This is a genomic window from Desulfosarcina sp. (assembly GCF_055467485.1).
In genome coordinates this window covers 1-57,128 of record NZ_JBUOIV010000015.1, presented here as the reverse complement: position 1 = coordinate 57,128, position 57,128 = coordinate 1, and the positions used below count along the sequence as shown (strand labels likewise).

The window sequence follows — 57,128 nt, the reverse complement described above, 5'->3', positions numbered from 1 at the left end:
TGGGGGCACACTGCGTTCGATGCGGTACTCCTTGACCTTGGCAAAGTTGGGCTGGGCCATGGCCGGTACCGCCATCAGGCCGACCACCAGCAATCCGATGGTTAAGAACATCCATGTACGCCTCATAGATGCCGCTCCTTTCTGTTTTTAATATTCGACGAAATAAAAAACCCAATCGCTTATCTGGGTATTACAGCTGTTTCAACCCCTTGGCCTGGTAGGGAATTTGGCGGGTCTGTCGAAACATTACCAGTCCCCTTTCGGAATGGACTAAGTCGTAGTGACAATCAACACATTTTTTTTCGTATCCCTGGCGGGCATAAATCACCGACCGGTGAGCCAGCATGGCACCGCGTTGGGTGGGCATGTGCAGCAGGTTGCGGTGGCATTTTTGGCACTGATCGTTGTCGAAGGCGGCATAGGCTGCCTCGCGGGCGTTGTCCCTATCGTACGTGCCAACTAAGAAGTGCACCGCAACGTCTTTGATGCCATGGTAGCTTTTGGAAAAGAAAAAATCGAAGGTGTCCTGGGGGGCCGGCAGGTGACAGTCCATGCAGTCCACGACGACACCGGTTGCATTGTTGGTGTGGGTGGAAGAGCGCCAGGCCACCACCGCCGGTTTGATTTCATGGCAGGAGGCACAGAACTCCGGCGTGGAGGTCCTCACCATGGTATAGTAGGTCATGCTGAACAGGGGAAAGGCGATTACGATGCCGACACCGACCAGAGCGGCCGCGATTATCCATTTTTTCATACCACTTCCTTGAGGTTAAGTGGTTGCAGATAGTCTGACCCGCCGGCTGGAGAACACCAATGAAAGCATTCCCGGCTGCCGGAAATGAATTGCATAGGCGCCCAAGGGGTTAAAGCAAGCGGAAACAAGACAACGGTCGTTCGATTAGCAAAAAATAGAAAAGAGAGAAAAAATTAGCATCACTAAAACGGTTAATATGAATTGTGGGACTTGTCAATGTCTTTTTATGTTACCTTGTGGTATAATTAGGTTTATGAAGATCGCCGGCTGGGTAAGCGCTGAAAACAACCGGTACTCAATGCCAGCGATCACCCGGCACCCGGTTTTTTCTCTTTTTTGGGATCCAGGGCTTCGAGTTGAATCATCACCATTTCTTTTTGGGAGTCATCGACAGCCAGTTTCAAGGCCCGGTTCAGATGAAAACCGGCGTTCTTCAGATCTCCCTTCTGTCGGTAAAAGCGGCCTAAATTGTAGTGGGCGCTGAACATGTCCCCCAACCGACCGCTGATCTCCCCCAAATGATAGTAGGCCTGGGTATAATTCTCGTTGTAGCGCACCAGATCTTCGAAGGTGTCCCTTGCCTCCGCCATTCGACCCAGTTCCATCTGGGTACGGCCCAGATAGAGCCTTCCTTCGGGGTATTTTTCGGAACTGCTGGCGGACAGGGCTTCCAAGGCTTTTTCGTACTGGCCGTCATGGAAATAAATTTTGCCCAGATCCTGAAGCATCGAGGTGGCCATGGCATTGCCTTCGATGGCCCGTTTCATATGCTCGGCCGCGTTGTGCCACTGATCGACCCGGGTCAGGGCCAGTGCATATCCATAGTGGTCGAGCGGGCTGTCCGGCCTTGTTTCGAGGTTCGACCCGAACCGTTTCAGGGCCGCCTTTTCATCGGTGTAGAGGGCGATCAAGCGGGTGTGAGCCAGGCCAAATCCGCCGACTTCGCCGCGTTTGCGGACCGTTTCCGGTCGGTTCTGGTGCAGCCAGTTGTCGATGGCGCTCATGCGCGCTTCGGAGGCCGGGTGGGTGGTCAGGTAGGTGGGGATCTGTTCGGACCCGTACCACTGCTTGCTGCGGATTTTCTTCAATGAGGTCAGCAACCCCTCTCCGCTGTAGCCGGCCAGGGTGAGATATTCCAGGCCCAGCTGATCCGCCTGCATTTCATTTTCACGGCTGTAGGCCAGGGCCGCGGTCTGGCCGGCGGCCACCGATCCGACGGTCACGGCGCTGGCCGCTGCAGCTGCTCCGCCGGCGCCCAGCAAAACACCGGCCACCATACCGGCCAGCGTGGCCATGCCGATCTTCTTGGAGCTTTCGATCCGGTCCGAGATGTGGCGGCAGACCACGTGGGCAATTTCATGCCCGATTACGCCGGCAAGCTCCTCTTCGGATTCCAGGGCGGCGAAGAGACCGCTGTTGAAGAAAATGTGGCCCGCCGGGGTGGCGAAGGCGTTGTAAACATCTTCACGGAGCACATGAAACTGATAGTCGAAAGGCTGGGGCGGGACGACAGCCAGGATGCGTTTGCCCACCCGGTTGACATAGTCATTGATGACCGGATCGTCGATCAGGGGGAACTGGGCCCTGACTACCGCCATAAACTCCTTGGACAGTTCCCTTTCTTCCTGAAGGGTGATGCAGTGGCCGTCGGGAACCATGGCCACGATGGTGGAAATGAGAAATACGGTCATGGTGAAAAAGATGAATATTTTATTTTTTATCAGCATGTTAGTAATCTTTTCACTTTTAACGGCAACGGCTGTTTCCATTGCGTTTCAACTTAGCATGGCACATTCTAATATTCTTTTCAAACAGCATGTTTTGTGCTAAAGCTGGGCGCCATGGCACAGATCATATGCATCGCTAACCAGAAAGGCGGCGTGGGTAAGACCACAACGGCAGTCAACCTGTCGGCGGCGCTGGCCGTTTCTGAAAAACGGACACTGCTGGTGGACTGCGACCCCCAAGCCAATGCAACCACCGGTGTGGGACTGGATAAATCCCAATTGGTAAAAACGCTTTATCATGGGATGATTGGCGATGCCGAGGCGGAGGCCCTGATCGTCGACAGCCAGATCGAGGCCCTCAAGGTCATGCCCTCCCGGGTGGAATTGATCGGCTTCGATGTGGAGATGATGGACCGGCCCCATCGGGAGCATGCGCTGCGGCGCCTGTTGGCTTCGGTGACGCAGGACTTCGACTACATTCTTATCGACTGCCCCCCCTCGTTGAGCCTGCTTACGGTTAATGCCATGACGGCCGCCGATGCCCTGCTGATCCCGCTTCAGTGTGAATTCTATGCCCTGGAGGGACTCAGCCAGCTGGTTCAGACCTTTCAACGGATCAAGGGCGGCCTGAACCCGGGACTCAGAATTGCCGGCATTCTGCTGACCATGTTCGATCGCCGCACCAATTTGAGCCATCAGGTGGCCGAGGACGCGGAAAGTCATTTCAAGAACTTGGTGTTCAAGACGACCATCCCCCGCAATGTCCGCCTGGGGGAGGCACCCAGTTTCGGACAGCCCATATTGCTTTACGATGCCATGTCTCCGGGGGCTGTCAGCTATTTTTCCCTCGCCAAGGAGATCATGACCGCCAATCATGCCGGTCGCGCCTGACAGGCTTTCCGGCAACGCTGATTCGCCTGGACCGATGGAATGGGTCCGGGCCAGCCATTCACGATTCAGGACACCGCATGCCAGATAAAACCAAACAAAGCAGCGTCGGAACCGGCGCCAAGAAGAAACGGAAAATGGCCTTGGGCAGGGGGCTTGATGCGCTGATCCCGGATCTGGGCACGATGGATGGGATGGCCGGGGCATCGCTGCCAACGCGTAAAGATTTTTTTCTGTGTGAAATCGATATGATTCGGCCGAACCACTACCAGCCGCGGCGTCATTTTGCAGCGGATGAACTGGAAGAACTGGCAGAATCGATCCGCAGCCAGGGCATCATCCAACCGCTGTTGGTGCGCGCTGACGATGTGGGCTATGAACTGGTAGCCGGTGAGCGACGTCTGCGGGCGGCTACCATGGCCGGCCTGGACCGGGTGCCCGTGCTGGTAAAGGACGTCTCGGACGCCGAGATGCTGGAGATTTCCATCGTAGAGAACATCCAGCGCGAAAACCTGAATCCCATGGAGGAGGCCGAGGCCTACCATCGGCTGATCACCGAGTTCGACCTGACCCAGGATAAGGCTGCCGAGCGGGTGGGCAAGAGCCGCAGCGCCGTGGCCAACTTTCTGCGGCTGCGCCAGCTTCCCGACCCGATCAAGGAGAGCATCATGGAGGGTGCCTTGAGTATGGGTCACGCGCGGGCCCTTCTGGGGGCCGACACCCCTGCCAAGCAGCAGGCCGCCTGGCGGGAAGTGGTGGCCAAAAAACTGTCGGTGCGCGACACCGAAGCGTTGATCAAACGGATCAATGCGGAAAAGAAACCGGCCCCCACCCCGGAATTGACTTCTGCCCAGCGCTATTTCAGGGATGTCTCTGAAGATCTGTCCCGCCATTTCGGCACCCGGGTCCGCATCCAGCGCAAGGGCAAGAAGGGGCGGGTGGAAATCGATTTTTTCAGTGACGACGACCTGGACCGGCTGCTGGGGATGCTGCGGACCAGTTAGCGGCCAGGCAAGATCTCACGTGACCTGCACGTACCCGCAAGCATTGAACCCACGCCTCGGCGTGGATTCGTTTTTATGGAGGCAGGATCATCGCTTCAGGGACTCGCCCTGACAAGGTTGGAGGGGCGATTGCTCAACACTCCCCTGTCTTGGGCAGATAAATCCGTATAGGTGCCATGGCCATTCACCTCATCATCGACGGCTACAACCTGATCCGCCAATCCCCGGAACTGGCCGGAATGGACCGGCGGGACCTGCAACTGGGCCGTGACGCCCTGGTGGACATGCTGGCGGCCTACAAAAAACTGAAACCGCATAAAATTACGGTGGTTTTCGACGGCTCGGCCGGGCCCTCCCTTTACGGTTCCCGTGATCGGGTCAAGGGGATCGCCGTCCGCTACTCGCAGGGTGGAGAGAGCGCCGATGATGTGATTCGGCGAATGGTCCGCCGGGAAAAGGCCAAGGCCCTGGTGGTCAGCAGCGACCGGGAGATCATGACTGCTGCCGAGTCGGCCGGAGCCACCGCCTTGGATTCAGCTGCCTTCGAGGAAAAGATCGCCCTGGCACGATACCTGGCGGTCAAGGGCGGCGATGAAACCGTTTCCTCGGGATGGGTACCGACCACCCGCAAAAAGGGGCCCAGCCGGAGGCTTCCCAAGCGCAAGCGCCGGGCGCGGGCGCGGGTTGATAAACTGTAGGCGTCGAGATTCATCGGAATTGGATTTTGCGAATTAAGGAACAGGTATGCTTCATCCATTTTCACGAAAAAGGATCGGTGTCATCGACGGACAGGGCGGCGGCATCGGCAGCACCATTATCAAGAAAATAAAGGCATGCTTCGGCGAGGCAGTGGAGATCATTGCCTTGGGGACCAATGCCATCGCCACCGCGCAGATGCTCAAGGCCGGAGCAAACCGGGGCGCATCGGGGGAAAACGCAATTGTGCGGACGGTTGCCCAGGTGGATGTGGTGGCCGGCACCCTGGGTATCATTCTGGCCCATGCCATGATGGGTGAAGTGACCCCCAAAATGGCCGAAGCCGTATCCGGTTGTTCAGCCACCAAGCTTATTTTGCCCATATCCCAGGAAAATGTCGATTTGGTCGGGGTGTCGGACGACCCGCTGCCCCACATGGTGGAAAGCCTTGTCATCGACCACCTGAAACCGCTGATTTGCGACCGTCCTTAAATGGTGGCTTGAGGTCCAATCCCCGGACTCCGGAAGTCGAACCCCTCAACCCAGGGCTTTCACGGATTCGGTTTCAAAATCCCGTCGACCTTGACCCGAACTTCAAGCGATGATCCGCGGATGGACGGCAACCTAAGAATTGGACAAGGATGAGGTAGCACCGGATTAGAGATGAAGATTGAAATCGCTAAAACCGCCGGTTTCTGCATGGGCGTGAGACGGGCCGTGGAACTGGCCCTGGATGCACCGGGCAAGTACGATGAACCCATTTACACCTACGGCCCCCTGATCCACAATCCCCAGGTCCTCTCCCTTTTTGAGAAAAGGGGGATCACCGTCCTGAAAACGATCCCGGAACAAGGAACCGGCACCGTGCTGGTGCGGGCCCACGGTGTGCCCCCCGAGGACAAGCAGCGGCTCACGGACGCCGGATTCAAGGTGGTGGATGCTACCTGTCCGCGCGTCATCCGCGTCCAGACCATCATTCGGGTTCACGCCCGCAAAGGCTTTGCCACCATCATCGTCGGCGACCGGGACCACCCTGAGGTGGTGGGGCTGGTGGGGTATGCCGGTCCGTCGGGGAACGTGGTCAGCACCATGGCGGACGTCGACGCCCTGCCCGCTTTCGACCAGGCCATCATCGTGGCCCAGACCACCCAGAACATGAAACTCTACGAGCAGGTGAAGGCCTGGGCTGCCGATAAGTTCCCGCATTACAAGACCTTTGATACGATCTGCGATTCGACGGAAAAGCGGCAGGCAGAAGTCAAACAACTGGCTGATCGCGTCGACGCCGTTATCGTCGTGGGGGGAAGGGAAAGCGGCAATACCCGACGGCTGGCTGAGATAGCCGGGGAGACCGGCAAGCCCGCCTTCCACATGGAAACGGAAGCCGAACTGGAAGCCTGCTGCCTGGACCGGGTCGACCGGGTGGGGATTACCGCCGGCGCATCAACGCCCAACTGGATCATTAAACGGGTTTTCCGGGAACTGGAAAAGCTGCCGGCCAAGCGGCAATCGAGTGTCGTCAGGACCCTTTACAGCACGATCCAGACCCTCCTGCTGACCAATGTATACGTGGCTGTGGGTGCCGGATGCCTGTGCCTTGCCTGCATCCGGCTGTTGGGGCTGGCCGCTGCCCTTGCCCCGGTGGCCGTGGCCATGCTTTACGTGCTTTCCATGCATCTGCTGAATCACCTTACCGGTACAGCCGAAGATGAGTACAACGATCCGGAACGGGCCCGTTTTTATGAGCGGCACCGTCGGCTGTTGTCCGTGCTGGCCATCGCCGCCGGCGGCCTGGGGATCCTGAGTGCGTCAGCCATGGGGGCTGCCGCCTTTGCCATCCTGCTGATCATGAGCCTGCTGGGCCTCTCCTACAACCTCTACTTGCTGCCCGACAGGTTCGGGTTCAAGTATCGGCGGATCAAGGATATTCCCGGTTCAAAAACATTTCTCATCGCCGTGGCCTGGGGGGTGGTGGTGGCGCTGCTGCCTGGGATCACCGGCAAGGGAACCCTGACCGTCGCTATTGGGGGGGTGTTCGTCTGGGCCACCGCCCTGGTGTTTGCCCGCACCGCGTTTTTTGACCTGCTGGATGTTCAGGGTGATCGCATCATGGGCAAGGAAACCCTGCCCATCTTGTTGGGAAGCCGAAAAACCGCGGTCCTGCTGAAGGCAACCCTGGTCGGCTGCATGATTCTGGTCGCCATCGGGTCGGCCGTCGGCCTGATCTCCGGGCTTGGTTTTTTCCTGACCCTTTGCCCGGCGGCCATGCTCATCTTGGTCAGTGCCTATGAAAAAGGGCGCATGCTGCCCAGCATGCGCCTGGAGTTTCTGGTGGAAAGCCTGCTGTTGTTGTCCGGGGTTATCGCCCTGCTGTGGATCTGGGTCTCGTGAAGTCCAATGCATCACCGAATTATCGTCTGAAACCGCAGAACAGGAACTGAAACTTGCCGGTGAACCGCAATCGTGCTCGCCAGCCCCGTCGCTTGCCTTTCCATCGCCGCGAGGGGATTGAGAGGGGGGCACTGCGGATGCGGTTTGTCAAAGGGCGGCGGGTCAGCTCCCTTTTCCAAACGGACAGTGGGGATAGGTGCACGTTTGGCAATCGCGGCAGAGTCCGCCGTGCCCGAGAAACGCGAGTTCTTTCTTTCCGATATGTTCACCCGTCAATATTCTGGGAAGAATCAGATCCAGTACGGTGATGCGGTGATGAAGTCCACACGCCGGTACCCCCAATAGCGGAACCCCATGGATGTAAGCGGTCATGAACATGGCGCCGGGCAGCGCGGCGGCACCATAGTGGACCTCCTGGCCGCCTGCCATGGCGATGCCTTTGCGGGTCACATCATCCGGGTCCACGCTCATCCCGCCGCTCAAGAGGATCAAATCGCAACCGCCGGCAAGGTGATCTTGGATGGCCGTTCGAATGATTTCAGGATCATCAGGAACCCATGTCACTCCGGCCACCACAGATCCGAGCATCTCGATTTTTTGCCTTAAAATCGGTGCGAATTTGTCTTCGATCAGTCCGTTGAAGACTTCGCTGCCGGTGACCACCACGCCGGCCCGGGCTTTTTTGAGGGCGCGTACATGCAACACACCGCCGTTCTGAGAGGCAATGGCTGCGGCCCGCTCAATGGGCGCCCGCCTCATCACGAGCGGAATGGCGCGTGTTGCCGCCACCATCTCACCTTTTTTCACCAGGGTGTGACTGTGAATCGTGGCGCACATCACTTCGTCGACCATATTGAAAGCCGCCAGGGCGGCAATGTCCACGGTGCACAATCCGTCATGTCCTGCATGCAGGCTGATCTTGCCCTCCTTGGGGGCATCCTCCCAGACGACGCCTTCCCCGGACAGGCTTTCCGCTAATATCGAAGCGGCCTGGTCTTCGTGGATTTCATCTTCATCGAGGTCGATCAGGTAAAGGTGGTTCTTGCCCAGCTTCTGCAATCGGCATACGTCTTCATCACAAACCGTATGCCCTTTGCGAAATGCCGCTCCCTTGAATTCACCCGGCCGGATTTCCGTAATATCGTGGGCCAGTTTTGTCCCCACCGAATCTTTTACCCCGATTTTTTTTAACACAGCCGGTTCTCCTTATTTGGTATTCATCGACGATCCTATTGTTTCGTGCGCAGGTGGGTGGCCATGACCACTGCATGGCGACGACCCCATATCATGCCACGTGATGTCCCGGACATGCGTAAAATAGGATTGGCCGCTGCAAGGCTTACAGACCGGATTGCCTTGGATGAGAATTTCTCTGGCATCCCTGATTAGCTGGCCGCAGTGGCTGCAGGCCACTTTTCGCCGCGTTGGACCGGGCAAATCGAATGCATCGATTTTAACGCGGACTTCCTGGACGCGGAACAGGACGCTTTCCGGCATTCGTTTATACGCGGCGATCTGCCGTTCGGACCGCGTGGCGAATTCCGGCGCGTAAACCCGCGCCAGATCCCTTGCCTCCTCCGTGGACAACACCCGGTACGAATCCCCGGTATCCAGATTCATGAAGGTGGCGGCCATGATGCCATAATCGACAAATTTGAGGCTCCGTCGCCCCAGTTTTACGCCGGTGACATGGGCCACGGCATCTGCCGTGCAGCGATCCATCTCCACATAGACCAAAAGCTTTTTAATCTGATCGAGGCGTTTGGGCTGATCCATGCCGATCAGCCGGCACCCTAACATCGCCATGCGCACACCCACCACCTGTCCCGGACAGAGGTGGCCGTGTTCGGCTGAGCAGGACTCGAGCAATGAATGGAAGCTGTCCATGATCGACCTTACTGGATCTTTTTTATCCGGATTTCATAGGCGGGCCATAACGATGTGTTAACAATAACATAAACCCGGGCGGATGTATCTGATTTTTTAACCATCGACTGAGTAGATTACAAAAAGGTGCTATTTTATTTGATTTGGGTGTCGTCCGATCCGGGCATAGGAAGCGATTTGTCGGCGCCTGCCTGCCGCAAATGCAGTCCCCGTGCAGACAAAAAAAATTCACTATGGATCTGAATTTTTCGCCGGATCGATGCCTTGAGTATAGTTCACCATACGTTACCCCGCCGTAATTATTTTTGACTTAAGTCAATCCGTTTCCGACTATTGTATCACATATTATTACCACAATCTCGTAGACGGGGGGATGGGCCGCCTTGTCCCAAGCTTTCCACTGGATGCCGGGTTCGCATTCCCCGCTGCCGGCGCGACAGACACGTCACCATCCGATTCACCATTGAGTCGAGTTCCTCAGAATTCTCGGTTTCAACGAGACGACTGAAAACGCGTGGAGGTAAATTCGATGCCAGTTTTCAGCTATCTGGCCTACCCCGAAAAAGGCGCCAAAGAGCAACTGCTCAAAGACCTTTCGGCCCTGCCATACTGCGAGGCCACCCCTGCCGAAAACGAGGACATCCTGATCCTGTTGACCGATACCCCTGATGAAGTAATTGAAAAAGCGTTGCAGAAACAACTCAACGCACTGAAGTCACTACAGTCCCTTGGTATGACGTTCGGCCATACAGGCGCGTAAGCGTACCTGTTCATATTCACAGACCGGTTCGGAGCAAAGGAGCAGTTAATGAGAATCAACCGACGATCGTTCATCAAATCCATGGCTTTGAACAGTGCTGCAGCTGCTGCGGCGACCCTGTTTCCGGGCATCAGTTTTGGCGCCTGGAAAACCACGGACACGCCTTCCGGCACGATCCTGTGGAAAAAAACGCCCTGCCGGTTCTGCGGAACGGGATGCGGCTTGCTGGTCGGCGTCACCGGAGACCGTGCCGTCGCCGTCAAGGGTGACCCCAACTGCACGGTCAACAAGGGGTTGTGCTGCGTCAAGGGCTATCATTCGGTACAGATTCTCTACGGGGATGACCGTATCAAGAAGGCGTTTATCAGGAAGAACGGGAAATTGGTCGAGGCTCACCTGAGTGACGCGCTCGACCTCGTCGCGGCCAAGATGAAAGAGACGATCGGTGCCCATGGGAAGGATGCCGTTGCCATGTACGGGTCCGGGCAGTGGTCGATCACCGACGGCTACGTCGCTTCAAAGCTGTTCAAGGGGTGCATCGGAACGAACAATGTGGAAGCCAACGCCCGGCTGTGCATGGCCAGCGCGGTGACCGGATTCATGACCAGTTTCGGCCTGGATGAGCCCATGGGGTGCTACGACGACATCGATCACGCCGACGTGTTCGTCACCTGGGGCAACAACATGGCCGAGATGCACCCCGTGCTATTTTCGCGGATGCTGGCCAACCGAAAGTCCAAAAGCCACGTGCGCATCATCGATTTTGCCACCCGAACCACCCGGACCAGCCAGGCCTCGGACCGGTCGATCCTTTTCCGGCCACAGACGGACCTGGCGGTAGCCAATGCCATCTGCTACGAAATTATCAACAACAAATGGGTCAACTGGCCCTTTGTCAACAAGCATGTCTCTTTTCACAAAGGTAAAACCGACATCGGCTACGGCACCGAGGATCATTTCCAGTTCACGGAAAAGGCCGAGGCCGTCGATTTCGATGCATATAAAACCTTTCTTGAAGACTACACACCGGAAAAAGTCGAGGCGATTTCCGGCGTCTCTGCCCGCGACATCAAGTATCTGGCTTCCCTTTACGGTGATCCCGACAAGAAGGTGACCTCTTTCTGGTGCATGGGAATGAACCAGCACACGCGGGGCACCTGGATCAACAACCTCGTCTACAATATCCATCTGCTGGTCGGGAAGATCTCCACGCCCGGCAACAGCCCCTTTTCCCTGACCGGTCAGCCGAGTGCATGCGGCACCGTGCGCGAGGTGGGCACGCTGACCCACAAGCTGCCCCACGGCGTGGTCATGAACGAAGAACACCGCAAGATGGCCGCCGGGATCTGGCAGGTGCCGGTGGAAAACATCGATCCTAAACCGACCTACCACACCGTTGAGATGTTCCGCGCACTGGATCGAGGCGATATCCGGTTCATGTGGATTCAGGTGACCAACCCCATGGTGACCATGCCGAACCTGAAACGATACCGCAATGGCGCGGAAAAAGAGGGCCGGTTCATGGTGGTGTCGGAAATCTACCCCACCCCCACCTCGGATGTGGCGGATGTGATCCTCCCCTCGGCCCTGTGGATCGAACGGGAAGGGTTCTTCGGCAACTCGGAACGCCGCACCCAGCACAACGAACAGATCGTTCCCATGCCGGGCGATACCATGAGCAACACCTGGCAGATCATTGAAGTCGCCAGGCGGCTCGGGTATGAAAAGCAGTTCCCGTGGAGCCGGCAGACGTACATCGAAGACGCCTGGAACGAGTATATCCGGTTTCATGATTCGCCCAAGCACCGCATGGCCCCCTACGACGTGCTCCGAGAAAGATCGGGGGTTCAGTGGCCCTTCGTGGACGGCAAGGAAACCAAATGGAGATACAATCCCGCGTATGACCCTGCTGCCAAAGGAGATGATTTCGATTTTTACGGCAAGCCGGACAAGCGGGCATGGATCTGGCTCAGGCCATACGAGCCCGCGGCCGAATCACCGGACAGCGATTATCCGTTCTGGCTCAATACCGGACGCGTGCTCGAACACTGGCATACCGGCTCCATGACCCGGCGGGTGCCCCTGTTGCACAAAGCCATGCCCGCGTCCTATGTGGAGATCAATCCGGAGGACGCCGATCAGCTCGGCATCGCCAACGGCAGCAAGGTGAAGATCAGCTCCAGGCGAGGTTCCATGGTGATGAAGGCCAGCATCAACGGAAGGGGGCGTCCGCCAAGAGGCATGGTTTTCGTCCCCTTTTTTGACGAAAGCTACCTGATCAACGAGGTCACTCTGGATGCCTTTTGTCCGATTTCCAAACAGCCGGACTATAAAAAATGTGCGGTGAAACTGGAGAGCGCCTAATGGAAACGCAAACGCAACCGCCGGAAGCGGAACGGAAAATCGGAAAAATCTTCCTGGGCTTTGCAGGGATCTGCGTCCTGGCTTTTCCATTGATTGCCTACAAAGCCCTTTCCACCGCCCAGACACCCTTGAAACCGTCGATATCCGTGGCAGAGGAAGCGCACTTCGACGATAACGGGGATGCCATCTTTCGGCACTACGACCGGATTACGGCGGCCTACCTGGAAGGGACCTCTACCAGCCGTACGCTTGACGACTACTATTCACGCCGCCAATATCCCGGTTCACCGCCGTTCATCCCTCACCGGGTGGAACCCAACGATGAAACCAGCCGGACCTGCCTGACCTGCCATGCCGATGGCGGGTGGAGCCAGGCGTTGAAACTGAATACGCCGGTCACTCCCCATCCCGAGCAAAGCGACTGCCGGCAATGTCATGTGGTGCCCACCGAAGCAACGCAGCCGTTTGCGGGAACCGACTGGCAGAGCGTACCCCCGCCCCGCCTGGGTCGATCGTACCTGCCGGGCGCACCGCCGCCCATTCCCCATGACCTTCAGTACCGGGGAGACTGCATTGCATGCCATGTGGGGCCGGGCACCATTACCGCCATTCGCGTGGAACATCCCATGCGGGGGAATTGCCGGCAGTGTCACGTACCGGATCTGATCCAAGGAACGTTTCAGAGAAAATCCGATTATTAGATGACAAGGGCCCTATGAATACTTCGATTTTTCAAAAAGGCATGGTTCTGGTTGTCGCGGTGACCGCTGTTTTCTCCGGATGGGCGGCCTATTGCGGGGAGGGCGGTATCGAACAGACGATCCGCAATGCGATGCAACCGCCAACCGGAGCAAAACGGCTGCCGTCGGTGCAGCCGCTGACCGAACCTGTCGTGCCGGCGAATTCACGCTACCAGGGAGGTCGATTCTGGGTCGAGGCCCGCAAAGATCAAGTGGCGCGCTTCGCATGCAGCCAATGCCACAATGATGACATCGTTACCGAAGCCAATGCGGCCAAAATAGCCCACGGCGACATCGTACTGGTGCACGGCAGCGAGGAAAAACAGCTGTCCTGTTTTACCTGCCACAATCGGCAGGAACGGGATTACCTGACTTCGGAAATGGAAGAAAAACTGGATATGGACCACAGTTACGAGCTTTGCGGACAGTGCCATTTCAGACAGAAGAAAGACTGGGTGGGCGGGGCGCATGGAAAGCGCGTGACCTACTGGGCAGGTGAGCGTGTCGTCAAGAACTGCGCATCCTGCCACAACCCGCATGCACCGCGCTTTCAGAAACGATGGCCGGTCACCTATTCACCTCCGATGAAAAAATAGGCATACCCCATGGACTCCAATAAAAAAGCAGCCTGTCAGGCGCAGCATCAGGATCCCCCGCTGAAAGAGAAACGGTGCGGACGCCGGGCGTTCCTCAAGGGAGCGGCCACTGCCGCCGCCGTGGGAAGTGCCGCCATGGTCACCGGCTGCGGCGGCGGCTTGCCCATGGGAGGAGAAGCGCTCAAGCTCCAGTTCAACGAGTTTTTCAAAAAACACTATCGCCTGATGACCCCGAAGGAAAAGGATGAAACCGTCAACCGGCTGGAGCAGTTGGCCAAACTGCGGCAGCATGTCGACGTGCAGATCAGTGCCGCCCCGCCGGTGGACGATGTGCTCTTTGGATACGCCTTCAACGTGACCCGATGTGAAGGGTACATGGCGTGTGTGGCCGCCTGCGTCAAGGAAAACAACCTGGACCGGCGGACCGACACCCAGTACATCCGCATATTCGAAATGGAACACGGCAGGATGACCCCGGATTCGGGCGACGGTAAATTTTTCCACGAAGTGCCGGTAGAAGACCATTTCTATATGGGCGTCCAGTGCTACCACTGCCAGAACGCCCCTTGCGTCAAGGCGTGCCCCACGCAGGCTACGTGGCAGGAACCGGACGGTATTGTCGTGGTCGATTACGACTGGTGCATCGGATGCCGCTACTGCATTGCCGCGTGCCCCTATTACGGGCGTCGATTCAATTGGAACGATCCGGTCGTGCCCGTTGCGGAGATAACTAAAAAACAGCACTATCTCGGGAACCGGCTCCGTAAAAGGGGCCAGATGGAGAAATGCACCTTCTGCGTCCAGCGCAGCCGCAACGGGAGGCTGCCGGCTTGTGTGGATGCGTGTCCGACCGGTGCACGGGTTTTCGGAAACCTCTTGGACCCGGACAGCGAGATCCGTTTCGTACTGAAGAACAAAAAGGTCTTCAGACATAAAGAGGACCTCGGAACCGATCCCAAATTCTGGTATTTTGTGGATTAACTGCAGGGCAGCCGGTGTATCCGGGTCAGGATGTGGCCATGAAAAGTAACTCGCTTGTCAAAGATGTGTTCGCGTTTACCAAGGATGCGGTGTCATGGAGCCTGTCCGGAGGCATGGCATACCAGTTTTTTCTCTGTTTTCTCGCCGCCGTCATGCTTTTTGGGGTGTATGCTTACCTGGTCCAGTTCAATCTGGGGCTCGCCGTTACCCATATGTCCGACATCGTGAGCTGGGGGTTCTACATCGCCAATTTCACTTTCCTTGTGGGTGTGGCCGCCGCGGCGGTGATGATCATCCTGCCGTCATACATCTTCAAGGACAAGGACCTCCATAAAGTCGTCATCGTCGGCGAACTGGTCGCCATCGGCGCGCTGGTCATGTGCCTGATGTTCGTGTTCGTCGATCTCGGTGGTCCGCTGCAGGCCTGGCATCTGATTCCGGGCATCGGTATCTTCAACTGGCCCTCATCTCTGCTCACCTGGGACATCCTGGTTCTCAACGGCTATCTGATTCTGAATCTCAGTGTGCCGACGTATATCCTGTTTTGCCATTACCACCACCGCAAACCCGACGAACGCAAGTATCGCCCGCTGGTTTTCATCTCCATTTTCTGGGCCTTCGGCATCCACCTGGTCACCGCCTTTCTCTACCAGGGACTGCCCGCCCGGCCGTTCTGGAACAACCCGCTGATGGGTCCGCGGTTTCTGGCGTCGGCCTTCGCCGCCGGCCCGGCACTGATCACCGTGGTGCTGGGGATCATCGACACCACCACGACCTTCAAGATCGAGACGGAGGTGTTCAATAAACTGCGTCGAATCATTGTGGTGTCGGCCATCATTAACCTGATCATGCTCTTTTCCGAAATTTTCAAGGAGTTCTACCTGCCCACCCATCACAGCCTGCCGGCGATCTACCTCTACTTCGGCCTGGATGGCTACAACTCGCTGGTGCCCTGGATCTGGACCGCCGTCAGTATGAATCTGGTGGCCACTGTGACCCTGGCCTTCAACCCCGGCGACAACGACCCCCGGGTGCTGTTTCCCGCCTCGATCCTGTTGTTCGTCGGTATCTGGATCGAAAAAGGCATCGGCCTGATCGTGCCGGGGCTGGTGCCTTCCCCGTTGGGAGAAATCGTCGATTATGCGCCAAGCTGGGTAGAGGTGGGCATCACCCTCGGTATTCTTTCCCTGGGCGTTTTCATCGTCACCATGCTTGTCAAACCGGCACTGATCATCGAACAGCGATTCGAAAACCAGTGAGATTTTCGTCGCCCTGAACCACCCGGCCGTCTTCAGGCCGGTCCGTTGCCATTCGGGGACTTGACAGGGGTCCCATATCCGGGATAGCTCTGGATAGAACCTTATCGCTAAGGTTTCCTGCCACCCTACCAACAAAAGGAGCGTTCATGTATCTGCCGACGGTTTACAAGAATTTTCAGGACCATTTTCCGGAAGTGTTCAAGGACTTCAAGCGGCTCGGGATTTCCACCCGGCAAGCGGGTCCCCTGGACGAGAAAACCCAGGACCTGGTGAAGCTGGGGATTGCCGTGGGCGCCAATTCGCGGGGGGGCGTCATGTCGAACACCCGCAAAGCCATGGCCGCCGGGGCAACGGCCGAAGAGGTCAGGCACGCCGTGCTGCTGGCCATGACCACGACCGGATTTCCCAATATGATCGCGGCATTGAGCTGGGTGGAAGAGGTGTTGGCCGGAGATGACGGCTGACCTGAGAACAACCCCGGTCGACACTACCGATCCGCTTCATCCTCATCCGTTCCCTCCACCACCGGCTCCTTCATGATCAGGCCGATGGCTTCGCGCGCCGTGGCAGCCGATTCGGGAAACACGTCCACCAGGTTGGCGGCGTGGCGCAGGTTGTCGGCGGTGCGCATCATCAGCATGGCCAGGTTGCCTTCGGCCATCCCGTATTCCTTGATGACATTTTCCCACGGATATCCCGAGGCCCAGGCATGCGTCATGGCGGCGGGCCGCAGGTAGAACGGGCGTACGTCGAAGCCGCGCGATTTCATGTGGCGGGCGAATCCGGTCAGTTTTTTCTGGATACGGCCCACCGTGCGTTTGAGCCGGTTGGGTACCAGGCGTCCCTCCATGCGATCATCGGTCTCCCGTTCGTTGACCATGCAGGCGAACACCCCGGCCATCTGGGCCGCATCCCCGTCCGGCAGCAGCCCCTGGCGCAGGCATTCGGCCACGATCAACGGCTGGTCCACCCGCAGTTGGGATGCCCAGACGCCGTCTTCGGTGAGGCGGTCATCTCCGTCCACAAATCCGGTCTCCTTGAGAAAATCCAGGTGTCTTAAAAAATCTTCCCACAGGACTTCGTGAACATCGGCCATGCGGCTTTTCTGACGGCTGTCCTCGGCTTTGGCGATCAGCAGCCAGGTGGCGAAGGAGCGTTTGAGCAGTTCCTCCACCTGGGCGGGGGTGTGAGAGAGCAGCAGGTTGAGGACCATGGAGAAGTTGATGCGGATGCGGCTGTGCACCTTTCCCGGCCGGGAGGCAAGCAGCCGGGCCACCAGGCGCAGGTCCATGTAGCGGCCGGGCACGGCCAGGGCAAAGCCGATCTTGTCCATGCCCCGGCGGCCGGCGCGGCCGGTCATCTGGTGAAGCTGGGTGGCGTCCAGGGGGATGAATTCGGTGCCGTTGAACCGGTCCGAGTTGAAAAACACCATGGTTCGCGCCGGGAAGTTGACGCCGGCGGCCACGGTGGAGGTGGCCAAGACGGCGGTCAGCAGGCCTTCGCTCATCAGGCGTTCGACCACCAGCTTCCAGCCTGGAAGATGGCCGCTGTGGTGGGCGCCGACACCGGCCTGCTCCAGATGAATACGCTGGCGATGCTGGGCCAGGTGCGGTGAACTGTCGGTGAGCGCTCGAACCCGGTCAAACAGTTCGGCCTTTTTCTCATCGGTCAGGGGGACGGCCCCATGGCACAGGTTCAGGGCGGCGTCGCAGTCGCTGCGGGATTTTAAGAAGAAGATGGCCGGCAGCAGGTCATAGGCCTTGAGCACCCGGAGGATGTCGCCGAATGGGGGAAGGCCGCGGCGTCGGGGCGGCTCCGGCTGCTTTTTCTGGCCGATGAGACGTTCAACCTTCTTGTGGAGCGCCTTGGCCCCCCGCCCGCCCTTGACGGTCAGGGGCAAAAGGGTGCCCGAGGGGTGCAATACCATCGGATAGAGCGGCACGGGCCGCTGGGTTTCCGCAACCACCCGGCAGGGGCGGCCGCGAATGGCCGTCAGCCAGTCGGCGATGGCACCCGCATTGCCCACCGTTGCCGACAGCATCAGCAACGGGATGCGCGGGGGCAGGTAGATCATGGTTTCTTCCCACACCACGCCGCGTTCCTCGTCTCCCAGGAAATGGGCTTCGTCGAGCACCACCAGGTCCGTGTTCAGCGAAACGCCCTGGTGCATGGCATCGTAAAGCTGGTTTCTCAGGATCTCGGTGGTGCCGACGATGATGGGTGCATCGGGGCTCTCTTTGCGGTCGCCGGTGAGAATTCCCACATTTTCGGGGCCGAAGATCCCGGAAAACTCGATGAGTTTCGAGTTGGTGAGGGCCTTGAGCGGCGAGGCGTACCACGCCCGCCCGCCCTTTTCGAATGTGCGCCGGATGGTTTGCACGGCGATCCAGGTCTTGCCGGCGCCGGTGGGGGCGGTCACCAGGCAGTCGGACTCGGCCATGACCGCCACGGCTTCGGTCTGGAATCGGTCCGGCTTGAAGGGTTTGTTCTTTGGAACGCCGATGCCCGAAAAAACGGCCTTGAGCTGCGGATCGGCGCCGGGGGAGATCTGCACGTGGCGGTCCGTCCGGCGATATTGCTTGTTGCCCTGCGGCTTTCGTCGCGACGGATAGCGGCGGCGACCCCCGGGTGCGCTCCGGTTGGGTTTGTTCATCGGGCTACAGCCGGTCGATGATGCCGGCCACGACCTGTTTGGCCGTGGTCGCGGTGTCATAGGGCGAGGTGCCGGAGAGATCGGCCTCGATGAGCGTCTCGTCGTAGGGCAGAAATCCCAAAAATTCGAAGTCGGGCAGGTGCTTGCGCAGGAATTCCTCATCCTTGGGGCTGCGGATCTTGTTGCCCACCACGGCAACGTGGTCCAGCCGGATCTCGGCGGCCAGACGCCGGATGTGCTCGGCCGTGTCGATGCTGCGGCGGCCCGGTTCGACCACCACGATCAGCTTGTCCACGGCCTGGGCCGTGGCCCGTCCCAGGTGTTCGATGCCTGCTTCCATGTCCATGATCACCACTTCGTTGCGTCCCAGCACCACATGGGTCACCAGGGCCTTGAGAAGGGTGGATTCCGGGCACAGGCAGCCGGCGCCGCCCTTTTTAACGCTGCCAAGGCGCATGAGCTTGATGTTGTCCAGCCGGACGGAGAGGGTGTCGGGGATGTCGTCCACCTTGGGGTTCAGCTTGAAGAATCCGCCGATGGTTCCTGGCTGGGCGCCGGTGCGCTCGAAAATCAGTTCTTTCATCTCGGCGATCGGGGTGACCTTGTCCGCGTCGGCAATGCCCAGGGCTGCTGCCAGGTTGGCGTCCGGGTCCGCATCGATGGCCAGGACCTTCATGCCGCGGTCGCTCAACGTTCTCGCCAGAAGAGAAGAAAATGTCGTTTTGCCCACACCGCCTTTGCCGCTGACCGCCAGTTTCATGTGCCTAATCCTTTCGTGCACCCGCAGGCGCGTTTACAATTGTCAGACATGGCCACTAATATAAGACCGGTTGCCGGATCAGCAAGGGGCGGTGTTGACGCTCGTCGCATGGTACACTGCCGCCGCTGGCGGGAACAGCCGCGTTGCTTGAACGCCTGGGGCCTGCATGTCCCGAACCTTGATCTTGACCGGTATGCCTATTGAGGATATACCCTGTCGAGTATTCATGAAAGATGCCCTTTTGACAACCTTATCTCATCGAATTCAAGCGATTTCTCCAATTCTCGGAGAGGACGGTTAAATGATCCCGACGACAATCCTGCGACGGTTTGTTTTTCTGCTGGCCGCCACACTGGTCTTGCCGGTGGCGGGACTCGCCCAGGATAAATCAGGGGCGGCAACCAAAAGGCCGCCATCGCCGGTGACCGTGCTGCCGGTGGTGGAAAAGCGCGTATCCCGGCAGATCACCCTGGTGGGCAGCGTGGAAGCCGTGGCGACCAGCATGGTGGCCGCCGAGGTGGGCGGTGTGGTAGAGGCATTCCCGGCCAAGGAGGGCCGGAAGGTCAAATCGGGTGACTTGCTGGTGCGTCTGAAGACGCGCGAGCTGGAGCTGGAACGCAAGGGGCGCGTGGCCGAGCGCGAGCGGATCAAAGCTAACCTGGAAAATGCAGAAAAGGAGCTGGCGCGGGTGGGGCGCCTGCGGGAGAACAACAGCATCCCCCAACGGACTTACGATGACGCCCTGTATGCCCACCGCGCCCTGTCCCAGGCACTGCTGGTGGCCGAATCCCAGATCGAGACCCTGGCCTATCGCATCCAGCAGAAAACGGTCGTCGCTCCGTTCGACGGGTTTGTGGCAGCCGAGCACACCCAGGTCGGCCAGTGGATCCAGCCGGGCGGTCCGGTGGTCACCCTGGTGGACATCTCGCGGGTGCGGGTGGTCGTGGATGTCCCCGAACGCTATGCGGTGCAATTGCCGCCGGATGGGCGGGTACAGGTGACGGTAACCAGCCTGCCGCAGGACAGGCGGGAAGGAACGATCGATGCCATCCTGCCCCAGGGGGACGCCATGACCCGGACCTTTCCCGTGCGGGTGCTTCTGGGCAACCCCGGATTTGCCATCCGGGCCGGCATGGAGGCGGTGGTCACGTTTGACCTGTCCGAGCGTTTCAGCGCCCTGATGGTTCCCAAGGATGCGGTCGTGACGGCCGGGGATCGATCCATGGTTTACCGGGTGAACGACGGCAAGGCGTTTCCGGTATCGGTGACGGTTGACGGGTACCATGACGGTTTGGCTGCCGTTACCGGCGAACTGACGGCCGGCGACCTGCTGGTGGTTCGGGGCAACGAACGGCTCATGCCGGGCCAGGCAGTGGTTTATACAGAGGACAGAGGACAGAGGACTGAGGACTGAGGTCAGCGGGCTGAGGACAGTTTTCCGACTTCAGACCTCCGACCTCGGACTTCAGATTTCCGACCTGCGACCTCCGACATCCGAGTTATGAAACTAGTCGATCTATCCATTAAAAAGCCGGTAACGGTTTCGGTGGGCGCGATCCTGCTGCTGCTCTTCGGCTTCCTGGCGCTGCTGAGGATCCCCATCCAGCTGACGCCCAACGTGGACCTGCCGGAAGTTTCCATCCAGACCACCTGGACCGGGGCCAGCCCGGAAGAGGTGGAGCGCGAAGTCACCGAAGTCCAGGAAAAGGAGCTGAAAAGCTTAAACGGCCTGACCGAGATCAAGAGCGAGAGCCAGGACGGCCTGAGCTATATCAGCCTGGAATTCGAGATCGGCACGGATATCGACGAAGCCCTGCTGCGGGTTTCCAACAAGATGGAGCAGGTCAAGAGCTATCCGGACAACGTGGACCGACCCATCATCAAGTCCGGCGGCCGCTTCGAAAAGGCCATCGCCTGGATGGTGCTCATGGCCGAAGACGGCTACCGGGGCAACCTGGAAGAAGAGTACGATTTTCTCGACGAAGAGGTGCAGCCCTGGCTGGAGCGGCTTCCCGGCATCTCCTCGGTCAACATCCACGGCGGCAAGAAGCGTGAAATGCAGGTGGTGGTGGATGTGGACGCCATGGCCTCCAGAAGGATCACGGTGCCGGACCTGATCCGCGCGCTGAAGGTGGAGAACAAGACCATCAGCGCCGGCGACTTCGACGAGGGCAAACGCCGCTATATCGCCCGCACCGTGGGTGAGTACCAGAGCCCCGAAGACGTTGCCAACGTGATTATCCGGCGGGTCGAGGGCATCCCCGTGGCGGTCAAGGACGTCGCCACGGTCCGTCTGGGCCATGAAACGCCGGCTGTGGTGGTGCGCCATGACGGGGTGACCACCATTGTCCTGAGCGCCGTGCGGGAGCCGGGCACCAACGTGCTGCTGGTCATGGACCGATTGAAGACCGCCCTGGCCGAACTCAATGGCGGCATCCTCAACGACCGTCACCTGTCCATCGAGCAGGTTTACGACGAGACCACCTACATCTACGACGCCATCGACCTGGTCAAGAAAAACCTGATGGTCGGCTCGATCCTGGCGGTTACGGTGCTGCTTCTGTTCCTGCGCAACATCGCCGGAACGGTGGTGGTGTCCGCGGCCATTCCCGTCAGCGTGGTGGGCACCTTCCTCTTCATGACCCTGGCCGGCCGCAACATCAACGTGGTCAGCCTGGCCGGACTGAGTTTTGCCGTGGGCATGGTGGTGGACAACTCCATCGTGGTCTTCGAGAATATCTTCCGTCACCGGGAGATGGGCAAAGGGCGTATCCGGGCCGCCTACGATGGCACCACCGAGGTGTGGGGGGCGGTGCTGGCCAGCACCCTGACCACCGTCGCGGTGTTCCTGCCCATCGTGTTCGTCGAAGAGGAGGCCGGCCAGCTGTTCCGCGACATCGCCATCGCCATCTCCAGCGCCGTCGCCCTGAGCCTGCTGATTTCGATTACCGGCATTCCCACCCTTTGCGCACTGATCCTGGGCCGCGTGGAGAAAAAAGCGCCGGAAACGCGCAAGCGCATGTTCTCGGCCAGCCGGGCGGCCGGCGGGTTCGTCTCGTCCCTGGTCGGATTTGTCGACTGGATGTGCGGCCGGGTGTGGTCGCGCGTGGGGGTTGCCGTCGTTCTGGTGGCCGTGGCCGTGGTGCTGATCGTCACCCTGATCCCCAAGACTGAATACCTGCCCACGGGCAACCGCGAGCTGCTTTTCGGTATCCTGATTCCACCGCCGGGGTACAACATCGATGAATTCGCCGCCATCGCCCAGGCCGTGGAAGCGGATATCCTGCCACTGGTCAACCGGGACGGCACCAGCCCGGCGGCCGAGAAGTTGAACCTGCCCACGGTGAAGAATTTTTTCTACGTGGCCTTTCGCCAGCAGATCTTCATGGGCGTGGTCTCCCGGGAGGCCGAGCGCACGGCCGAACTGATCCCCTACGTCTACCGAACCTTAGGAAAAATTCCCGGCATGATTCCCATCGTCTACCAGGCCGGACTGTTCACCCGGGGACTGGGCAGCGGCCGCTCCATCGACATCGACATCAAGGGGCCGGACCTGCCGCGACTGATCGCCCTGGGCCGGCAGATTTACGGCATGACGGCAGCCGCCATCCCCGGCGCGCAGATCCGCCCCATCCCGGGATTGGACCTGGGAAACCCGGAGCTGCGGATCACGCCCAACCGGGACCGGCTTACCCGGCTGGGTGTCAGTACGACCGACCTGGGCATCACCGTGGATGCCCATGTGGGGGGCGCCAAGGCCGGCGCCTACCGCCTCTACGGCGACGAGATCGACCTGGTCGTCAAAAGTCGGGAGGACCGGCTGAAGCGCATCCAGGACCTGGAAGCCTTTCCCGTCTCCTCGCCATTGGGCGGCAAGGTGCTGCTGGGCTCGGTGGCCGACATCCAACTGACCGAGGGCCCCACGCAGATCAACCACATCGACACCCAGCGGGCCATTACCATCCAGGTGAACCCCCCGGCCGACATCTCCCTGGAGGCGGCCATGGAAACCATTGCCAGCCAGGTGATCGAGCCCGTCAAGGCCCAGGCGCAGTTGGGCAGCCTCTACCGCATCGATCTGGGGGGGACGGCGGACCAGCTCACCCGCACCCGCGAGGCCCTCGTCTGGAACCTGGTCCTGGCCGTGGCCATCTGCTACCTGCTGATGAGCGCCCTGTTCGAAAACTTTCTCTACCCCCTGATCATCCTGTTCAGCGTCCCCCTGGCCGCTGCCGGCGGGTTTTTAGGGATTTTTCTGGTGAACCGGTTCATCGCACCCCAGCCGCTGGATATTCTCACCATGCTGGGGTTCATCATCCTGGTCGGCATCGTGGTCAACAACGCCATCCTGATCGTCCACCAGAGTCTCAACAACATCCGGGAACAGGCCATGGAAACACGACGGGCCATCACCGAATCGGTGCGTTCGCGCATTCGGCCCATCTACATGAGCAGTATCACCACGGTATTCGGCATGCTTCCCCTGGTGCTTTTTCCCGGCGCCGGCTCCGAGTTTTACCGGGGACTGGGCGGTGTGGTCGTCGGCGGGCTGCTGATTTCCACCATATTCACCATTTTTCTGATTCCCGCCATTCTCAGCCTGACCATGGATACGGTGGCGGCCTTGAAGCGATTGTTTCGACATTCGGAGCATGTTTAGCGCCGGCCCCTAAACCTTATGGCAATCGAGAGCCACAGATAGTATACTGATCCTGTTGCAGTGAAACCATCACCACCCCCCACCCCGGCCCTCTCCCCTGTCCAGGGGCGATGGAGAAGAGCCCGCTCGACGTGTTCGTTGGCAGAACCGAGGAGCTTGCGACGTTCCCTTTTCCGGGGGTGAGGGGAATTGAATTACAGAACCGAGCATGAATATGAATCTAACGCACCAACCGGCGATCCTGGCCCCGGCGGGAAACCGGGCCGCTTTTCTGGCGGCTCTGGCCGCCGGCGCCGACGCCATTTACTGCGGCCTCAAAAGCATGTCGGCGCGCATGGAGGCCAAAAATTTTTCCATGGAGGAGCTGGCCCAACTGACCCAGCTGGCACACGATCGTGAGGTGAAGGTATACGTCACCGTCAACGCCATGCTCAAGCCTGACGAACTGGATCGGGCCGGCCAGTTGATCGACAGCCTGCAGCGCCATGTGCACCCGGATGCCCTTATCGTCCAGGACCTGGGCATCGTCGCCCTGGCGCGCCAAGCGGGGTTCGATGGCGAAATTCACCTTTCGACCCTGGCCAACGTCAGCTTTCCCAAGGCCCTGGCATTTATCCATAGAACCCTCGGGATCGACCGGGCGGTGATTCCCAGGGAACTTTCCATCGATGAGATCAGGGTCATGGCCGGCGCCTGCCCCAAATCCCTAAGTCTGGAGACCTTCATTCACGGCGCCCTGTGCTACGGCGTGTCCGGACGCTGCTACTGGAGCAGTTACATGGGGGGCAAAAGCGGGTTGCGCGGGCGCTGCGTGCAGCCCTGCCGCCGCCACTACCGGCAGGCAGACCAAAAGGGCGAGGGCGGTAAGATCGCACGCGCCTTCTCCTGCCAGGATTACTCCGTGGACGTGCTGGTCAAGATACTGGCCCAGGTCAAAAAAGTGCTCGCCTGGAAGATCGAGGGCCGCAAAAAAGGGCCGCACTATGTCTACTACACCGTGACCGCCTATCGGATGCTGCGGGATCAGGGCAGTGACGCCCGGGTTAAGCGCGACGCGCTGGACCTGCTGGCCCAGAGTCTGGGCCGCGAGGCCACCCACTACCAGTTCTTGCCCCAGCGGCCGCAAAAACCCATCGATACCCGGCGGCAGACCGCTTCTGGCCTGTTCATGGGCAAGGTGCAGGGGCCGGTCAAAAACCCCTGGGTGGTGGTCCGGCAGGCCCTGCTGCCCGGAGACGTGCTGCGGGTGGGCTACGAAGACGAAGCCGGACACACCATTTGCCGGGTGACCCGCTTCGTTCCCAAAAAGGGGCGCTACCCGCTGAACCTGGGCGGCCGGAAAGCACCCACACCCGGTGCGCCGGTATTTCTCACCGACCGCCGGGAAAAGGCCCTGGAAGAGATGATGGCCGAGGTGGAGGCGGCCGCCGGACCGCTGTCCCCGATTATCCCCACCCGCTTCCAGGCGTCGCTTCCCGAGCCCCTGGACGCCCCCAATCGGCCCGTGGAAGTGCGCGTGAGCCGGACACCGTCCCGGACGTCGGGACGCCACGCCGCGGGCGTCTGGCTGTCGGAGACGACGGCGGCGAACATCGGCAAATCGGCGGCCAGCAATTTGTGGATCTGGCTGCCGCCGGTGGTCTGGCCGGACGATGAAGAACGGGTGGCCGGCCTGCTGCGGCAATGCCTTGAAAACGGGGCGCGTCAGTTCGTGCTCAACATCCCCTGGCAGATGGCCCTGTTCAACCGCCCCGAGGGTCTGAGCCTGTGGGCGGGCCCGTTCTGCAACTCGGCCAATGCCCTCTGTCTGGAGACGCTCAAAAACCTGGGGTTCAGCGGCGCCTTCGTCAGTCCCGAACTGGGTGAGGCGGACATCCTGACCCTGTGCCGCCAGAGCCCCCTGCCGCTGGGCGTCGTCCTTTCCGGCAACTGGCCCCTGTGCATCTCCCGAACCCTGGCCGACGACATGCAGTTGCGCGTGCCCTTCGACAGCCCCCGAGGCGAGCAGGCCTGGGTGGACCGGCATGGTCCGGACCACTGGGTTTTTCCCAACTGGCGCCTGGACATCACTGAAAAGCGAACGCTCCTCCAGCAGGCCGGCATCCGGATGTTCGCCCACCTGGATGAACCGGTGCCGCCAGCGGTGACCATCAAGAATCGTCCGGGGCTCTGGAACTGGAAGGTTGGGTTGAAATGATGGCCTGCCCTGATCGTGGCTGACGAGCAACCTCTGGGAACAGGCTTTCGGTGCTGGTTTAAAAAAGCAAAGCGGAGGCAAAAATACTGAGGGACAGCTTCCGGATTTCAGGCAAAAACCGACCGCCCTGTTGTGGCGTGGTCCGTCATCGCTGCGGCCACGTGCTGCAGGATGGGCATCTGTCTTTAACCTCGCGGTTTTTCCGATAGCCTATGCGCCAGCCGCGCCTCATTCTGGCGTCACCTCAATTTTAAAGGCAAGACTTACTCGACCCAATCGTGCACTCCATATTTTTCCAGAATTTCTGCCAGCTTACCGGAGGTCCTCAATTCCGGCATCGCAGCAGAGAGTATGTCCGCGTATTTCTGGGCGTTTGAATGTTCCGGCGAGAAAGCGATATAGACCTTCTCCGTGTATGCAACACCGGCCTCCGAAAAAAGGTCGGGGGTCTTCGTCTGGCGCGGAAAGTAGTAGAACACGGTCCGATCTTCGACGAGCGCATCGATCCGTTCCAATGCCAGCTTCCTGATATTTTGCATCAACCCGTTTCCGCCGCTGACGATTTGGACTCTCTTCTCGTCACCTTCATTGGGTTTGATGTAGCGTTCATACAAGTCGCCGTAAGAATAGTTTCTGATCACCCCAAGCGAAATCTGATCCAGCGATGCCAATCCGGCAAACCGCCACGGTGATCCCTGCTTGACAAAAAAGGTATGGGCGGCAACTCCCAGTTCATGCTCTGGAAAGATAAAATCGGGGGCTTCATCCCGCCCAACGCCGACGATCCCGTCATGCTTCCCGCTGCGGGTCTCCTGAATGGCCCGCGACCAGGGAATGCGGGTATAGGCCAGGGTATGCCCGGCACCCGGAATGAAAATCGAACCCAGGCCGTTCAACCGGTCCTGGTCCAGAAAATCCCCTGACAAGTGTTGATTTCATCCGCGCAGGCTAATTTGAAAAGCAGTCTGGAGCCAACCTTCAACCTACGGACCCGGACCCGGGTGCGGCATGCAGCGGCGAAAAATGACAGCATCGAGGCAGTCGGTCTGCATGCGGCGTCGTTTCATATCGCTGCCATTCCGACATGCCGAGTCATTTTTGAGGTTCAGCCCCTGTGCATCCCCACCTGAACCGTCGGTCCGGCAGCGTTGAGATTCGGCTCAACATGTGCCTTTGTTACATCTGACCGGCGCTTTTTCACCACGCTTGCCTGCGCTGCCGACCTTTTTCGGCACCCTGTTATACGTATTGATTTATCAGCAGGATATAGTAGTAAAAGGGGGCGATGCCGGAACCATTCGCACGTATTGCACGGATGCTAATCAAAAGGCATCGTCGGTCATCGTATTGCGGTGAGGCAATCGTATGCCTATCATTGGGCCAATCCGCTGCAGACCTGACCGTGGCGCAGGCAAGGCAGCGTTGCCATCTTTTCGGGGGATCCGGATCACCGGTATCCGACAGGGTCGGCTCTGCCACCCCAAACAGGTTTTCGTCCATCGGCAAGACCTGAAAAGGGTATACATCCGTGCCGATGGGACTGCGAGACGCAGCGATGCCGGATCCGGTCAATGCAATCCCGTCAGCCCGCCTTCGGGGGGTTAACCTGGGCGGCTGGCTGGTGCTGGAAAAATGGATGACGCCGAGCCTGTTCAAGGGGCTATCGGCGACCGACGAGACCACCTGGTGCGCGGAACTGGGCCGCGAGGCACCCACCCGCCTTCGCGGACACTGGAAGCGCTTCATCACCCGTGAGGATTTTTCCTGGCTGGCGGGCGTCGGAATCAACGCGGTGCGCATCCCGCTCGGACACTGGATCTTCGGTCCGCCCTATCCCTACCACCCCGCGTACGGTGCCGACCCCCATCCCTTCGTCATTGGCGGCATCGACGTGCTGGACCGCGCGCTGGGTTGGGCGGCGGAGTCCGGCCTGCAGGTCGTCCTCGATCTTCATGCGGCGCCCGGCTGCCAGAACGCCTTCGACAACGGCGGCATCATGGGCGTCTGCGAATGGCACACACGCGAGGAATACCTGGCGCACTCCGTCGAGGTGCTGGAGCGGCTCGCCGAACGCTACCGCAGCGCGCCCGCCCTTCACGCGATCCAACTGCTCAACGAACCGCGCTGGGACTTACCCACGGCGCTGCTCAAGTCCTACTACCTGCGCGCCTGCGAAGCGGTCCGCAAACACTGTCCGCCGGAACAGGTGGCCGTGGTCTTTCACGACGGGTTCCGTCCGCACAGCGAATACCTGGGGTTCCTGCAGCCGCCGCAGCATGAAAACGTCATCTTCGACGTGCACCGCTACCAGTGCTTCGAACGGGCGGACCTGGACATGGATATCTACGGCCACCTGCACAAGGCGGGGCAATTGCGGCGCCAGGAGGGCGAGCTCATCCAACGCGAACTGGGCCTGCCGGCGATCGTGGGCGAATGGAGCCTGGGCCTCAACCTGGAAGTGGTCTCGCTCTGGGCCGAAGGGCCGTTCAACCATGCGCTCCAGCAACTGGATGCGTTCCAGGTGGACGCTGCCTATCGCGCCTATGGCGCCGCGCAGCTCCTGGCGCTGGAACACTACCACGGCTGGTTCTTCTGGAGCTATCGCACCGAGACCACGCCCGAGTGGTGCTTCCGCGAATGCGTCGAGCGTGGGTGGCTGCCGCAGCGATTTCGGTAAGTGCGCGGCTCCGAAACCGAAGGCGTTGCTTCGCTTGTTGTTGGCCAGGCCAAGGGACGGCTCTTTTTTTTGTTGGGCATCAGGACTTGAGTGGCTCCTAAAAAGCCGCCTTTCCGACAGGTGTGGTAAGGCCCGGGGATAAAGGCTTGCGAACCCGTCATATCAGGAGGGGTAATGCCGGAGGAATCGGTCGATACAGCGGGACCCGTCCGGCGCTGGCTGGATGACATGCCTTTGGGTCTGGCGCCGCTGCTCATTGCGGCCATGGGCCTGATCGCCGGTCTATATCTGCTGGTCAATCCGGTGGGCAAGCGGCATGCCGACCTGACCATGTGGACTTTTGGTGTCGCCCATTCCGATGCATACAAGGAGGCTGCCGAGGCCTTTTCGGCCAAGACCAGCCGCGAAATCGACGTGCAGCTGGTCAATTTCAATGCGGTCAATCAGAAGCTGCGCTCGGCGCTCTGGGCGGCGGTAAACATTCCCGATCTGGTCGAGATCGAAAAGAGCGCGGCCGGCGGTTTTTTCCGAGGGCCGCTCGACAGGGTCGGTTTTCTGGATTTAAGGCCCTATCTGGAGCGGGACGGCATCATCGGACGGGTTCCGGCCAATGCCCTGGCCACCTATACCGACCGGGGGGCCGTTTTCGGACTGCCCCACGATATTCATCCGGTCATGCTGGCCTACCGCGCCGACATCGTCGACCCGTACCTGGCGCAGCGCGGCCTGCGCATGGAAGACCTGGCGACCTGGGACGATTACTTCCGCGAACTGCGCGGGTTGCTGATCCAGGAACAGCGCTACCTGCTGCAGATTGAGCACGGCGACGCCTGGGCATTCCAGATCTTCCTGATGCAGCGCGGCGGCGGGATTTTCGGGCCCCGCGGCCGGCTGCGCATGGACGACGACATCGCGGTGGAAACCATGACCTGGATGATTCCGCTGGTCGCCGAGACAGGTGACAGAAAAGTGGCCGATTCGTTGGGCAACTTCGATCTGGCGTTTTATCGCGGCTTAATCGAAGGCTTCTATATCGCCGCGCTCTGCCCCGACTGGCGTTCGTCGCAGTTGCAGACCTACGCCAAGGACCTGCACGGTAAAATGCGGCTGGTGCCCCTGCCCGCGCCTGCACCGGGCGGCCTGCGCACCAGCCAGGTCGGCGGCACCATGCTCGGCATTGCCCGCTTGGCCAAAGATCCCGAGCTGGCCTGGCAGTTTGCCAAGACCATTTACTTCGGATCGCCGGAACAGCATGGGCGGCTGTTCCGGGTCACGAACATCCTCACCCCGGACCGCCAGGCCTGGAGCGACCCGGCCTACCATGAAGCGCGGCCGTACTGGAGCGGCCAGGTGCTGGGTGAACAGTTCATTGCCCTGGCCGACGAGGTGCCGCCATTCTATTCCAGCGGTTTCCTGCCGGTGGCGGTGGCCAAGCTCAACGAGTCGATCGTTGCCTGCTACGGCCACTATCGGTCCCATGGCGCGGACGGCTTCGAGGCCTTCGTCCGCCAACGGCTGAAAGCCGCGGCAGACTATGTGCGACGGCAGATGGCCCGTGAACCCGACTGGGACGCCAAGGAGTGACCATGCAGCTGCACGCTTCTCGAACCGCCCCGTATCTCTTTCTGGCGCCATTCGGCCTCAGCTTCCTGATTTTCGGCGCCTACCCGATCGTCCGCAGCATGATCCTGTCGCTCTACATCACCTCGGGTCCGGAGGCCCAGCAATTCGTCGGGCTGGACAACTACCTGTACCTGCTGCGGGACCCCGATTTCTGGACCGCGTTTCGCAACACCGCCACCTTTGCCGTCGGCAGCGTCGCGCTGCAGCTGCCGCTCAGTCTCGGGCTGGCGATCCTGCTCAACCGCCCCGACATCCGCAGCCGCAATGTCTTCCGCTTCATCTTTTTCTCGCCCAACCTGATGGGGCTGGTTTTCTCCGCCCTGCTGTTCACGCTCATTCTCGCACCCAAGTTCGGGCTGCTCAACGCCAGCCTGCACCGGCTGTTCGGCCTGCCGTTGACCACGCGCTGGCTGTCGTCGCCCGACCTGGTCATGCCGGCGCTGGTCATGGTGGCCCTGTGGCTCTACACCGGTTTCAACATGGTCTACTTTCTGGCCGCGCTGCAGTCGGTCGACGGCGAGCTTTACGAAGCCGCCACCATCGACGGGGCCGGCCGCTGGTCGCAGTTCTGGCATGTGACCCTGCCCGGCATCAAGCCGGTGCTGATCTTTGTGGTCGTGCTCTCGACCATCGGGTCGTTCCAGCTGTTCGAACTCGCCTTCCTGCTGCTCGGCAACAGCTCCGGCCCCGACCAGGCCGGCCTGACCATCGTCATGTACCTGTACCAGAATGGCTTTCTCGGCGGCGACCTCGGTTATGCCGCCGCCATCGGCTGGACCCTGGCCGGCATGGTCCTGGTCTTGTCGATGATCCAGTTGCGCATCACCGGTGCGGGCGGGGAGGGACGCTGACATGCGACGGACCGTCATTTACAGCCTCCTCGTGCTCTTCTCCATCCTGTGCCTGGTGCCCATGGTCTGGCTCGTGGCTTCCGCATTCAAGGCCAACGCCGATTTCCACGTCTATGCCTTCGTTCCGCCTGTCGATCGCCTGACGGTTGCGAACTTCTCCAGCCTCTTCAGGCAGATGCCTTTCATGCGATTCATGATGAACAGCTTCTTCGTCGCCGGCGTGACGGTCATCGTCCAGCTGTTCTTCTCCTCCCTTGGCGGGTTCGCCCTGGCCAAGTATGCCTTCACCGGCAAGAAGACGATCATGGGGGTCATGATCGCCACGATGATGATTCCGGGCCCGGTTCTGCTCGCCCCGATGTACGAGCTGATCTACCACCTCCGTCTCATCGACAGCCATCTCGGACTGATCGTCCCGGGCATGGTGAATGTCTTCGGCATGTTCCTCTTCCGCCAGTCGATGGTGTCGGTTCCGGACGAGATGCTGCAGGCCGCGCGGATCGACGGCTGCAGCGAATTCCAGATTTTCTGGCACGTGGTGCTTCCGGTCAGCCGGCCGATGATCGGCGCCTTCTGCCTGATTGCCTTCATGGGGACCTGGAACAGTTTTCTCTGGCCGCAGATCATCCTGCAGAGCAGCGACCGTTTCACCCTGCCGATCGGTCTGAACCAGATGGTCGGCGTATACGAAGCCGACTACGGGGCGATGATGTCCGGAACGCTGCTGGCAGTGCTGCCGGTGGTCGTGCTGTTTTTCCTCCTGCAGAAGGAATTTATCGCCGGGCTGACCAAGGGCGCAGTGAAAGGTTAACCAATGGCAGACATCGCATTTCGAGGCGTGAACAAAATCTACCCCAACGGATTCAAAGCCGTGCACAACCTCGATCTTGCCATCCGGGACGGCGAATTCCTGGTCATGGTCGGTCCCTCCGGCTGCGGCAAGTCGACGACCCTGCGCATGCTCGCCGGCCTGGAAGACATCAGCAGCGGCGATCTGCTCATCGGCGGCGAGCGGGTCAACGGCCTGCATCCGCGCGCGCGCAACATCGCCATGGTCTTCCAGAGCTACGCCCTCTATCCGCACAAAACGGTGCAGGGCAATATCGAATTCCCCCTGCGTATGGCCAAGGTCCCGAAGGACGAGGTCAAGGCGCGGGCCCTCAAGGTGGCCCGCATGCTCGAGCTGGAGCCGCTGCTGCACCGCAAGCCGGGCTTGCTGTCGGGTGGCCAGCGGCAGCGGGTGGCCATGGCCCGCGCCCTGGTGCGCGACCCGGTGGCCTTCCTGTTGGATGAACCGCTGTCCAACCTGGACGCCAAACTGCGGGTGCAGATGCGGGCGGAAATCGCCGCGCTGCAGCAGCGCACCGGCACCACCACGGTGTATGTCACCCATGACCAGGTCGAGGCCATGACCATGGGGGATCGCGTGGCGGTATTCAAGGAGGGGCGTCTTCAGCAGGTCGATACCCCCCAGCAGCTGTTCGAACGACCGGTCAACACCTTCGTCGCCAGCTTCATCGGTTCGCCGAGCATGAACCTGATCGCGTCGCACGTCGAGCCTGCCGGTGACGGCCTGGTCCTTTCCTTGGCCGGAGAGCGCATCGCTGTCGGTCATGGTCTCGAGGCGCGCTTCGACAATCCCGTGGGTTCGGCCGGCAAGGTGACCCAGATCGGCCTGCGCCCGGAGGACGCGGTCGACCCGCATCTAGCCGGAGAGGGTCGGCGCCTGCATGGCCGGGTCGTGATGACCGAACTGCTCGGCCGCGAACAGATGGTGTACCTCGATTTGCGCGATGGCACGCGAGTGGTCGCCCGCCTGCACGCCGACCACCGCGCGCATGCCGGGGACGAGATCGCCATCGGCATCGATCCGGCCCGGCTTTATCTGTTCCGGGCCGACGGCAGGGCGTTGGCCTACAAATAAGCACTGGTCCTGCCGGAATGCATCCAGCCAATCGAAAGTCAGGGGAACGGGTTGGACGGCTGATCCGTTTCGGACTCGACATCGGAACCGATGGCAAACCCCAGGCCCAGATACCGATTTCGATGGATTTCACCGGCATGCCTTGCATTGACATGGATGAAAAACCGTTGACCCGCCTGCGCTGCATTCAAACCGCCCGCGACAGCGGGCACCGCCTGAGCCGCATCGCGCCCTTGGCCCTGGACCGCAGCGACCGTCCCCGACGGCCGACCATCGACGTCGACAGCAGCGGGCTTTGCCAGGAGATCCTCGGCTTTGGCGGTGCGTTCACCGAGAGCGCCTGCACCGTTCTGTCCTGCCTGCCGGAGGCCGAGCGCGACGCGGTCCTGCAGGCCTATTTCCATCCGCGCGACGGCATCGGCTACCGCCTGGCGCGCACGCATGTCAACTCCTGCGATTTCAGCCTGGGCAACTGGACCTGCTGGGATGCGCCGGGATCGGCGCTCGACCTCAGCCGCTACGAAGCGCACATCTTTCCTGCGCTCCGTGATGCGCAGCGCATCGCGAAAGACCCGATTCGGCTGCTGGTGTCGCCGTGGAGCCCGCCCGCCTGGATGAAAACCAGCGGGCAGATGAATCATGGCGGCAGCCTGCTGCCAAGCCGGCGCGATGACTGGGCGCAGGCGCTGTGCGATTGGATCCGGGGCGTCCAAGGGGCGGGCATTGCGGTGTGGGGCCTGACCGTGCAGAACGAGCCGGCGGCCAGGCAGGTGTGGGAGTCGTGTCTGTATACCGCCGAGCAGGAACGCGATTTCGTTCGCGACCACCTCGGTCCGGCGCTGCATGCCTCAGGTTTGGCCCGCCAGCGCCTGCTGGTCTGGGATCACAATCGCGACGCGGTCTACCAGCGGGCCCGGGTGATCCTGTCCGACCCCGAAACCGTGCGGTACGTCTGGGGCACGGGGTTTCATTGGTACAGCGGTGACCAGTTCGACAATCTCGACCGGCTCCATCACGCCTTTCCCGACAAGCACCTGCTGTTCACCGAGGGGTGCTGGGAGGGGGGCGTCAAACCGGGCCGCTGGGATCGCGGTGAGCGCTATGCCCATCACATCATCGGCGACCTGAATCACTGGACCGAGGGCTGGCTGGACTGGAACCTGGCCCTCGATCAGCACGGCGGACCCAACCATGTCGGCAACTGGTGCGATGCACCGATCATCGTCGACACCCACCGACGCACCTGGACCCAGCAGAGCTCGTACTGGTACATCGGCCATTTCAGTCGCTACATCCTGCCCGGCGCCCGACGATTGACCAGCACCCAGGCCGGCAATGGCCTGGAGAGCGTTGCCGCCAGGAACCCGGACGGCAGTCTGGTGCTGGTCGTCTGCAACCGCGGCGATCAACCCCTCTCCGCGGCCCTGCGCATCGATGGGGTGTGGGCGCGGCTGACCGTTCCGGCACATGCCATCCAAACCCTGATTCGCGATGGTCGGTGAACTGCCTGCGGCGCTCCTCGACTGCCAGGCCCGGCACGACAGCATCGGATGATCTCCCTGCGACATGCGATATCTGATCTTGCCTTGAATCCAAAAATACGTTGGCCTATACTGGGCGCTACCCTGGGCAGGGAAAAGGGCCTTCGTCATCTGACCGCCGACGTCCGTCGTCTGACATCTGCCTGCCGACCGTTGACACCGGGAGAAACCATGGCCTCAATCATCTTTCATTTCGCCACCGTCGAGGTCGATCTGAACGTCGGCCCCGACATCCGCGACATCACCGATGATCTGAACCGCATCATCGGCCGGTCGGGCATCCAAAACGGCCAGGCCACTGCATGCGTCGTCGGATCCACGGGGTCGTTGACCACCATCGAATATGAACCGGGGGTGGTCCGGGACCTCAAAGACGCCATCAACCGGCTGGCGCCGACAGACTTGGCCTATGCCCATGAACTGGCCTGGCACGACGGCAACGGCCACAGCCACGTGCAGGCGGCCCTGTTGGGTCCGTCCATCGCCCTTCCCATCCGCCGTGGAGCGCTTCGCCTGGGGACCTGGCAGCAGGTGGTGGCCGTCAATCACGACAACCGCTCCCGCCGCCGAACCATTGAAGTCACCCTGTCCGGGATATAACCCGCCCGTGACCCCGTCCACCGACACTTCCCAGGGATCCTATTGCCGTCCTGCCATACCCGTTACCCTGGCGCTGATTGCCGGCATCCTGTTGACCCAGGGCCTGCCCGGCCTGGCCATTCCGGCGCTGTCCGTCCTGTTGGCTGCAGCCGCTCGGCTGGCCATTTGCCTGAGACGGGACCGACCGGCACGATGGTCTCCGCTGCTGGCCGCCATGGCCGCCGGATACCTGGCCATGCTGCCGTGGGTGTCGCCCGTGCACGGACCCGACCACGTCGCTCATTATCTTGACACCGGCTACTGGCGGATCCACGGAACCGTGGCCGATTCACCCCTCCTCAGCTACGGCCGGACCCGTCTTCTCCTTGACGTAGACCGCCTGTCCCGTGAAGCGTCGTCTCATCCGGTGCGGGGCCGCATCCGGTTGACGGTCATGGGGGAGGCGAACCTGGAGCCGGGCGATCGGGTGGTGTTTCCGGCCAGCATCCGGGCGTTCCGCAATTTTCAAAATCCAGGCGGCTTCGACTATCGCCGGCACATGGCGTTCGAAGGCATTCAGGGCAGCGCCTGGGCGCAGGCGGAGAAAATCCAGCGGATCGGAAAACGCAACCGGTCTGCGCCCGGGCGCCTGATCCATGCGGCCCGCCATCGATTGGCCCGTTTGATCGATTCGGCCGGCGGCGACGCCGACGCGGATGAAAAGGCCGTGCTCAAGGCCCTTGTCTTCGGAGACCGCTCGGGCATCGACGAGGAGCTGCGCGAACGATTCAACCGGGCCGGCGTGGGTCACCTGCTGGCCATCTCCGGGCTGCATGTGGGCATCGTGGCCACCCTGGCCTTCGGCTTTTTTCGCCGGGTGTTCTCTTATTTCCCGGCCCTGCTGTGGCGGGGGTGGGGCCGGCAGTGGGCGGCGGCGGCGACACTGGTTCCCGTGCTGGCCTATGGGCTGCTGGCCGGCATGTCCGCTTCCACCCAGCGGGCCGAGGTCATGGTGGCGGTGTTTCTGACCGCCCTGATCCTGGGGCGGACGCAGGACGTGATGAATACCCTTGCCGTAGCGGCCCTGCTGATCCTGGCCCTTTTCCCGCCGGCCCTGTTCTCCATCTCTTTTCAGCTCTCCTTTGCCGCCGTGCTGGCCATCGTGTATGGCCTGGAAAAGATCGGGATTGCGGGAGATCCCGCTCGTCCACCGGCCAGGCGGGCCGGCGGTCGCCTGGCCGCCTTCGTTCTGGTCTCCGGCCTGGCCATTGCCGGCACGGCTCCCGCGGTCCTGCTTCATTTCAACCAGACTTCGGTGGTGGGCATCGCGGCCAATCTGTTTCTCGTTCCCGTGGTGGGTTTTGTGGCGGTTCCGGCAGGGTTGGTGTCGGCTTTTGTCGCCTTTTTTTTTGAACCCGCCGCCAACCTGGGTTTCTGGCTGGACATCAAGATTCTCCACCTGGCGTTGATGGGGGTGGATTTCTTCTCCGGGCTTTCATTTGCCGCGGTGAAAACCGTGACCCCATCATTGGTGGAGATCTTCCTGTATTATCTGGCCGGCTGGGCATTGCTGAACATGCGCAAGACGGCCGTCGCCCCGTGGGTGCTGGCCGCAGCGATCGTGCTGGCCGCCGGTGATGGCGCATACTGGTACTATCAACGCTTCTGGCAGCCGGATCTCAAGGTGACGGCCATTGACGTGGGCCAGGGAGGCTGCACGCTCATGGAACTGCCCGGCGGCGGCATCGTGCTTTATGACGGCGGCGGGTTTTCCGACAACCGCCTGTTCGATATGGGGCAGCGTGTCGTGGCGCCGTTGCTGTGGCGCAAGAAAATCGCCACCGTCGACATCCTCGTCCTCTCTCACCCCAACGCCGATCATCTCAACGGCCTGATATACATCGCCAGGTATTTCAACGTCCGTGAACTGTGGAGCAACGGCGATGTCAACACCACGAAAGGGTATGGGGAACTGATGGCGGTGTGCCGTGAGCAGGACATCGTCGTGCGAACGGTGGACGCCGATAGCGGAAAAATGGTTATCGGTCCGGTGACGCTGTCGGTCCTGAACCCATCGGCGGGGTTTTACAGCCAGGTGCATGATGTCGACCAGGCATACCGCAACAACGGCTCACTGGTTGTCAAGGCGGCAATGGGAGAGACCGCCTTTCTGTTCACCGGGGACATCGAAGCCCGGACGGAAAGCCAGTTGGTGCAGCGGACGGGCAGGGGCCTTGCCAGCACGGTTCTCTTTGCACCGCACCACGGCTCCCGCACATCCAGTTCCGCGGAACTGATTGCCGCGGTGGCGCCGGCGGTGGTGGTGATCAGCGCCGGTGCCGGTAACCGCTTCGGCTTCCCCCATCCCGAGGTGACGGATCGCTACCGCGCAGCGGGCAGCCGGATCCTGTGCACTTGTACGCATGGTGCGATATCCATGCGTTCGGACGGCAAAACGGTACATGTGCAACCGGAAATGGCATCTTGTGGCCCAACTCGGCGTTCTCGAATTTTTTAAATCCTCAGCGTTGCATTGCTGCGCCTCCGGTTTAAAAAAACCTGCGGCCTTGATCTGGACCTCAAGCCACCACTTCTGACCGAACATGATATGGCCAGCCAATCAACCCATTCCTGACATTTTAGACACTGCAATCCCTCTACCCCCCAATCCCATCATTCCACAATTCGCATTTTAAGTATGATTTGACACCCGGTTTTTCCGCGTACTATAAAAAAGACAGGCGCTTCTTTTCTACAGATCAATCACCACTCCAACCAGATGCAGCTGGAGTCGCTTGCCCAGATGAGGTCGCCATGTATATCAGACAGACGGATCTGTTTTGGGGGCTGAACCAGAATATGGTCAATCGGGTCATGGCCATCGCCGAACGCGAGGCGTTTGCTGAGGGAGAAATCCTGTTTCGAAGTGGCGATGCGGCCCGGCATCTGTTCATCCTTGCCCAAGGAGAAGTAAAGATCACGATCGCTGAAACGGGAAAGCAGGTATACACGGGAAACCGTGTGGGCGAGGCCTTCGGCTGGGGCTGCCTCATCGACCGCAGCCATTGCGGTTGTGATGCCATCTGTGCGACACCGGTGGTGGTGCTGAAACTGGACCGGGACCGCCTGCTCAAGCTGCTGGACGGCGACACGGAGAGCGGCTACCTGTTCTTCAAGCATCTTTCCCGGGCCCTGGGCGCGCGGTTGATCCAGGCTTACCAGCACATGGCAGTGGTCAATACCGACCGTCTTGGAAATGCGACGGTTAATGGAGGCACCCATGGCCAACAATGAGATTCAGTCCACCTTGCAATCGTGCGGGTTTCTGAAGAACATCTCCCCGGCCCACCTGGTCACCATCGCGGGTTTCTGTACCATCGATCACTACACGGCCGGCGCTTATGTCTTCCGGCAGGGAGACTTTGGCGAAGACCTCTTCATCATCGTCGACGGGTACGTATTTCTGGAGCGTGCCATGGATATCGGCAGCCACAAGGGATCCGTGGTGATCGATGCCCTGGGCAAGGGGCGGACCCTGGGGTGCTGGTCGGCCCTGTTGGGCGAACCTCATGTGCTCATGTCTTCGGCCAGCTGCCAGAAAGATTCAACGGTGATTCGCCTCAAGGGGCGCCAGCTGAGAAAATGCATGGAGGAGGACACCCCCTTCGGCTTTTTCATGCTCGAGCGGCTCTGTTTTTTACTGCGAGAGCGCATCCAGGCTGCCTATGGCGCCATGGACAAGATTTGACGATGCCTGAAATCCTTTCACTGTCCACACCCATCGCCGACATGTGACCATGGAGCATTCACTCACCGCTGAAGATCGAGCCCACCTGGAAATCCTCCAACAGCAGGTCAATGCCTCTCCCAGGGGCAGAAGCCTGCTTATCCCGCTTCTTCAGATGGCCCAGACGGCCCTGGGGTATCTTCCCGACGAGGCCTTGTCCCTGGTTGCCGACCATCTGGCCGTCACCCGGTCCGAAGTTTACGGGGTGGCCTCTTTCTACAACCAGTTCCGCTTCAACCCGCCGGGAAGAAACCCGGTAAAGGTGTGCATGGGAACGGCCTGCCATGTGCGCGGCGGTGAGATCATCCTGGAGAATTTCGAGCGTAAACTGGAGATCCGGGAGGGCGAAACCACCGAGGATCGCGAATTCAGCATCGAACGGGTGGCCTGTGTGGGCTGCTGTGCCCTGGCGCCGGTGGCCCTGCTGGGCGAGACCCTTCACGGGCACATGGCTCCCAGCAAGGTGGAGGGGCTGGTCCTGCGGGTCCGTCTCGAAAAAGAAAAGGCGCAGAGGGAGGCGGCCAAATCATGACCGGTGACGCCGAAAGCCGGATTTCCGCGGCCTACCAGGCCCTTGCCGACGAGGCCCGGACCCGGAAGGAGCAGTTTGATCAGAGCCCCTTGCCCAAGATACATATCGGCATGGCCACTTGCGGCATTGCCTCCGGCGCCCTGGAAACCCAGGCGGCCTTCGAAACGGCCCTGGCCGAGCGGGGCATCGATGCCCATGTGCACACGGTGGGCTGCGTGGGCCACTGCTACGCCGAACCGGTGGTGATCATCGATTACCCCGATTCCGGATTCCCGCCCATTCTCTACCCGGAAGTGACCCCGGGCAAGGCCAGGATGCTGGTCAAGCTGTTTCTGGAAGAGGGCGACCCCCGCTTCGAGCACGTCATGGGGGCCACCGTTGACAACGAGATGATTCCTTCGGTGATGGAGTTCGCCCGCTTCAGCCGGGAAAAGCGGGTGATCATGGACCGCTGCGGACGGATCGACCCGGAACAAATCCATGAGTATATCGCCGACGGGGGCTACGGTGCATTGGCCGCCGCCCTGTGCCGGACGCCTGAAGCGGTCATTGCCGAAATCGAAGCGGCCGGGCTTCGGGGGCGCGGCGGTGCGGGATACCCCACGGCCCAAAAATGGCGGGCGGCGAGGGCGGCGTCGGGCAGCGGCAAGCTGGTCGTCTGCAACGCCGATGAGGGCGATCCCGGTGCCTACATGGACCGCACCCTGCTGGAAAGCAACCCCCACCAAGTCATCGAAGGCATGATCATCGCCGCCATGGCCGTGGGTGCCGGCCGGGGCCTCTTTTATGTGAGGGCCGAATATCCCCTGGCGGTACGGATTCTGACCGCCGCCATCGAGCAGGCCAGGCAAACGGGTTTTCTGGGAACGGATATCCTGGGCAGCGGAGTGGATTTCGACATCGACCTTTTCCAGGGGTCCGGCGCCTTCGTCTGCGGCGAGGAGACCGCCCTGATCCGGTCGGTGGAGGGCTACCGGGGCATGCCCAGGCACCGCCCGCCCTATCCGGTGGAGCGGGGGCTGGACGGCCGGCCCACGGTGATCAACAATGTCAAGACTTTGGCCACGGTTCCGCCGATCCTGGAAAAGGGGGCCGACTGGTTCCGGGGCATCGGTACGGCGGAGAGTCCGGGCACGGCGGTTTTTTCCGTGGTGGGCAACGTGACCCATCCGGGACTGGTGGAGATCCCCATGGGCGTGACCCTGCGCGAACTGATCTTCGACATCTGCGGCGGTATTCCCCATAAAAAACAGTTCAAGGCGGTGCAGATCGGCGGGCCGTCGGGGGGCTGCCTGTCCGCCGACTTTCTGGATACGCCGGTGGATTTCGACACCCTGACCCGGGCCGGCGCCATGATGGGCTCCGGCGGCATGGTGGTGATGGACGAAGACTGCTGCATGGTGGACGTCTCGCGCTATTTTCTGGATTTCATCCAGAAGGAGTCCTGCGGCAAATGCACCTTCTGCCGCATCGGCACCCGCCATTTGCTGGACATCCTGCGCCGGCTGACCCGCGGGGAAGGGCGCGAGGGAGACCTGGGGCAACTGGATACGCTGAGCCGGGCCGTGAAACAGGGATCGTTGTGCGGGCTGGGCAAGACCGCCCCCAACCCGGTGCTGACCTCCCTGGCCTATTTCCGGGACGAATACGAGGCGCACGTCGAGGAGGGCCGCTGTCCGGGACGTACCTGCCGGACGTTGACCGCCTTTTACATCGACCTGGACAAATGCGCCCGGGGCTGCGATGCCTGCGTGGGCTGCTGCCCGGTGGATGCGGTGTTTACTACCAGCAACCGCAAGAAGGGCATCGACCAGCAGTTGTGCGTCAAATGCGGCGAGTGCATGGTGGCCTGCCCGCCGGACTACGACGCCGTGGTGAAGGTCTCTCCGGCGGCTCTGGCGCCCATCATCGAACGGCCGGCTGAAAAGAAAAAAACGGAAAGCTGAAGGATGACGTCCGGATGCAAGAAAAGTCTTCAACGACGGTAAGTCTGACCGTGGACGACCAAACCATCCAGGCCCGGGATGACAGCAGTGTGCTGTCGGCCTGCCTGTCGGCCGGCATATACATTCCCCATTTGTGCTGGCTGGAAGGGGACACCCCGGTCGACGCCCCGGCCGCGTGCCGTCTCTGCTTCGTCGAGATCGACGGATTTCGTGAACCCGTGGCCGCCTGCGCGGTGACCGTGGAAAACGGCATGACGGTTCGCAGCGGCAGCGAGGCGGTGCGCAGCCTTCAGAAGACGGCCCTTAAACTGCTGCTGTCGGTTCACCGGGTGGACTGCAAATCCTGCCCGGCCAACAAGGCCTGCGCGCTGCAGAATATCGCCAGGTTTCTGGGCATTGGTTTAGGATGCAAACCCTTCGAACAGGTACTCAAGGAGCCGGAAGTGGACGCCCGCCACCCGGTGCTGGACTACTACCCCAACCGTTGCGTGTTGTGCGGCATCTGTGTCCGGATCTGCCGGCGGCAGCACCAGCGACCCCGGTTGAGTTTTGCCGGCCGGGGGTTCGATACGGTGGTCGGTTATTTCGATGCCGACCCGGTTGCCGCCGCGGACTGCCTGTCGTGCCAGGCGTGTCTCGAGTCATGCCCCACCGGCGCGCTGGTGCTTCGGACAGAGGGAGACGGTTAAACCCGTGGCCAGAATCCTGGTGATCGATGATGATGATGCCATACGGCTCTCCTTGAAGCTGGCCCTTGAAGATGCGGATCATCTCGTTGATGAAGCCGCCGACGGAGAGGAAGGCATGAACCGGTTCCGGATGAGACCGGCAGACCTGGTGATCACCGATATCTTCATGCCCGAGAAAGAGGGGCTGGAGACCATCGACGAAATCAAGCGGAATTATCCAAAAACGAAAATTATTGCCATATCCGGAGGGGGAAGCATCGGCCCGGAGGATTACCTGGAGATCGCCAAGCGGGTGGGGGCGGACTGCTCCCTCTTCAAGCCTTTCGACGTCCAGCATCTGGTGGCCACGGTGGGTGACCTGCTGGGGCTCCGGAAAAAATGAACCGACATGCGCCCAGGTGTTAATTGTCTGTCTGGCGGGGCCTTTTTTTTCTGGCGCTTTCCAGATGATTGAAAAACTTGTCCACGTCCACAAAACCCTCGGGTGAGATGGGAAACGACGCCATGGTTTCGATCATGGCGTTGCGGATTTTGGTGAACTCCCCTTCCAGTTCAACGTAGGGTTTTGCCCGGTCGTGTTCGAGCAGGCGCATCAGTGCGCCGATGCGGGTCATCAGCGAGAAAAATTTGGAGCCCATGTTGTCGAACTCCCGGGCGATGGCAACGCCGAACCGGTTGACCGCATTGTCCGCAAAATGGACGGTCTGGACCTGTCCGGTCTCCTCGTCCACGATCTCCAGCCCCTGGCCCGGCGTATGCTTCAGCGGCATTTGATTCAGCGCAGCCGCATTGCCCACTTTGAGGGCGTATAGCAGTTCATCGGGTTCGACGGGCATATTCCATTGGGCCATGGGACAGGCTCCTGATCTTACGGTTCCATACCAAACCGGCTCGCGGATGATCACCGGTTGTCGATAACACTTTAACCCGGGACGGATCTTCATGCAATAGCCAATGGCATTTTACGGTTGCCGCCAGATTGTCGTTGACCACGCCTTGCCGTCATTGCCCGTTGCCGGACCATGACATCGGGCGTTAAATGATTAGCTTGACATTAATTACGACCTTATTGACCCATTGTCCGGCCCGGGAGCCCCGGCCTTCTTTTATCCTTTGGACGGCAGCATCGGATCGGTTGACGGTAGCTTCAATCGCTGGAGGTTTGCATGAAAAAGATGATGATCTGTTTTGCGGCTGGCTGCCTGGGCGCGCTGGCCAACAGTCTCGTGGTCTGGCAAGCCGGTGAATTGGGCATCGCCCGGTGGGCCGGCGTATCCATCGCGCCGTCCCTGACCCCCGGCTGGCTCTACCCGCGGATTGTCTGGGGGGGGATCTGGGGGTTGCTGTTCGTGCTGCCCGTGTTGAATTCCCGGTTCCTGCTCAAGGGGGCCGTGTTGAGTCTTCTGCCGACCGCGGTTCAGCTGTTTTTCATTTTCCCATACCAGGCCAACAAAGGAATGGCCGGCCTGAGCCTGGGCATGTGGACCCCGGTCTTCGTCCTGGTTTACAACTGGGTGTGGGGTGTCGTGGCGGCGGCCAGTGTAAGGTTTTCCAAATAAAACGGATGGAGAGAATGACGGCTGAGCGGGCAAGGATCAACATCGACCCTTCTCCGCCTCGTGAGTGTGGCGGACCGGCGCTCGTCCCCCATGAACGGGATCGGATGCTGAAAGAGAAGCGATGACAATCATCGACCTGAGTCACTTTCTGGAAACGGGCATGCCCGTGTTCCCGGGCACGGCACCCCCGGTTTTCGAAGAGACGGCCTCCATCGAGGCGGACGGCTACCGTGAGAAGAAGATCGCTTTGTGCTCGCACACCGGCACCCATGTGGACGCGCCGGCCCATATCCTCTCCGGATCCAGGACGCTGGACCAGCTGCCGGTGGAGACCTTTTGCGCAAACGCCTTTCTGCTTCGTTGTACCCGGGCAGGCATGGCGCGCATCGACCGTAAGGACCTGCAGCCCCATGCGGATGCTATCCGGGAATCCGGATTCGTCGTCATTTATACCGGGTGGAGCCGATACTGGGGGACTGAACGCTATTTTTCAGGCTACCCGGTGCTCACTCCGGATGCCGCCCGATGGCTGGCCCAACAGGGATTGAAGGGGGTGGCAATGGACACCCTCTCGGCCGATCCGGCTGATGCCGTGGATTTAACGATCCACACCATCCTGCTGGGTGCCGGGCTGGTCATCGTCGAGAATCTCACCAACCTGGAAGCCGTGCCGGTCCCGACCTTCCTGTTTGCCGGCTTTCCCATGAAAATCAGAAATGCCGACGGCTCGCCGGTGCGCGCCGTGGCCATCGTGCCATGATGGTGGGCCAAAAGCTTGGATCTGTCTTGACCGGTACAGCCTGTATCCTGTTGCCTGTAGTGGTCTGCCTGACGCAGGCTGCAGCACAACCTGGAGTTTTCTTACAAAAAAGCGAATACTCGGTGACCGGTCAAACAGCCGCGCTGATTCGGCAGCGCTTGGACCGGTATACTCCCGTTCGGCATAACGGCAGGCCCTTTGACGCTTACACCCAATGGGACGTCGACTGGCAGTTGGGGTGGGTGTTCGACGCGGATGGCACTTGCCGGATTACGGCGGTTGCCACGACCGTTCGTATTCGGCAGACCTTGCCGCATCTGGATCAGGCTGATGATTTACCGCCACCTCTGGCAGATCGATGGGAACGATACATGCGTGCTTTGGTAAAACACGAAAACGGGCACGCTTCCCTGGGTATCGATGCGGCGCGAGAAATAGAGCGGCAGCTTTCGCAGTTGGGTGATCGGCGGTCCTGTGACCGGCTGGAATCGGAGGCCAATGCAGTGGCCCGAGAGATTCTTGCCCGGTATGCCATTCTCGACGCCCAATACGATGCCGACACCAATTATGGTGAACGGGACGGTGCCCGGTTCCCCTAAACCTTCGACGCTCCTGCCTGAGCGGTTGACGCTTGTTTTTATCCTCATATCAAATCAGCCGGTTATTTTTTGCTTGCCTCAACCGTCAGGATTCGTAATGATATGCATGGTTGCGCTTCAGATGGCATGGCAGCTACAGGCAGAACGCTCCTCGCGGCTTGCCGCGGAAATCGTTCAATTCCCGGAAAGCGGATGATGGTTTGGATGAAACGGCGGAAGCAATCGCTTGAACCTTGCCGGACGCAATCTTTGAACGGTTTCCTGCAGCGCGGCGTTTTGCCGCCGGCGATTGCCGTGCTTTGTGTGAAGGGAGAAACGGCGTGAAGATTGTTGATTTGCCCTTTGGCGTTACGGATTGGTCGGAAATTGAACGAACGGAACATGCCGGCGACACCGGGCTTGCCTTCTGGCAGACAAGGCATTTCGGAAACCTTCGGGTGCGCAAGGTGGAATATACGCCGGGCTATACGGCCGACCATTGGTGCAGCAAGGGGCATATCCTGCTATGCCTTGAAGGAGAGTTGAACACGGAGCTGAAAGATGGTCGTACATTTGTGCTTAGGCCGGGCATGAGCTATCAGGTTGCAGACGATGCGGAACCTCATCGTTCGTCCACACCTGTCGGCGCTAAACTTTTTATTGTTGATTGAAGACGGTTTGCGTCGCCACGATCAGGAACGATTTCAATCCAACCCGCACCTGAACCGGGTGCTGCCCGCCCTTGGAAGGACTGCGCATTGCCCGTGAATGCCAATTTTGAAGAACTCGATTGCCGGCAAACCCGCATGGGCGAACTGGTTCTTCGGCGCCGGCGCATATTGTCCCTGAACGGCCGCGAGGTCTACGAGGTCAAACTCGGCGATGAATATCTCATGTCGAGCCTGTTCCATGACTCCGAAGTGGCCCTGGCAACGATCGGCCTGGGGGCGCTGCGCGGGGAGGAGTGGGACGTCGTGGTCGGCGGCCTGGGGCTGGGATACACGGCGGCGGCTGCCCTGGCATTCAAACAGGTCAAGCGGCTGATCGTCGTCGAGGCCCTGGCACCGGTCATCGATTGGCACCGCCGGGGCCTGGTGCCCAACGGAAAAACGCTGACGCGTGACGGCCGCTGTGAATACCACCATGCCGACTTTTTTGCCCGGGTCCGCGGTGGCGGTTTCGATCCGGAGGAGAAGGGATTCCGGTTCGACGCCGTCTTGTTGGATATCGACCACACCCCCGGATTCTGGTTGCACCGCAGTCACGCCGGTTTTTATTCGGAAGCGGGCCTGCGTAGGCTGAAATCGCTTTTAAAGCCCCACGGCATCTTCGCCCTCTGGTCCAACGATCCGCCGGAAGATGCGTTTGTTGAGCTGCTTTCCGCCGTTTTTGCCGGCGCCGAAGGTCACACGGTCCAATTCGACAATCCCCTGCTGCGGACGGTGACCGCCAACGGGGTTTATCTGGCGCGCTGCGGCTAGACGGTTTACCGGCCAATCAGCGTGAGAACAACGATCGATTTCCAACTCGTTCGCCAACCCCGCGGCAAGCGGCGGGGAATGGGCTCGCTATAGCGGCTCAACCTGACGTTGCATTGGCCACCGGCCGCTTTGTTCCTTCGTGGGTGGACCGCTTTTGCGATCCACCTGTCACCTGTTTTGTTTCAGCCTCAGGGCTGTACTGTCCAGACGCACGATACGATTTTTTTTTCCTCGGCGCTTTCGATCCTGCTCATCTGCTATCTGCACTTCTTTTCTCCGTCTGGTGTGAGCACGCGTCGGGCAGCTTTCCGATCACCGACAAACGAAAAAGGAGGTACCATGGCTTATCATTTCAAGAACCTGGTTTTCGAAGGCGGTGGCGTTAAAGGCATTGCCTACATCGGCGCCATGCAGGTCATGCAGGAAAAAGGCATTCTGGACACCATCAAGCGGGTGGGGGGGACCTCCGCCGGTGCGATCAATGCGACCATGTTCGCCCTGGGCTATGACATCGCCGAGCAGCGCAGGATCCTCAAAAAGATGGATTTCAACAATTTCATGGACGACAGCTGGGGGATGGTGCGCGATTCGGAGCGGCTGATCAAGGAGTTCGGCTGGTACAAGGGCGACTTTTTTCACGACTGGATTTCGGGGCTGATCTACAAGAAACTGAAAAGCCCCCATGCCACCTTCCGGGATCTCAAGGCGGCGGGAAGGCCGGATCTTTACGTCTACGGCACCAACTTGAGCACCCGATTCGGCGAGGTCTTCTCCGCAGAGCACACCCCGACCACGCGCATCGCCGACGCGGTGCGGATCTCCATGTCCATTCCGCTCTTCTTCGCCGCATACCGCAACATCCGCAACGACGTCTATGTGGACGGCGGGCTGCTCAACAATTTTCCGGTCAAGCTCTTCGACCGTGACAAGTACATCGAGGAAGCCCAGCGCGCCATGATGGGCGTGGAGACCCGCTACTACAAAGAAGAGAACGACCGGTTCCTGAAAAAACACCCCAACTCGAGCCGGTACGTCTATAACAAGGAGACGCTGGGCTTTCGCCTGGATTCGAAGCAGGAGATCGGCGTTTTCAGAGACGGCGCCGAACCGCAGCATGCGAACATCGCCGATTTCTTCGCGTACATCAAGGCGCTGATCGGCACGGTCCTGGAAAGCCAGGGCAACGGTCACCTGCACAGCGACGACTGGCAGCGGACGATTTACATCGACACCCTCGGCGTAGGCACGACCGACTTCGACCTTTCCGAAACCATGAAGACCAAGCTGGAGCAGTCCGGGCGCAGTGGCGCCAACGCCTACTTTGACTGGTTCGACAAGAAGGCCAGCAATCCGGCCAACCGTCCGTAGCCCGGAGTCGGCTAATTTTCAACATCTCTTTGCCCATGTCGCGGTCAAGAGATGGTCTTGAACCGCGACAGCGCCCGCCAGCCCCGCTGCCTGCGGCGGGGCTGGCGGGCGAACTGGAAATCGGTTCCCATCCTGCCGGCAAACCCTCGCGTTGCTTGCCGCAGTGAATGCTGATGCTACTGACCCGGTTGAATGGTTGACTGTTGAAAGCGTAAAAGTGTTTTCATACGATCTGCTTAATCCAGCACGATCGCAAAAGAAGGTGATCGTATTATGCTTCGGGGGTGATTGCCTGCAATACAATTTGCGTTGACACGAGGAGGTGAAATGAATTCAGCTGATCGCCGGATAGGTACAATAATTGTTGTCTTGAGCCTTTTTATGGTTAGTGTCGCCTATGGTAAAGATTCGAACCTGGCGACGACTACTGAAACCAATTCCTCAAACGGGTCCGGGATCAGTGCAGAGCATTCCAAAAAGGATTCAGACGGTAAACCGCCCGAATCCGGTGGGATACTTCCGATGGGAACATTGCACATGGTTATTCAGGAAGACCGCACTGACGTCCTTTCCAAGATTGACAAACAACGTAATGCAACATTAGCGTATTTTACCAAGGAACGCTTGGCTGTTACGGGTGAATTGGAAAAAGAGTTGAATCGGGTTGCCGATCTTCTCCAGTCCGAACGGCGGGAGACGATGGTCGAGATGGAGGCAATCGGCAATCGAATCGTCGAGAATGCGATTATCAGGAGTGAACGGTTAATCGATCATTTTTTTATCCGTGCGATTCAAATGGCGTTGATCGTCATCCTGATCTTTGGTTTAACCGGTGTTGTGATATTTCGCATGGTGGCCAAAAAAAGAAGTGATCCTTTGTGACGCAAGTTGACTCCGTTGCCGATGCACGGACCGTTTCATGGCTTCGATCGTTCCGCCGACAGACGGCCAATCGTTGAAGAATCGATCCATCCGACATCCGGTCGGCCTTCGTCTGAGAGAGGCTCTGCTGCTGTTTCACTTTTTCTGGTGCATTAATCGGTGCTTGCCCGTGTCACCGCATCGCTCAGGGTCGGCGCGATCAGCGGCTGCCAGCCGGCGCCTGCCCATGTACCTAAATGGGTATGCATGTCCAGGTATTTTTTCGGTATGGGGTGTGTGCCGACGACGACCGCGGCACCATAACGGCTTTCAAGGAAGGTTTTAAATGTGTCGATATGGGGGCAGGGTGGATAGCCAACCACAAGGCCGGTAGCCAGGTGAATAACCGCTGCGCCATTTTTCACCATCTCTTCGCCGGCATATTCGATGTTTCCACCCGGACAGCCGTCACCGGTGGTAAAACCCACCAACTCGATGTCGAGGCCCGCGTAGATGCTGAATGCACCCTCTTTGTTTCTCATCGCCCGCAAGCACTTCCCGCCTGCGCAGCGGCGGTAGCGATCGCAGATGATGATCCCAATCTTTTTCTTTGCGTTCAAATCAACGCCTCACACTTCTCAACCGTTCATTTTCTCGGTTGTCGGTTGGACAATGGGGTAAGCCCGAGATTGTCGGCAAGACCACAGGCCGCATGACCAACATCTGATGCGGCATCGCAGCGGTTGTGGGGGGCAACCGAAATGCTGTTGCGCGGGATAACCCTGTCGCATCCTTCACGCTGCTGGCCGCGGTTCAGCTGTCGCCGGATGGCTGTCAGAAATTAAACACTTTCGCTTCGGCAGCCATATCTATCAAATGGGGTCCACCATCAAGGATCATGTTCGAAAAGAATTTATTCTCGTCAACCTGACGAGCCTTGGCACACGGAATTCAGACGCCTATGGGAACCTGGTTTTCGACCAGGTAGGGCAGATAGTCATTCGGACAATCTCCGGTGGGCGTGTTGACCTTAAGATCTCTTCCGGAATCCGCCCAGCGCACTCAATCCGATTGCGCCGGGGTTGACGCTAAGGGAGATAGAGCGGCGGGCCATCCAACAGGCGCTTGACAGAAACCGGGGGAAAAGGGTTGCCACGGCCAGAGAACTGGGCATCAACAAAAACACACTGCGCCGCAGGACAATTCGGTTGGGCATCTGAACGGGGGTCAGTCGAAGAACGACTGCGCCGGCACGAGTTCGCAGTTGCCGGCAGGGAGGCCACACCCGGTTTCGCATCGTATATCCCATGAAAGACGATCCGTTGACCATCCGGCTTTTACGGAATGCTCAATACGATCCAGATGCTTTCATTTTCCCATCATCGGTTGACTAACATCGGCGGGGGCAACAATGGGTGGCATCAGCCAGCGACAACGATTTTTAAGGACCCTTCTGGGCGGTGACACGGACCGGTTTCCTTTTTTCGACCTCGAGCCGGACGAGGACACACTCAGGCGATGGCGCCGGGAGGGATTTCCCGGACAGCACTCGTTTGCGACCGGTTTCAACCTGGAGACCCACCACGACGTCGGACTCATGCTGCACAGTTATCCCTTTTATCAACAAGCACCGGGGCTTTTAGACGACCCGTCCGCTTTCCACCGGCATTACGACCCGGACCAGCCATCACGGTATGCGAGCGGCTTCGTGCAGCAAAGCCAACGCAACCGCCGACAAGGCCGCGTCATTTATGTGGATGCCTCGGGAGGCGGCCTCCTGCAGATGCTGGGCGTGGGAGACTGGGCCTCTTTGCGCACGGCCTGTTTTGCATTGGTTAAACGGCCGCAGGTGGTGGAGGCCCTGGTTGAGCGGACCACTGACTTTTATTGTCTCTGCCTCGAGCGGGTGCTTTCACAAGTACCGGTCGACTATGCCTCCTTTTATGAGCCCATTGCCTCCAACCAGGCGCCCGTGGTTTCGCCGGCGATGTTTGAACGCTTCGCCATACCCGGCTACCGGAAAGTCATCGACCTGTTAACCCGGTATGGTGTTCCGCTGCGCATTCTCTGCACCACCGGCGGGAACTTGACGCCGCTTTTGCCCGCTCTCATCGATGCCGGCATCAACGGCCTGTGGATCAGCAACATTCGCAGTGCCGGCATGCAATACCCCGCGCTTCGCCGTCGGTTCGGATCTGAAATCGCCCTGATCGGCGGGATTGACGCAACGGCGCTGGCCCGGGATGAGGCGGCCGTGAGAAAGGCGGTGGAGGAGACGGTGCCGGATCTGCTCGAAAGCGGTCGTTACCTTCCCTGCCTCGATGACCGGCCGCGCAGCAACGTTCCGTTCGCCCATTATCGATTGTACCGGCGTCTGCTCGAAGAGCTGTCGCGCAAGGGGTGATCGCCATGGGGTTTTCATGATGGGTGAAACCGGTGGGTGTCGATCCGCCTGATGCCATTGCGGGGGAATGTCCTTCTGTCCATTATAGAAAGTGAAACCAGCAGGAACGGTATTCTATACAGCGGTTAACCCCTCAAACCAATAAACAAGGCAGCTCCCTGATCGAGGACCTGCCTTGTTTGAACTTGTTGACGGCTGCAAACGCTGCCGCTTCTACATCCTGTCGTCAGGCCACGTGAAAGCGCACATGATAAGGGATGGTATGAATCGCCCGGTCAGCCAGACGCTTGAATCTTCGGGTCTCAGCCAAGCGCATGCTGGTCTGGTACAGCCAGCGGTAGTAAAACGTCGGCATGACATACACCGACCTCAACTCGTGTAATTTATTGTCTGCCCAGTAGTATGTCCGCAGACGGTTCCAACGATGGGCCGTGTATCTCAGCGGCAGCAATATGGCTTTTTTCAGACGTTTCATTGGCTGGGTCCCATCACATCGATTCCCGGATTGAATCTCAGGTGCCTGTCGCTTTTCTTAGCTTCAAATCGGCACTGCGGGTATCCGTGTGACCTCTTTATGGTTATCGCCGAAAATTTCATTTACTTTAATTTCGGCCGTTAAATCGTATGACCAATCTCCACGGTTGTGCTTCCATCAATACTGTAGGGCATAAAACGGTAGGGGCAATGTGAGCCGGTTAACCGTAAGATGACAGGTAAAAACTACCCCTGGATCCTGGCGGTCAATTCATGCGCTGACCGAACAAAAATGGTGTGTTCCTTCCGTTCCACGATGACGCATCTGTGGGTCGGGGAGGAGTCCATGGGGGGTGCGATGACTACCAGCGGCCATGGAGGTAACGGCTGTTAAACCGCATCGATGCGAATTTGCTTTGGAAGAAGCGACCTCATCGATCATCCTGTAAAACGGTCGGGAAATCGATTGGGCCGGATGCAGGTGGCGCGGTGATCAGATTGAATGCGAAAAGCGGTTGGGTAGGTGTTCCTGTTGTGACACAAACGCCAGGCCCGTATGGTCATTGTGCATTTTCAACGGGAATGCCCCTTGACCGGATATCGGCGAGGGTCGTTTTGAGCTGGGCCTGGGAGCAGTCGTCTATGTGGTAGGCTTTTTGCCCACCGTCGGTGAAAAAGAACACCAGGTGGTCCGGGTCGGTCAGATAAACCTTGCGGATGTACTCACGATCGAGCCAGGGCTCGAGGACTTTCATAAAATCGTTGAATCGGCAGGTTGGCATGATCCTTCTCCTGTTTTTTTAGATCAGAAAATATAAGCAAAAGGGTAAGGCCGATTGTCTGCAGATGCAAATGGCGGCTGGAAAAAATTCACCATCAGGATGCAGGGCGCCGTTCGTGTCGATTCCCCTCGACCATTTTGGGCAAGCCGCGCAAGCGGACTCATTTCCCGTTGCTTGCGGCGGGGTTAGTGAGCGAAGGGGACGACGCAATATAATGGGAGAGAAGAACACGGTGGACAAGCTGGATGACATCATCGATCCCGGCTGCAGCCGACTGTCTCTAAAACGGGATGCATTTCCTGAGAAATCAAGTGAGCCGCCGCGATTCACCGATCAGTTCCCCGATCCTTTTACCCATCTCAAGACAGCCTTGAAAAGCGACGCACTGTGGCTGATCTGTTCATACGCCTCCTGCCTGGACAGCATTCTCCCTTCCTTTTCCAGCCGGTATCCCAGCTGGAGCGACAGGTTGGCAATCCGGGCAATTTCCCTGGCCAGATCCATCTCGGAACGAACCTCCACAGGGTATATTTCGATCAGGGGCCGATTGAAAAGCACCTCATCGTTGATCAGGCCATCCGTGGCCGTGTGGTGCTGCTGGTTGTAAGGGGTGTAGGGGACGTTGTGCAGCGGCTGGGACAAGTCGCCCACATAGTGTGCGCAAAAGGCGATATGGTATTCCGCATACTTGCCCGATCGGGTCGTTGTGCGGTATCGTCTGATCGCGGCAACGATGGCCCCGTAAAGATGGCCGTCGGTGTCATCCGGATCGTTGTAGCGATCTGCCTGGTCGAGCACCATCTTCGCGGTGACGACGGCCCCCGGCGGATTGTACACGTAGTGGTTCTTGTTTTCGATGTCACCCGCTTTGATCTTGGCGATATCGGCACCCGCCGCGTTGAACCATTTCTCGTAACCGGCGGCCTTGGCGATGGCGATGTGGGTTTCGTCGTGCCATGCCCGGCCTATGGACGGGAGGGCCCAGATCCAAAGTGCCAGCAGGTATGCCGTGCTTCTTTTCAGAGGCGGGTTCTTCTTCACGGTAACATCCTTTTACAGGCCATCGGCAGGAAAATTCCGGGTTCACCATCCGGTCATGGCGCTTTGGCGCAACGCGCGGGGCGGCCTTATGAGATTAATCCCGGACCGTCAAAATTGTCAAGCGATACCAAACCCTTGACAAGGATAGGAATCTCTGCAAACGTATGCATGTCCCTCATACCACTTGAACCATAGCTGAAACGGAGATCCACCCATGGCGCTGACGAAGAAGGACATCGTAGACCGGATCCAGGCCCAACTCGACTTTCCCAAAAACAAATCCCAGGAAACCGCTGAATTTTTACTCGAACTCATCAAGTCCAACCTGGAAGTCGGCGATGATGTGCTCGTTTCGGGCTTCGGTAAATTCTGCGTGAAGGAAAAAAAGCAGCGCAAAGGCCGCAATCCCGCCACCGGGGGAGATCTGATGTTGAAACCGAGACGTGTCGTAACCTTCAAGTGCTCCGGTCAACTGCGGGACAAGGTGAACAAAAAATGAATACGATTGCCAACCGACGCCGCCATCCTCGCCATATCGCCCTGTTCAGTGCAAAATACACCGTCAAGTCGGGAACGTACCGGGACCTGGTCCGCAACGTCAGCGCAGGCGGCATCTACATTATCAGCCGGCGGACGATCGCAGATGGTCAGCGGATCAGCCTTCGCTTTCCGGTGCTGGCCTTTGATAGAAAACCCAGCGTAACGGGTACGGTGATCCGGTCTCAGTACCGGGGGTTTGCCGTGATGTTCGACAACCCGGTTGATGAGAAAATCTGCCGGGATGGCCAACTCTCCCATGTCCACATCGAGCAGGGTCAACCCGCGCAATAACGCTTGGTCATCGGGCCCCATTCACGAGCAACCGGAAACGGCTTTTCGACAGGTACGGCCGGATGGCCTTCAAGGTATCGGTTTGTCTCTCTATGCCGGAATGCCTAAATGTGCTCGCTGATCGACGATCAACTGTGCCGGCGAACAGCAATATCCATAATCTTTGTTAACGTTCTCCCCGATGCGGTTCATACAACCGGCTGTTTTTCAAAGCTTTATTTGCATGACGGTGTTCGTGCCTGCATGTAGATCCTAACCCACAATGACCCATTTTTTGCCCAGGGAGATGGTTGAATATGGTGGCAACAGGCGTTTACTATAAAAGATCTTCGGAGCGGGCCCTCCTTTCCATTCCTGCACTACTCATTTTCATGGTGGCACTTCTGGTCGCAAGAGTACCCGGGATACCAGCGGACGAGCTCAATCCGGCATGGACCGGCGATTTTGACGGCATGGTCGAACGCCGTTTCATCCGTGCGCTGGTTCCTTTCAACAATACCCACTTCTTTCTCGACCAAGGTCGCATGTACGGGGCGACCTACGAGTTGCTGATGAAATTTGAAAAGGAGATCAACAAAAAGCTGAAACGGAAGCACTTGAGGGTCAAGATGACATTTATTCCCGTGTTCCGGGATGAAATCATACCCGCGCTGCTTGACGGCCGAGGGGACATTGCGGCTGCCGGGCTGACCATTACCAAAGAGCGGAGCAAGGTCGTCGATTTTACGGATCCCATCGCAAAGGGGATCGACGAAATTGTCGTCGCCGCTCCGGGAACAACCGACCTACGGTCCCTGGACGACCTGTCCGGTAAGGAAATTTACGTCAGAAAATCTAGCAGTTATTACGAGAGCATCAAGCGGCTCAACGTGTCATTTAAGAAGCAGGGGAAACCCCTGGTTGCCATAAAGGAAATGTCGGAATACCTGGAGGATGAGGAAATTTTGGAGATGGTCAATGCGGGGCTGGTGCCGATGACCGTGGTGGACAATTACCTGGTGGGACTCTGGTCGAAAATATTCAAGGATATGATTCCCTGCCCGGACATCAGCGTCAACGAAGGCGGTTCAATTGCGTGGATGGTCCGCAAAAACAGCCCCCTGTTGAAGCAGGAACTGGATGCGTTCATCAAGGGGCACAAGCAGGGAAGCCTTTTTGGCAATATCGTCATTGAACGCTATTTCAAAAATACCAAGTGGATCCGCAAAGCCTTGAATGATGAGGAATTGAAACGATTCAGGACAGCGGTGGCATTGTTTCAGAAATATGGCGAGCGCTATGATCTGGATTGGCTGCTGGTGGCCGCCTGTGCCTATCAGGAGTCCGGCATCGATCAAAGCAAACGAAGCCCGGCCGGGGCGGTTGGTGTGATGCAACTGATGCCCAGCACCGCCGCTGCCGATCCGATAAACATTCCCGATATCGAAAAAATGGAACCCAATATCCATGCCGGCGTCAAGTACCTGCACTGGGTTCACAGCAGCTACTTCAAGGATGAACAAATGGATCTGCCCAATCAGGCGCGGTTTACCTTTGCGGCCTACAATGCTGGACCGACGCGTATCCAAAAGCTTCGTCAGGAGGCAGCCAAAACCGGACTCGATCCCAACGTCTGGTTCAACCAGGTCGAAATGATAGCGGCTAAACGAATCGGTCGAGAAACCGTGCAATACGTCAGGAATATACACAAGTACTACACGGCCTATCGCCTATTGATCGAAAAGCAGGCCATCAAGAGCAAAGCCGCGGGGGGTGGGAACGCCAATTAATCGGCCTGTTAGCGCCTGCCGCGGGTCAGTATTTTTGCTGAACTGATTTCACTTGGTTCCATCGGCTTCGATCAAAGCAAAGCTTTCAGCAGAGCGGGAACCTCATCCAGAACCAGTCGAACCTGTGGTTAATGCCAGAAGTAAACAAGAATCATAGACAATGAAATCTGAGGCGCCTGTCCACTTTTCATGATCGGCGTGTCTGCCGGCCCTATCTGAGAGGGATGGAAACGGCAGTTGCTAATAATTGAACTTCAAAGTGATTGACAGGCTGTCACGCATATTGTTCGACAGGGACAGGTTCCATTTTCTGGCGGAATTGGCCGCACCGTATAGTTTGCCAATATAAAAAGGCAGGCCGACTCCCCCGGCAATTGCCGCAAGTGCATAATTCTCGTCATCCATTGCGGCAATTGTCCCGGCAATAAAAAGCGCGTTTACCAAGAAGGCCATTGCCCCATCCTTGTAGCGTTCCGAATAAACCTGACCGCTGCCCGGCCGTATCGCCGAAAGCGTCCCAGCCAGGGGGGGCGACTTTCGCGGCATGGCCGCGTATTCATCGAGCCGTATGAGCGATTCCTTCACAGCGGGGGCACGTTCATCTTCTGGGTAGTTAACCAGGAAACCTTCGAGTTCATCACGGCAGGCCAGAAAATCATCCTGCTCAAGCGCGTTCAGCGAGAGACCCAGTTGCGCATTTGCAGCAGCCGGATGTTTTTCATCGAACAGTCGCGACCGTTCAAATGCCACAGCA

At 59.3% G+C, this 57,128-nt stretch carries 54 protein-coding genes and 1 pseudogene (1 of these 55 running past the window's edge); 41 read left to right on the top strand and 14 right to left on the bottom strand.

Going from position 1 to position 57,128, the window contains the following annotated elements:
- The 3 genes from ACZCED_RS09670 to ACZCED_RS09660 all read right to left on the bottom strand — a co-directional run.
- A protein-coding gene (locus ACZCED_RS09670; RefSeq protein ID WP_462970311.1) for a multiheme c-type cytochrome crosses the window boundary here: on the bottom strand, nt 1-126 show its 5' portion. 1,266 nt of this gene lie to the left of the window's left edge; only the first 126 of its 1,392 coding nucleotides appear in the window; it begins with the start codon at nt 124-126; the stop codon falls past the left edge of the window.
- A 64-nt stretch (nt 127-190) separates the two neighbouring features.
- Entirely contained in the window at nt 191-754 is a 564-nt protein-coding gene (locus tag ACZCED_RS09665) for a cytochrome c3 family protein (protein WP_462970312.1), read from the bottom strand.
- Between the two features lie 308 nt (nt 755-1,062).
- Nucleotides 1,063-2,481, bottom strand: a complete 1,419-nt coding sequence (locus ACZCED_RS09660) for a M48 family metalloprotease (RefSeq protein ID WP_464860698.1) — start codon at nt 2,479-2,481, stop codon at nt 1,063-1,065.
- A gap of 114 nt (nt 2,482-2,595) precedes the next feature.
- On the opposite strand from ACZCED_RS09660, the gene ACZCED_RS09655 reads away from it, so the two are divergent.
- From ACZCED_RS09655 to ispH, 5 genes are all read left to right on the top strand, one after another.
- Complete coding sequence (locus tag ACZCED_RS09655; RefSeq protein WP_462970315.1) at nt 2,596-3,372, top strand: ParA family protein; 777 nt, start codon at nt 2,596-2,598, stop codon at nt 3,370-3,372.
- A gap of 77 nt (nt 3,373-3,449) precedes the next feature.
- Nucleotides 3,450-4,373 carry a ParB/RepB/Spo0J family partition protein gene (locus ACZCED_RS09650; protein WP_462970316.1) on the top strand — a complete coding sequence of 308 codons (924 nt, stop codon included), beginning with the start codon at nt 3,450-3,452 and terminating at the stop codon, nt 4,371-4,373.
- Between the two features lie 176 nt (nt 4,374-4,549).
- Entirely contained in the window at nt 4,550-5,071 is a 522-nt protein-coding gene (locus ACZCED_RS09645; protein WP_464860697.1) for an NYN domain-containing protein, read from the top strand.
- A 46-nt stretch (nt 5,072-5,117) separates the two neighbouring features.
- Entirely contained in the window at nt 5,118-5,561 is a 444-nt protein-coding gene (locus tag ACZCED_RS09640) for a DUF3842 family protein (RefSeq protein ID WP_464860696.1), read from the top strand.
- A 171-nt stretch (nt 5,562-5,732) separates the two neighbouring features.
- Nucleotides 5,733-7,460 (top strand): 4-hydroxy-3-methylbut-2-enyl diphosphate reductase, encoded by a 1,728-nt coding sequence (gene ispH, locus ACZCED_RS09635; protein WP_462970319.1) that lies wholly within the window; start codon nt 5,733-5,735, stop codon nt 7,458-7,460.
- Nucleotides 7,461-7,622: 162 nt separating this feature from the next.
- Here ispH and ACZCED_RS09630 read toward each other — a convergent pair whose 3' ends face one another.
- Both ACZCED_RS09630 and ACZCED_RS09625 read right to left on the bottom strand, forming a co-directional pair.
- On the bottom strand, nt 7,623-8,654 hold the full coding sequence (locus ACZCED_RS09630) for a molybdopterin-binding protein (RefSeq protein ID WP_464860695.1): 1,032 nt from the start codon (nt 8,652-8,654) through the stop codon (nt 7,623-7,625).
- A gap of 12 nt (nt 8,655-8,666) precedes the next feature.
- Nucleotides 8,667-9,347, bottom strand: a complete 681-nt coding sequence (locus ACZCED_RS09625; protein WP_464860694.1) for an FmdE family protein — start codon at nt 9,345-9,347, stop codon at nt 8,667-8,669.
- A 529-nt stretch (nt 9,348-9,876) separates the two neighbouring features.
- On the opposite strand from ACZCED_RS09625, the gene ACZCED_RS09620 reads away from it, so the two are divergent.
- The 7 genes from ACZCED_RS09620 (at nt 9,877) to ACZCED_RS09590 (ending at nt 16,511) form a co-directional block, all read left to right on the top strand.
- Nucleotides 9,877-10,107 carry a hypothetical protein gene (locus tag ACZCED_RS09620; protein WP_462970322.1) on the top strand — a complete coding sequence of 77 codons (231 nt, stop codon included), beginning with the start codon at nt 9,877-9,879 and terminating at the stop codon, nt 10,105-10,107.
- Nucleotides 10,108-10,155: 48 nt separating this feature from the next.
- Nucleotides 10,156-12,471 carry a molybdopterin-dependent oxidoreductase gene (locus tag ACZCED_RS09615; RefSeq protein WP_464860693.1) on the top strand — a complete coding sequence of 772 codons (2,316 nt, stop codon included), beginning with the start codon at nt 10,156-10,158 and terminating at the stop codon, nt 12,469-12,471.
- Complete coding sequence (locus ACZCED_RS09610; RefSeq protein ID WP_462970324.1) at nt 12,471-13,172, top strand: hypothetical protein; 702 nt, start codon at nt 12,471-12,473, stop codon at nt 13,170-13,172. The genes ACZCED_RS09615 and ACZCED_RS09610 overlap by 1 nt, the downstream gene beginning before the upstream one ends.
- A 14-nt stretch (nt 13,173-13,186) precedes the next feature.
- Complete coding sequence (locus ACZCED_RS09605; protein WP_462970325.1) at nt 13,187-13,807, top strand: hypothetical protein; 621 nt, start codon at nt 13,187-13,189, stop codon at nt 13,805-13,807.
- Nucleotides 13,808-13,816: 9 nt separating this feature from the next.
- Entirely contained in the window at nt 13,817-14,788 is a 972-nt protein-coding gene (locus ACZCED_RS09600; RefSeq protein WP_462970326.1) for a 4Fe-4S dicluster domain-containing protein, read from the top strand.
- A gap of 38 nt (nt 14,789-14,826) precedes the next feature.
- Complete coding sequence (dsrP, locus tag ACZCED_RS09595) at nt 14,827-16,047, top strand: sulfate reduction electron transfer complex DsrMKJOP subunit DsrP (RefSeq protein WP_462970327.1); 1,221 nt, start codon at nt 14,827-14,829, stop codon at nt 16,045-16,047.
- A gap of 146 nt (nt 16,048-16,193) precedes the next feature.
- On the top strand, nt 16,194-16,511 hold the full coding sequence (locus ACZCED_RS09590) for a carboxymuconolactone decarboxylase family protein (RefSeq protein ID WP_462970328.1): 318 nt from the start codon (nt 16,194-16,196) through the stop codon (nt 16,509-16,511).
- Nucleotides 16,512-16,534: 23 nt separating this feature from the next.
- Here the strand turns inward: ACZCED_RS09590 and ACZCED_RS09585 are convergent, their stop codons facing one another.
- Nucleotides 16,535-18,700 (bottom strand): DEAD/DEAH box helicase, encoded by a 2,166-nt coding sequence (locus ACZCED_RS09585; protein WP_462970329.1) that lies wholly within the window; start codon nt 18,698-18,700, stop codon nt 16,535-16,537.
- A gap of 4 nt (nt 18,701-18,704) precedes the next feature.
- Nucleotides 18,705-19,460: an ATP-binding protein gene (locus ACZCED_RS09580; RefSeq protein ID WP_462970330.1), complete on the bottom strand. Its 756-nt coding sequence runs from the start codon at nt 19,458-19,460 to the stop codon at nt 18,705-18,707.
- A gap of 301 nt (nt 19,461-19,761) precedes the next feature.
- Between ACZCED_RS09580 and ACZCED_RS09575 the strand changes: the two genes are divergently transcribed.
- The 3 genes from ACZCED_RS09575 to ACZCED_RS09565 all read left to right on the top strand — a co-directional run bounded on the left by ACZCED_RS09575 (nt 19,762) and on the right by ACZCED_RS09565 (nt 26,317).
- A complete protein-coding gene (locus ACZCED_RS09575; RefSeq protein WP_462970331.1) occupies nt 19,762-20,874 on the top strand; it encodes an efflux RND transporter periplasmic adaptor subunit in 1,113 nt (370 codons plus the stop codon).
- Nucleotides 20,875-20,961: 87 nt separating this feature from the next.
- On the top strand, nt 20,962-24,120 hold the full coding sequence (locus tag ACZCED_RS09570; RefSeq protein ID WP_462970332.1) for an efflux RND transporter permease subunit: 3,159 nt from the start codon (nt 20,962-20,964) through the stop codon (nt 24,118-24,120).
- Between the two features lie 214 nt (nt 24,121-24,334).
- A complete protein-coding gene (locus ACZCED_RS09565; protein WP_462970333.1) occupies nt 24,335-26,317 on the top strand; it encodes a peptidase U32 family protein in 1,983 nt (660 codons plus the stop codon).
- Nucleotides 26,318-26,580: 263 nt separating this feature from the next.
- On the opposite strand, the gene ACZCED_RS09560 is transcribed toward ACZCED_RS09565, so the two are convergent.
- Entirely contained in the window at nt 26,581-27,243 is a 663-nt protein-coding gene (locus ACZCED_RS09560) for a substrate-binding periplasmic protein (protein ID WP_464860692.1), read from the bottom strand.
- A 629-nt stretch (nt 27,244-27,872) separates the two neighbouring features.
- Here ACZCED_RS09560 and ACZCED_RS09555 point away from each other — a divergent pair.
- The 14 genes from ACZCED_RS09555 to ACZCED_RS09490 all read left to right on the top strand — a co-directional run bounded on the left by ACZCED_RS09555 (nt 27,873) and on the right by ACZCED_RS09490 (nt 42,848).
- On the top strand, nt 27,873-28,994 hold the full coding sequence (locus ACZCED_RS09555; protein WP_464860691.1) for a glycoside hydrolase family 5 protein: 1,122 nt from the start codon (nt 27,873-27,875) through the stop codon (nt 28,992-28,994).
- Between the two features lie 174 nt (nt 28,995-29,168).
- Nucleotides 29,169-30,578, top strand: a complete 1,410-nt coding sequence (locus ACZCED_RS09550) for an ABC transporter substrate-binding protein (RefSeq protein WP_464860690.1) — start codon at nt 29,169-29,171, stop codon at nt 30,576-30,578.
- A 2-nt stretch (nt 30,579-30,580) separates the two neighbouring features.
- Nucleotides 30,581-31,468 carry a carbohydrate ABC transporter permease gene (locus ACZCED_RS09545; protein WP_464860689.1) on the top strand — a complete coding sequence of 296 codons (888 nt, stop codon included), beginning with the start codon at nt 30,581-30,583 and terminating at the stop codon, nt 31,466-31,468.
- Between the two features lies 1 nt (nt 31,469).
- On the top strand, nt 31,470-32,279 hold the full coding sequence (locus tag ACZCED_RS09540; RefSeq protein ID WP_464860688.1) for a carbohydrate ABC transporter permease: 810 nt from the start codon (nt 31,470-31,472) through the stop codon (nt 32,277-32,279).
- Nucleotides 32,280-32,282: 3 nt separating this feature from the next.
- Nucleotides 32,283-33,392, top strand: coding sequence for an ABC transporter ATP-binding protein (locus tag ACZCED_RS09535; protein WP_464860687.1), 1,110 nt, complete (start codon nt 32,283-32,285; stop codon nt 33,390-33,392).
- A gap of 17 nt (nt 33,393-33,409) precedes the next feature.
- The gene (locus ACZCED_RS09530) at nt 33,410-34,894 is read left to right on the top strand and encodes a glycoside hydrolase family 30 protein (RefSeq protein WP_464860686.1); all 1,485 of its coding nucleotides are present in this window, start codon (nt 33,410-33,412) and stop codon (nt 34,892-34,894) included.
- Between the two features lie 210 nt (nt 34,895-35,104).
- Complete coding sequence (locus ACZCED_RS09525; protein ID WP_462970808.1) at nt 35,105-35,533, top strand: secondary thiamine-phosphate synthase enzyme YjbQ; 429 nt, start codon at nt 35,105-35,107, stop codon at nt 35,531-35,533.
- 7 nt (nt 35,534-35,540) lie between these two features.
- Nucleotides 35,541-38,030, top strand: a complete 2,490-nt coding sequence (locus ACZCED_RS09520) for a DNA internalization-related competence protein ComEC/Rec2 (protein WP_464860685.1) — start codon at nt 35,541-35,543, stop codon at nt 38,028-38,030.
- Between the two features lie 296 nt (nt 38,031-38,326).
- Nucleotides 38,327-38,806, top strand: coding sequence for a Crp/Fnr family transcriptional regulator (locus ACZCED_RS09515; protein ID WP_462970806.1), 480 nt, complete (start codon nt 38,327-38,329; stop codon nt 38,804-38,806).
- A complete protein-coding gene (locus ACZCED_RS09510) occupies nt 38,793-39,260 on the top strand; it encodes a Crp/Fnr family transcriptional regulator (RefSeq protein ID WP_462970805.1) in 468 nt (155 codons plus the stop codon). Before ACZCED_RS09515 ends, ACZCED_RS09510 begins: the two co-directional genes overlap by 14 nt.
- A gap of 49 nt (nt 39,261-39,309) precedes the next feature.
- Complete coding sequence (gene nuoE, locus ACZCED_RS09505; protein WP_462970804.1) at nt 39,310-39,831, top strand: NADH-quinone oxidoreductase subunit NuoE; 522 nt, start codon at nt 39,310-39,312, stop codon at nt 39,829-39,831.
- Nucleotides 39,828-41,777 carry an NADH-ubiquinone oxidoreductase-F iron-sulfur binding region domain-containing protein gene (locus tag ACZCED_RS09500; RefSeq protein WP_462970803.1) on the top strand — a complete coding sequence of 650 codons (1,950 nt, stop codon included), beginning with the start codon at nt 39,828-39,830 and terminating at the stop codon, nt 41,775-41,777. Before nuoE ends, ACZCED_RS09500 begins: the two co-directional genes overlap by 4 nt.
- 14 nt (nt 41,778-41,791) lie before the next feature.
- Nucleotides 41,792-42,466 carry a 2Fe-2S iron-sulfur cluster-binding protein gene (locus ACZCED_RS09495; RefSeq protein WP_462970802.1) on the top strand — a complete coding sequence of 225 codons (675 nt, stop codon included), beginning with the start codon at nt 41,792-41,794 and terminating at the stop codon, nt 42,464-42,466.
- A gap of 4 nt (nt 42,467-42,470) precedes the next feature.
- Entirely contained in the window at nt 42,471-42,848 is a 378-nt protein-coding gene (locus tag ACZCED_RS09490; RefSeq protein ID WP_462970801.1) for a response regulator, read from the top strand.
- 19 nt (nt 42,849-42,867) lie between these two features.
- On the opposite strand, the gene ACZCED_RS09485 is transcribed toward ACZCED_RS09490, so the two are convergent.
- Nucleotides 42,868-43,317 (bottom strand): hypothetical protein, encoded by a 450-nt coding sequence (locus tag ACZCED_RS09485; protein WP_462970800.1) that lies wholly within the window; start codon nt 43,315-43,317, stop codon nt 42,868-42,870.
- Between the two features lie 315 nt (nt 43,318-43,632).
- Between ACZCED_RS09485 and ACZCED_RS09480 the strand changes: the two genes are divergently transcribed.
- The 7 genes from ACZCED_RS09480 to ACZCED_RS09450 all read left to right on the top strand — a co-directional run bounded on the left by ACZCED_RS09480 (nt 43,633) and on the right by ACZCED_RS09450 (nt 49,094).
- The gene (locus tag ACZCED_RS09480; protein ID WP_464860684.1) at nt 43,633-44,025 is read left to right on the top strand and encodes a hypothetical protein; all 393 of its coding nucleotides are present in this window, start codon (nt 43,633-43,635) and stop codon (nt 44,023-44,025) included.
- A 121-nt stretch (nt 44,026-44,146) separates the two neighbouring features.
- Entirely contained in the window at nt 44,147-44,785 is a 639-nt protein-coding gene (locus ACZCED_RS09475) for a cyclase family protein (RefSeq protein WP_462970798.1), read from the top strand.
- A 122-nt stretch (nt 44,786-44,907) separates the two neighbouring features.
- A complete protein-coding gene (locus ACZCED_RS09470; RefSeq protein WP_462970797.1) occupies nt 44,908-45,384 on the top strand; it encodes a DUF922 domain-containing protein in 477 nt (158 codons plus the stop codon).
- 233 nt (nt 45,385-45,617) lie between these two features.
- Nucleotides 45,618-46,034, top strand: a complete 417-nt coding sequence (locus ACZCED_RS09465) for a DHCW motif cupin fold protein (RefSeq protein ID WP_462970796.1) — start codon at nt 45,618-45,620, stop codon at nt 46,032-46,034.
- A gap of 93 nt (nt 46,035-46,127) precedes the next feature.
- Nucleotides 46,128-46,844 carry a polyamine aminopropyltransferase gene (locus ACZCED_RS09460; protein ID WP_464860683.1) on the top strand — a complete coding sequence of 239 codons (717 nt, stop codon included), beginning with the start codon at nt 46,128-46,130 and terminating at the stop codon, nt 46,842-46,844.
- 339 nt (nt 46,845-47,183) lie between these two features.
- Entirely contained in the window at nt 47,184-48,212 is a 1,029-nt protein-coding gene (locus ACZCED_RS09455; protein ID WP_462970794.1) for a patatin-like phospholipase family protein, read from the top strand.
- 327 nt (nt 48,213-48,539) lie between these two features.
- Nucleotides 48,540-49,094 (top strand): hypothetical protein, encoded by a 555-nt coding sequence (locus ACZCED_RS09450; protein WP_462970793.1) that lies wholly within the window; start codon nt 48,540-48,542, stop codon nt 49,092-49,094.
- Nucleotides 49,095-49,246: 152 nt separating this feature from the next.
- Here ACZCED_RS09450 and ACZCED_RS09445 read toward each other — a convergent pair whose 3' ends face one another.
- The gene (locus tag ACZCED_RS09445) at nt 49,247-49,693 is read right to left on the bottom strand and encodes a CGGC domain-containing protein (RefSeq protein WP_464860682.1); all 447 of its coding nucleotides are present in this window, start codon (nt 49,691-49,693) and stop codon (nt 49,247-49,249) included.
- Between the two features lie 462 nt (nt 49,694-50,155).
- Between ACZCED_RS09445 and ACZCED_RS09440 the strand changes: the two genes are divergently transcribed.
- Nucleotides 50,156-50,293 carry a helix-turn-helix domain-containing protein gene (locus ACZCED_RS09440; protein WP_462970791.1) on the top strand — a complete coding sequence of 46 codons (138 nt, stop codon included), beginning with the start codon at nt 50,156-50,158 and terminating at the stop codon, nt 50,291-50,293.
- 191 nt (nt 50,294-50,484) lie between these two features.
- Nucleotides 50,485-51,477: a uroporphyrinogen decarboxylase family protein gene (locus ACZCED_RS09435; protein WP_462970790.1), complete on the top strand. Its 993-nt coding sequence runs from the start codon at nt 50,485-50,487 to the stop codon at nt 51,475-51,477.
- Between the two features lie 226 nt (nt 51,478-51,703).
- On the opposite strand, the gene ACZCED_RS09430 is transcribed toward ACZCED_RS09435, so the two are convergent.
- The 3 genes from ACZCED_RS09430 to ACZCED_RS09420 all read right to left on the bottom strand — a co-directional run bounded on the left by ACZCED_RS09430 (nt 51,704) and on the right by ACZCED_RS09420 (nt 53,774).
- Nucleotides 51,704-51,952 (bottom strand): hypothetical protein, encoded by a 249-nt coding sequence (locus ACZCED_RS09430; RefSeq protein WP_462970789.1) that lies wholly within the window; start codon nt 51,950-51,952, stop codon nt 51,704-51,706.
- Nucleotides 51,953-52,511: 559 nt separating this feature from the next.
- A complete protein-coding gene (locus ACZCED_RS09425; protein ID WP_462970788.1) occupies nt 52,512-52,733 on the bottom strand; it encodes a hypothetical protein in 222 nt (73 codons plus the stop codon).
- 333 nt (nt 52,734-53,066) lie between these two features.
- Complete coding sequence (locus ACZCED_RS09420; RefSeq protein WP_464860681.1) at nt 53,067-53,774, bottom strand: hypothetical protein; 708 nt, start codon at nt 53,772-53,774, stop codon at nt 53,067-53,069.
- A gap of 214 nt (nt 53,775-53,988) precedes the next feature.
- On the opposite strand from ACZCED_RS09420, the gene ACZCED_RS09415 reads away from it, so the two are divergent.
- The 3 genes from ACZCED_RS09415 to ACZCED_RS09405 all read left to right on the top strand — a co-directional run bounded on the left by ACZCED_RS09415 (nt 53,989) and on the right by ACZCED_RS09405 (nt 56,374).
- Nucleotides 53,989-54,273 carry an integration host factor subunit alpha gene (locus tag ACZCED_RS09415; RefSeq protein ID WP_462970786.1) on the top strand — a complete coding sequence of 95 codons (285 nt, stop codon included), beginning with the start codon at nt 53,989-53,991 and terminating at the stop codon, nt 54,271-54,273.
- Nucleotides 54,270-54,605: a PilZ domain-containing protein gene (locus tag ACZCED_RS09410; protein WP_462970785.1), complete on the top strand. Its 336-nt coding sequence runs from the start codon at nt 54,270-54,272 to the stop codon at nt 54,603-54,605. Before ACZCED_RS09415 ends, ACZCED_RS09410 begins: the two co-directional genes overlap by 4 nt.
- A gap of 296 nt (nt 54,606-54,901) precedes the next feature.
- Nucleotides 54,902-56,374, top strand: a complete 1,473-nt coding sequence (locus ACZCED_RS09405; RefSeq protein WP_462970784.1) for an MltF family protein — start codon at nt 54,902-54,904, stop codon at nt 56,372-56,374.
- Nucleotides 56,375-56,614: 240 nt separating this feature from the next.
- Here ACZCED_RS09405 and ACZCED_RS09400 read toward each other — a convergent pair.
- A pseudogene (locus ACZCED_RS09400) lies at nt 56,615-57,128 on the bottom strand (hypothetical protein); the annotation flags it as partial.

Excerpts from the sequence above, each read along its gene's own strand:
- ispH (WP_462970319.1), top strand. The coding sequence starts at position 5,733 with ATGAAGATTGAAATCGCTAAAACCGCCGGTTTCTGCATGGGCGTGAGA.
- ACZCED_RS09555 (WP_464860691.1), top strand. The coding sequence starts at position 27,873 with ATGCCGGATCCGGTCAATGCAATCCCGTCAGCCCGCCTTCGGGGGGTT.
- ACZCED_RS09575 (WP_462970331.1), top strand. The coding sequence starts at position 19,762 with ATGATCCCGACGACAATCCTGCGACGGTTTGTTTTTCTGCTGGCCGCC.
- ACZCED_RS09405 (WP_462970784.1), top strand. The coding sequence starts at position 54,902 with ATGGTGGCAACAGGCGTTTACTATAAAAGATCTTCGGAGCGGGCCCTC.
- ACZCED_RS09655 (WP_462970315.1), top strand. The coding sequence starts at position 2,596 with ATGGCACAGATCATATGCATCGCTAACCAGAAAGGCGGCGTGGGTAAG.
- ACZCED_RS09610 (WP_462970324.1), top strand. The coding sequence starts at position 12,471 with ATGGAAACGCAAACGCAACCGCCGGAAGCGGAACGGAAAATCGGAAAA.
- ACZCED_RS09600 (WP_462970326.1), top strand. The coding sequence starts at position 13,817 with ATGGACTCCAATAAAAAAGCAGCCTGTCAGGCGCAGCATCAGGATCCC.
- ACZCED_RS09570 (WP_462970332.1), top strand. The coding sequence starts at position 20,962 with ATGAAACTAGTCGATCTATCCATTAAAAAGCCGGTAACGGTTTCGGTG.
- ACZCED_RS09425 (WP_462970788.1), bottom strand. The coding sequence starts at position 52,733 with ATGCCAACCTGCCGATTCAACGATTTTATGAAAGTCCTCGAGCCCTGG.
- ACZCED_RS09475 (WP_462970798.1), top strand. The coding sequence starts at position 44,147 with ATGACAATCATCGACCTGAGTCACTTTCTGGAAACGGGCATGCCCGTG.
- dsrP (WP_462970327.1), top strand. The coding sequence starts at position 14,827 with ATGAAAAGTAACTCGCTTGTCAAAGATGTGTTCGCGTTTACCAAGGAT.
- ACZCED_RS09650 (WP_462970316.1), top strand. The coding sequence starts at position 3,450 with ATGCCAGATAAAACCAAACAAAGCAGCGTCGGAACCGGCGCCAAGAAG.
- ACZCED_RS09615 (WP_464860693.1), top strand. The coding sequence starts at position 10,156 with ATGAGAATCAACCGACGATCGTTCATCAAATCCATGGCTTTGAACAGT.
- ACZCED_RS09540 (WP_464860688.1), top strand. The coding sequence starts at position 31,470 with ATGCGACGGACCGTCATTTACAGCCTCCTCGTGCTCTTCTCCATCCTG.
- ACZCED_RS09550 (WP_464860690.1), top strand. The coding sequence starts at position 29,169 with ATGCCGGAGGAATCGGTCGATACAGCGGGACCCGTCCGGCGCTGGCTG.
- ACZCED_RS09665 (WP_462970312.1), bottom strand. The coding sequence starts at position 754 with ATGAAAAAATGGATAATCGCGGCCGCTCTGGTCGGTGTCGGCATCGTA.
- ACZCED_RS09580 (WP_462970330.1), bottom strand. The coding sequence starts at position 19,460 with ATGAAACTGGCGGTCAGCGGCAAAGGCGGTGTGGGCAAAACGACATTT.
- ACZCED_RS09480 (WP_464860684.1), top strand. The coding sequence starts at position 43,633 with ATGAAAAAGATGATGATCTGTTTTGCGGCTGGCTGCCTGGGCGCGCTG.
- ACZCED_RS09640 (WP_464860696.1), top strand. The coding sequence starts at position 5,118 with ATGCTTCATCCATTTTCACGAAAAAGGATCGGTGTCATCGACGGACAG.
- ACZCED_RS09645 (WP_464860697.1), top strand. The coding sequence starts at position 4,550 with ATGGCCATTCACCTCATCATCGACGGCTACAACCTGATCCGCCAATCC.
- ACZCED_RS09415 (WP_462970786.1), top strand. The coding sequence starts at position 53,989 with ATGGCGCTGACGAAGAAGGACATCGTAGACCGGATCCAGGCCCAACTC.
- ACZCED_RS09500 (WP_462970803.1), top strand. The coding sequence starts at position 39,828 with ATGACCGGTGACGCCGAAAGCCGGATTTCCGCGGCCTACCAGGCCCTT.
- ACZCED_RS09625 (WP_464860694.1), bottom strand. The coding sequence starts at position 9,347 with ATGGACAGCTTCCATTCATTGCTCGAGTCCTGCTCAGCCGAACACGGC.
- ACZCED_RS09435 (WP_462970790.1), top strand. The coding sequence starts at position 50,485 with ATGGGTGGCATCAGCCAGCGACAACGATTTTTAAGGACCCTTCTGGGC.
- ACZCED_RS09565 (WP_462970333.1), top strand. The coding sequence starts at position 24,335 with ATGAATCTAACGCACCAACCGGCGATCCTGGCCCCGGCGGGAAACCGG.
- ACZCED_RS09510 (WP_462970805.1), top strand. The coding sequence starts at position 38,793 with ATGGCCAACAATGAGATTCAGTCCACCTTGCAATCGTGCGGGTTTCTG.
- ACZCED_RS09535 (WP_464860687.1), top strand. The coding sequence starts at position 32,283 with ATGGCAGACATCGCATTTCGAGGCGTGAACAAAATCTACCCCAACGGA.
- ACZCED_RS09515 (WP_462970806.1), top strand. The coding sequence starts at position 38,327 with ATGTATATCAGACAGACGGATCTGTTTTGGGGGCTGAACCAGAATATG.
- ACZCED_RS09620 (WP_462970322.1), top strand. The coding sequence starts at position 9,877 with ATGCCAGTTTTCAGCTATCTGGCCTACCCCGAAAAAGGCGCCAAAGAG.
- ACZCED_RS09410 (WP_462970785.1), top strand. The coding sequence starts at position 54,270 with ATGAATACGATTGCCAACCGACGCCGCCATCCTCGCCATATCGCCCTG.
- ACZCED_RS09585 (WP_462970329.1), bottom strand. The coding sequence starts at position 18,700 with ATGAACAAACCCAACCGGAGCGCACCCGGGGGTCGCCGCCGCTATCCG.
- ACZCED_RS09545 (WP_464860689.1), top strand. The coding sequence starts at position 30,581 with ATGCAGCTGCACGCTTCTCGAACCGCCCCGTATCTCTTTCTGGCGCCA.
- ACZCED_RS09495 (WP_462970802.1), top strand. The coding sequence starts at position 41,792 with ATGCAAGAAAAGTCTTCAACGACGGTAAGTCTGACCGTGGACGACCAA.
- ACZCED_RS09485 (WP_462970800.1), bottom strand. The coding sequence starts at position 43,317 with ATGGCCCAATGGAATATGCCCGTCGAACCCGATGAACTGCTATACGCC.
- ACZCED_RS09530 (WP_464860686.1), top strand. The coding sequence starts at position 33,410 with ATGCATCCAGCCAATCGAAAGTCAGGGGAACGGGTTGGACGGCTGATC.
- nuoE (WP_462970804.1), top strand. The coding sequence starts at position 39,310 with ATGGAGCATTCACTCACCGCTGAAGATCGAGCCCACCTGGAAATCCTC.
- ACZCED_RS09525 (WP_462970808.1), top strand. The coding sequence starts at position 35,105 with ATGGCCTCAATCATCTTTCATTTCGCCACCGTCGAGGTCGATCTGAAC.
- ACZCED_RS09660 (WP_464860698.1), bottom strand. The coding sequence starts at position 2,481 with ATGCTGATAAAAAATAAAATATTCATCTTTTTCACCATGACCGTATTT.
- ACZCED_RS09455 (WP_462970794.1), top strand. The coding sequence starts at position 47,184 with ATGGCTTATCATTTCAAGAACCTGGTTTTCGAAGGCGGTGGCGTTAAA.
- ACZCED_RS09590 (WP_462970328.1), top strand. The coding sequence starts at position 16,194 with ATGTATCTGCCGACGGTTTACAAGAATTTTCAGGACCATTTTCCGGAA.
- ACZCED_RS09450 (WP_462970793.1), top strand. The coding sequence starts at position 48,540 with ATGAATTCAGCTGATCGCCGGATAGGTACAATAATTGTTGTCTTGAGC.
- ACZCED_RS09605 (WP_462970325.1), top strand. The coding sequence starts at position 13,187 with ATGAATACTTCGATTTTTCAAAAAGGCATGGTTCTGGTTGTCGCGGTG.
- ACZCED_RS09430 (WP_462970789.1), bottom strand. The coding sequence starts at position 51,952 with ATGAAACGTCTGAAAAAAGCCATATTGCTGCCGCTGAGATACACGGCC.